Below are 57,671 nucleotides of genomic sequence, written 5' to 3'. Positions count from 1 at the left end.
TTTTCGATTTCACGCTTAGAGAGCGAACTGGTGGGTTCATCGAAGGCAATTATTCTGGCGTTACGCGCCAGCGCCTTGGCAATTTCAACCATCTGCCACTGGCCGATGGAGAGATATTTCAGCGGCGTCTGGGGATCGACGTCCAGCCCCAGGTGTTTTAGCTGCAGCCCCGCTTCATAATTAAGTAGCGAACGATTCACCACGCCGCCTTTGTGCGGGAGCTGTCCTAAATAGATGTTTTCCGCCACGGTCATCTCAGGGATGAGGTGCAGCTCCTGATAGATAATGGCTACCCCGGCATTGAGCGCCGCCGTGGTATCGGCAAAAGCGACCTCTTCGCCGCGGATCGCCAGCGTGCCGGTCGTGGGCGAGTAGTTGCCGCTGAGGATTTTCAATAGCGTGGATTTTCCCGCACCGTTTTCCCCCATCAGGGCATGAACCTGGCCGGCATAGCAGTCGAAGCTGATATCGGTCAGCGCGTTAACACCGGGGAAGGTTTTCCCGATGCCGCGAAAAGAGAGATACGGATCAGACTGTCGCATAACGTCTCCGTGATTCCTGTAGTGTGTACGTCAGGCCCCTCACGCAGGATGAGGGGCACAATCACCGCGTATTACTTCCCGCCCAGTCCTTTTTTCGCCAGCTCCTCTTTGAAGTTGTCGCGGGTGATGAGCACCACGTCGGTCACTTCGGTAAATTTCGGCGGTTCAGCTCCTTTGGTGACCCAGTTGTAGAGCATCTCGCTGGATTTATAGCCGTGAACGTCCGGGCTTGGCAGCAGTGAGCCGTAGAAGCCGGTGGCCTGCGCTTTGGACAGCTCGCTGACGGCGTCAACGCCGTTGATGCCAATCCCGATCACGTCAGGTGCCTTGAAGCCCTGACCTTCCGTCGCGCGCACGCCGCCCAGCACGGTGTTGTCGTTCATGCCGACCACCAGCCAGTGTTTGACCTCCGGATGCTGAACCAGCATGGAGTTGGCGGCGTCGAAAGCGCCCGGGATATCGTTAGATTTGGTGGGGACTTTGTAGATTTGTTTTTCCGGGAAGCCGGCCGCCTTCAGCGCGTCCATTGACCCGGTTGTACGACGACGCGCCGTGTCCAGCTCATCCGCTGTAATAGCCATCACTGCGGTCTCTTTGACGTCCCAGCCGCGTTTTTGCATCTCTTTATAGAGTTCCTGGCCCTGACGTTCGCCGATTTTTGTCGCGGCCATCATGACCAGCGGGACGCTGTCCATCGGCTTGCCTTTGGCGTTCACGAACTGATCGTCAACGGCAATGACCTTCATGTCGTAACCGCGGGCTTTTGCCGCGATGGCCGAGCCCAGCTTTGGATCCGGCGTACAGATAACGAAGCCTTTCGCACCGCTGGCCGCCAGGCTGTCGATGGCGTTCAGGGTTTTCTCACCGTCAGGCACGGCGATTTTAATCACTTCAAAACCTAAATCTTTCCCGGCCTTATCGGCGAATTTCCACTCCGTCTGGAACCAGGGCTCTTCGGGCTGTTTTACCAAAAAACCGAGTTTTAAATTCTCAGCAATAGCGGATTGTGACATAACGGCAGCCAGACCGATGGCCGCCAGCGCTTTAGTAAATTTGTGCATGGTAAACTCCAGCTTTAGCTTTCTTTTCTGTAGGGAATATGTGCGTGCTTCTTATTTAATCGGACTTAAAACAAGGCATTAGCGCTTACCTCGTTATAAGCGTTATTGCTGGTGATAGTTTTAGCGGGAAATTAATCATCCATAAGAGAGCCCCATCACACCGCAGAATTACAGTAATTGCGTACATAAATTCAGCGAAAAATGACATAAAAAAGGCAGTATTTGTCAGACAAATGAAATGAGGGTAAGCAGGATTATCCATAAGATTAGCTAAGATATCCCTGATGCCCCGGATCGGGCACGAGAACGCCGGACGTCAGAAAAGTGCAGTATGTTTTTCATCAAAAATGCCACACGCACTGAAAATTATTTACTCCACAGAATTTGATTTAGCGCAATTTTATTAATGCACCTGATATACGGAATAATTAATCCGTGATTCATTTTTTTACAGAGCATTATTCCGGTTTAATATTCCCGAAAGAGTAACAGCATATCTCTTCGATAAAAAATGTTGATTATCAGTGGATTATCTAAACATTGTTCTATGGCGAGCTAATTGTATTTCTGTACTATATTAAAGTTTGTAATGTATGGTAAACACAGCCAATTTAAGAGTTTTCTTAGACCAAAGACAAGGGTATGCTTATTTATATCGAACACAGGAAGTGAATTTCGGTCGACTTCGTTTACTGCAGAAAGCGTATTTCTGCTCTTTTTCTTCGTACTTGCCTGGTGCTCAGGTTAAGCAACGGACATCACGTCCCACCGTCAATAAGGATATGAGTATGGCTACCCAAACGATGATGCAAAAACTTAACGCGCAGATGAACCTTGAGTTCTACGCCTCCAACCTGCACCTTCACTTAAGTGCCTGGTGCGCTGAGAATAGCCTCACGGGCTCTGCCACCTTCTTTCGCTCTCAGGCACAAAGTAACGTCACCCATATGATGCGCGTTTTTAACTTCCTGAAAGCTGCAGGGGCAAACCCTGTCGTTAAAGCCCTTGATGGGATAAACGAGAGCTACTCTTGTCTGGAAGAACTGTTTCAGAAAACGCTTGAAGAGTATGAACAACGCTGCAGCACCCTCAACAAACTGGCCGATGAAGCCAAAGCGCAGCAGGACATTACGACGCTCAGATTCTTACGCGATATGGATAAAGAGCAGCAGCAGGATGGCCTGCTGCTGAAGACGCTGGCGGATGAGCTGCATAACGCGCAGCAGGCAGGCTTATGTCCTGAGCAAACCGACCGTCACCTGCTCGACATTGTGGCGGTGCAGCACCACTGAGTTTTTGGCCTGCTTCCGTCCCGGGGAGCAGGTCCCCTTCCCCTCTCCAACCTTCTGCTTTTGCTGAAATTTAACAAATCAGATCTGGCTCCCAATGATTAACCACACAACGTGTGATGATTTATTTAATTACATAATCATTGACGAGGGAGCATCATGATCACCATTGAGTTTGTTGTCATTCTCCTCTGCCTGCTGACGGGTACGCGTTTCGGCGGTATGGGGCTTGGGTTAATCAGCGGTATTGGTCTTTTTATTTTATGTTTCGTCTTTGGTCTGCAGCCGGGTAAACCGCCGGTTGACGTCATGCTGACCATCCTCGCGGTGATTGGCTGTGCCGCTACCCTGCAAACGGCGGGCGGTCTCAACGTCATGATGCAGTTTGCGGAACGCCTGCTGCGCAAACACCCGCAGCACATCACCCTGCTCGCCCCGTTTACCACCTGGATGCTGACCTTTCTGTGCGGCACCGGCCATGTGGTCTACACCATGTTCCCGATTATTGCATCGCCCTGAAAAAAGGGATCCGTCCGGAGCGCCCTATGGCCGTGGCGTCGGTCGCGTCGCAGATGGCCATCACGGCCTCCCCCGTTTCCGTTGCCGTCGTGTCGCTGGTGTCCATCCTGGCGGCCCAGCATGGGATCGGCCACGCGTGGGGAATTCTGGAAATTCTCGCCGTGTCGGTTCCCGCTTCACTTTTCGGCGTGGCTATTGCTGCACTGTGGAGTTTACGCCGCGGGAAAGATTTGGCGGACGACATGGAGTTTCAGGAAAAGCTAAAAGATCCTAAGCAGCGCGAGTTTATCTACGGCGGAACAGAGACGTTAATGAATCAGCGTTTCCCAAAACAGGCCTACTGGTCCACGTGGATTTTCTTTGCCGGCATTGCCGTGGTCGTTCTGCTGGGGGCCTTCCCTGAGCTGCGCCCCGCCTTTGAACTGAAAGGCAAAATGACGGCGCTGTCGATGAACCTTGTCATCCAGATGATGATGCTAATTGCGGGTGCCGTGATGCTGATGGCCTGTAAGGTCAATGCCTCCGCGATTTCCAACGGCGCGGTATTCAAGGCCGGTATGGTTGCGATCTTCTCGGTATTCGGCGTGGCGTGGATGAGCGATACCTTTTTCCAGGCGCATCTCGACGAGTTAAAGCTGGCCCTGGAAGGCGTGGTGAAAAGCCACCCGTGGACATATGCGATTGTGCTGTTTCTGGTGTCAAAACTGGTGAACAGCCAGGCGGCGGCGCTGACGGCGGTGGCGCCGATGGGGTTGATGTTGGGCATCGACCCGAAAATGCTGATCGCCTTTTTCCCGGCGTCTTACGGCTATTTTGTCCTGCCGACCTATCCCAGCGATTTGGCCTGCATCGGCTTTGACCGGTCAGGCACGACCCGCATCGGTAAATTTATCATCAACCACAGCTTTATTTTGCCAGGGCTGATTGGGGTAAGCTGCGCGTGTGCCGCGAGCTACCTGCTGGTCCAGACGTTCTTCTGATAACATCAAAGGGCGACGCATGCCGTCGCCCATTTCCCTGCGTCAGTGGGACTCACCCTGCGGCGTGAATCGCAGCTCGATCAGCGCGATGGCTTTCTGGATCGCACGAAGCGTTACCGGGTCAGCGGCAGCAGGATGGCTGGCGAAGTCGATGTTTTTCAGCTGGGTAGACATCTTCTCGCGCACTTCAACCGGCGCAATCACGTCCAGAACATCCAGGATTTGCTTGATAACCAGCTGGCAGGCGACAACGTCAGAGACCAGTTCCTGATCGGCGCTCAGGTTTTGTGACATGGGGTTTCTCCTTATTTAAAGGCCGCCATAGTATCAAAACACGCCCCCTGACATCTTCCCTTCAACGTCTGCAGGTATAAAAAAACCTGCCGAAGCAGGTTTTTTTATCAGAACATGGCGCCCGGCGGCACGTCTTTGAACGTGCGGCAGTAATTGGCCCACATACTTTTCAGGATTTTGCGCAGTTTCACAGTGATGCTCCATCAACGTGTTATACAACTTTATCGTCAATGCGCTTATAATATGACCACCATCACAAAAATCAATGTTTTTGTGATAGAAATCACAATTTAATCAGAGTGGGTCTCATCGCGTTCACCATCAACCCGTTGCGAAGAGTGAGGGCAGATTGTCCGGCTATTCCAGCCATTGCGGCGGGCATCTGCGGGTACGATAACGTATTTCCATCCACTCAGAGCGAACCATGAAAAGAGTCATTGTAGCCGGCACACTCCTCCTGCTCGCGGGGTGCAGCATTAACCGCCAGGCTGAAGTCAGCAGCCTCGATGCGCCGAACGGCATCGTCCGCCTTAACTACGGTCAGGCAGCGCTGCAAAATGCGTATTCCGATGAGTATGTGAATAACGGTACGGCGGCAAAAGCGTGTCAGAGTATGGGGTACGCCACGGCCTCAGCCTATGGTCAGCCCATTAAAACCTGCACCCTCATTAGCGGCTCGTTGTGTCTGAACGAGAGCGTGACTATCCAGTATAAATGTATGGGTTATGCCGTGAACCCTAAGTCAAACAATCCGTGGTATTAATCCAGACTGCCAGCGCAGGCTGGCAGTTTATTTCATTACGAACAAAAACAATTCTCATTAATAAATGATAAAATCGCCAATGAGTTTTATTCCCATTCGTATTTTAAATATATAAAATAAATATTTTACGTTTTGCAAATAATTAAATAACAAATTATAGTGTCGCTCATTGTGAACCAGAAATAATAACCCGGAGCGCCACCATGCTGAAAACTGAAATGATCGACAAGCTCAACGCACAAATGAATCTTGAGCTGTATTCATCCCTTCTCTACCAGCAGATGAGCGCCTGGTGCAGCTATCACAGCTTTGAAGGCGCTGCCGCGTTTCTGCGTCGTCACGCGCAGGAAGAGATGACGCACATGCAGCGTCTGTTTGATTATCTGACGGATACCGGCAGCCTGCCGCGCATTGAAACCGTGGCATCTCCATTTGCTGAATATAATTCTCTCGATGAACTGTTCCGCGCCACCTACGAGCACGAGCAGCTGATCACCCAGAAAATTAACGAACTGGTTCATGCCGCGATGACCAGCCAGGATTATCCAACCTTCAATTTCCTGCAGTGGTATGTCGCCGAACAGCATGAAGAAGAGAAGCTGTTTAAATCCGTGCTGGATAAATTATCTCTGGTGGGGAAATCAGGCGAAGGTCTTTACTTTATTGATAAAGAACTTTCCACGCTGGATACGCAGAATTAATTTCAGCGCGGTGCGGGTTCCCTGCACCGCGTTAATTTACATACACCCAGCGCAGCTGGTACAGCGCCAGTCGTGAGGATTCACGGCCTGGTAAAAATAGCGGTAGCTGGCCGTCTCCAGCGCAATACCCATCTCGTAGAACATATCCGTCAACCAGTCGACATTCGCTATGATCCACTCATCTTCCTGTAAGCCTTGTGCAAAGGTCTCATCCTCAGGATCAATAACCGAATAGATTCCCCAGGTGCCCATATCTTTTTCGCGGCGGGACTCCGGAAGTATCAGGGGCTGGTTCTGCCAGTGGATTATCCAGTGGCCATGGCACAACAGGTTGCCTCCACGGCTCCATGCCGCGGTAAAAGGATTCTCCTCCGCCATAAAACCCTCACTTTATTTGATAATTTGTATTTATTGTTTACGTTACGCCGAAATGTTGCTCAGCAACATTGCCCTCTTGTAGTAGGCGGAAGCCTATAAAGGGTCAGAGGAACATTAATGTGTAAAACATTCATTACACCACTTGTAACGGTGATTTGACGAGTTACGGCTTTTCCCTTACTCTGCGCCGCAGATTTTGTCGCGGTTAAGAAGCGTTGTAGAGGAAAGCGTGAAAAACAGAACTCTGGGAAGTATTTTTATCGTCGCCGGAACGACGATTGGCGCAGGAATGCTGGCAATGCCTCTGGCAGCCGCGGGCGTGGGATTTGGCATGACCCTGCTGCTGCTGGGGACGCTCTGGGCGCTGATGTGCTACACCGCCCTGCTGTTGCTTGAGGTTTACCAGCATGTGCCCGCCGATACCGGTCTGGGTTCCCTCGCGGCGCGCTACCTGGGACGCTACGGCCAGTGGATAACCGGCTTCAGCATGATGTTCCTGATGTACGCCCTGACCGCCGCCTACATCAGCGGGGCCGGGGAGCTGATCGCCTCAAGCGTTAACGACTGGTTTGGCTCTGACATTACCCCGGCGACGGGCGCCATCTTCTTTGCGCTCATCGGCGGCGGCGTGGTCTGTGTGGGAACATCGCTGGTCGATCTGTTTAACCGTTTCCTGTTCAGCGCCAAAATTCTGTTCCTGATTGTCATGCTGGTCCTGCTGGCACCGCATGTTCATCAGGTCAATCTGCTGACGCTGCCGCTGGAAAAAGGGCTGGCGCTTTCCGCCATCCCGGTCATTTTCACCTCGTTTGGCTTCCACGGCAGCGTGCCGAGCATCGTCAGCTATATGAACGGCGATATTCGCAAGCTGCGCCGCGTCTTTGTTATCGGCAGCGCGATCCCGCTGATTGCCTACATTTTCTGGCAGCTGGTGACCCTGGGCAGCATCGACTCTTCAACCTTTATTGGCCTGATGGCACAGCACGCAGGCCTGAACGGTTTTCTGCTGGCGCTGCGCGAGGTCGTCACCTCCCCGCACGTGGAGCTGGCGGTACACCTCTTTGCCGACCTGGCGCTGGCAACCTCGTTTCTGGGCGTGGCGCTTGGCCTGTTTGACTATCTGGCCGACCTGTTCCAGCGCCGCAATACCGCCGCAGGACGATTACAGACCGGGGCCATCACCTTCCTGCCGCCGCTGGCGTTCGCGCTGTTTTATCCGCGCGGGTTTGTAATGGCGCTGGGGTATGCGGGGGTGGCGCTCTCGGTCCTTGCCCTGCTCCTCCCTTCCCTGCTGGCGTGGAAGAGCCGCCAGCAGCATCCGCAGCAGGGTTACCGCGTGGCGGGCGGAAAACCGCTGCTGTGCATTGTGTTTGGCTGTGGGGTGGTGATTATTCTGGTGCAGGTACTGATTGCGGCGGGAATGCTGCCGGAAGTGGGTTAATGAAAAAAGGGGCTGTCATCAGCCCCTTTTTTATCAGTGCAAACAGCAGCTCTTGAACTTCTTCCCGCTGCCGCAAGGACACGGATCGTTACGCCCAACCTTCGTGCCGTTCACCATCGGCTTCTTCACCTCCGGCTGCTGCGGATTGTTCACCCAGTAGTTATACAAGCGCAGCGCCGCAGGCTGAATACGTTCAATGCTGGCGGTATATTCTTCTTCGGTCAATTCATCCAGCTGGTCGCCGATCTCTTCGCTACCGTGCAGCGCAATCACATCCAGATCGGCCTTCAGCTCGTCCGGCAAGGCTGACCAGTCCGTCAGCGCCACGCCGCGCATGTAGCCGTAGCACCACTCTTCCACCACGGTATAGCTCTCACCATCAATGTCGTTATAGCCAAACATCGGTTCAAACTGGTCCGGATATTCGCTCAGGCGCTCGGCAATATCGTTCATATGCTTAAAGCAAAGATCGATAAAACGGTTCATCTCGCGATCGTTTTTCCAGCGCGGAATGTATTTCTCGCCACCCCACACCGCCACCAGCCAGGTATCTGGCTCAACGACAACAGGACCGGAAAGCACTGCGGTAAACATGCCGTCCAGTTCAGACACGTCAAGCACTGACGCATCGTCATGACCGTAAGACATTAACGTCTCTTCAAGCCACGCCATTTCGCTTTCATTTAATGGGCCTTCAGTCATCGCTGACACTCCTGATAAAAAGGAAACGATCCTAACACATATCTCACGCCTCTCCGGGCTGAAGTTTAGGTCTTTATTGCTGCAAAAACGTGCAAATCGTGACCTTTGCACAACTTATGGGCTTTATTGTTAACGATATGTGATCTCCGCTGTAATTTCTTCTCCTCCCGCAAGGCGGCATAACGCGGCGCTCTATACTCAAACATGTCACAGTCTCGTCAATGGGTTAACCATTCTGGCAACGTTTTTGCTTAATCTTCTTCGCGCGACGCTGCGCAGGGAAACCTCGCCGTATATGCAGGATGCCGTCTGTATCTTGTTCGTTTAGTGCATTTTGTTCTTGCTCGTGTTTCGGATTGGCTGCGCCGTCGGGCGTTCGGGTTTACGCCGTGGTGCAAAAACCTCTTTGCTAAGGAACATAATAATGTCGCTGAAATTTATCAGAACTCCGCTTTCTCTCGTGTTGGCCGGTTGCCTGGTGACGGCGTTTTCCGCCAGGGCAGATATCGTGATTGGCGTGGCCGGGCCGTTCACGGGTCCTAATGCCACCTATGGCGATCAGTACTGGCACGGCGCAACGCAGGCCGCTGAAGACATTAACGCCGCCGGCGGCATTAACGGCGAGAAGATCAAACTGGTTCAGGGGGATGACGCCTGCGAGCCTAAGCAGGCGGTGGCGGTGGCCAACCGCTTAGTCGACCAGGATAAAGTCAACGCCGTGGTCGGTCATTTCTGCTCCTCTTCCACCATGCCCGCCTCCGAGGTTTACAGCGATGCGGGGATCATCGCTATTACCCCCGGTTCAACCAACCCCCTGATTACCGAACGCGGCATGAGCGACATGTTCCGCATGTGCGGCCGCGATGACCAGCAGGGCCAGGTGGCCAGCGACTTCATCATCGACAAGCTGAAAGCCAAACGGGTGGTGATTATTCACGATAAAGACACCTATGGTCAGGGCCTGGCTGACGCCACCAAAGCGGCGCTGGCGAAACGCGGGGTTCAGGATGTGATGTACGAGGGGTTATCCCGCGGTGAAAAAGACTTTAACGCGCTGGTCACTAAGATCGGCGCGCAAAAACCAGACGTCGTGTTCTTCGGTGGCTGTCATCCGGAAGCCGGCCCGCTGGTTCGCCAGATGCGTGAGCAGGGCGTGCAGGCGAAATTCTTCTCCGGGGACTGTATCGTCAACGAAGAGATGGTGACCGCGGCGGGCGGCCCGCAATATACCAATGGCATTTACATGACCTTCGGTAAAGATCCGCGCCTGATCCCGGACGGCAAAGCGGTAATCGAGAAATTCCGCGCCGGTAAATTCGAGCCGGAAGGTTACACCCTCTACTCCTACGCCTCGGTACAGGCGATTGCAGCGGCCTTCAAGGCCACCGGCGGCAAGGACTCTGCCAAAGCCAGCGAGTGGCTGAAGGCCAATTCCGTCGACACGGTGATGGGCAAAAAAGCCTGGGACAGCAAAGGCGATCTGAAAGTCTCTGACTACGTGGTTTACCAGTGGGACGACAAAGGAAAATATAAGGAAGTGGAGTAACGGGACGGAGTCACGCTCAACGTCGATGGGCTCGCCCGTCGGCGCGTAATAAACATCAGGCTGCGCGGCTCGCGCAGCCTATAAAACGAGCGCGCTAAGATGAGTACATTCTTCCTGCAACAGTTAATCAATGGCTTAACGCTGGGTTCCGTCTACGGCCTGATCGCCATCGGCTACACCATGGTGTACGGCATTATCGGCATGATTAATTTCGCCCACGGCGAAGTGTATATGATTTCCGCCTATCTCTGCGCCATTGGCCTGGCGCTGCTCTCATTCTTCGGCCTGCAGTCCTTCCCGCTGCTGATCCTCGGCACGCTGGTGTTCACCATTGTGGTCACCGGGGTGTACGGCTGGACCATCGAGCGTATCGCCTATAAGCCGCTGCGCAACTCCACGCGCCTGGCACCGCTGATCTCCGCCATCGGGATATCGCTTATCCTGCAAAACTACGCGCAGCTGAGCCAGGGCCCGCGCCAGCAGGGGGTACCGACCATGCTGGACGGCGTGATTCGCCTGCATCTGGGCGAAGGGTTCGTGCAGATAACCTACACCAAAGTGTTTATTCTGGTGGCCTCGTTTGCCGGCATGCTGGTGCTCACCTGGATAATCAACCGTACCCGGCTGGGGCGGATGTGCCGTGCGGTGCAGCAGGATCGCAAAATGGCCTCCATTCTGGGGATTAACACCGACCGGATTATTTCGCTGGTCTTCGTCATCGGCGCGGCGATGGCGGGCCTGGCGGGGGTGCTGATCACCATGAATTACGGCACCTTTGATTTCTACGTCGGGTTCGTGATCGGCATTAAAGCTTTCACGGCGGCGGTACTGGGCGGCATAGGTTCCCTCCCCGGCGCCATGCTCGGCGGCCTTATCCTGGGCGTGGCGGAAGCGCAGTTCTCGGGCATGGTGAACTCGGACTATAAAGACGTCTTCTCGTTTGGCCTGCTGGTGATGATCCTGATTTTCCGCCCTCAGGGGCTGCTCGGGCGCCCGATTGTGGCCAAAGTGTGAGGGAGACAATGATGACGTCACACGGTTTTTCACTTAAACGCTGCATTCTGGACGCGATTTTCTCCGGGCTGATTGCGCTGATTATCTTCGGCCCCATTGCAGGTGTGGTGCTGGACGGGTATAGCTTTACCTTCGCCGGGCAGCGCCTGGCCTGGATGGTCGGTATCGTCATGGCGGGGCGTTTTCTGCTGAGCGCTTTTTTAGGTACCGCTGCCGGTGCTCGTTTCCAGGCGCGCTTCGAGGCCGATAGCGCGGGCGTATATGTCCGCCCCCCGGAATATAAAAGCCGCATGCGCTGGATTATTCCCCTGGTGATTACCCTTGCGATTTGCTTTCCGTTTGTCGCCACCAAGTATGTTCTGACCGTCGCCATCCTCGGGCTGATCTACGTGCTTCTCGGTCTGGGGCTGAACATCGTCGTGGGCCTGGCCGGTCTGCTGGATCTGGGGTATGTCGCGTTCTATGCGATTGGTGCGTACGGCCTGGCGCTGGGATACCAGTATCTCGGCCTGGGCTTCTGGAGCATGCTGCCGCTCGCGGCAATCATGGCCGCTGCCGCAGGTGCCCTGCTCGGCTTCCCGGTACTGCGCATGCACGGTGACTATCTGGCCATCGTCACCCTCGGCTTCGGGGAGATTATTCGCCTGATACTGAACAACTGGCTGACCTTCACCGGCGGCCCCAACGGCGTGTCGGCCCCTCCCCCCACCTTTTTCGGTCTTGAGTTTGGGCGACGCGCAAAAGAAGGCGGCGTGCCCTTCCACGAGTTTTTCCACCTGACCTACAACCCGAACATGAAGTTTATCTTTATCTACGCGGTGCTGTTTCTGGTGGTGATGTTGGTGCTTTACATCAAGCACCGCCTGACGCGCATGCCGATTGGTCGGGCGTGGGAAGCCCTTCGCGAAGACGAAATTGCCTGCCGCTCAATGGGGTTAAATCATGTTCTGGTTAAGCTTTCCGCCTTTACGCTGGGCGCGTCCACCGCAGGCATTGCCGGGGTGTTCTTCGCCACCTATCAGGGGTTCGTGAATCCGACCTCCTTTACCTTCTTTGAATCGGCATTGATCCTCGCCATTGTGGTGCTGGGCGGGATGGGCTCGACGCTGGGCGTGGTGCTGGCCGCCTTTGTGCTCACGGTAACGCCGGAACTGCTGCGCAGCTTTGCCGAGTACCGCGTCCTGCTGTTTGGCATGCTGATGGTGGTGATGATGATCTGGCGTCCACGCGGTTTGATCCGCATAAACCGCAGCGGGTTTGCCGTGCGTAAGGGCGTCGCACCATGAACGAAACGATATTACGCGTTGAGCATCTGATGATGCATTTTGGCGGGATTAAGGCGCTAAACGACGTCAACCTGGACGTGCAGCGCGGCTCCATTACCGCCCTGATTGGCCCCAACGGGGCGGGAAAAACAACCGTGTTTAACTGCCTGACGGGCTTCTACAGAGCCTCCGGCGGCAACATTTTGTTTAACACCCGCCATAAAACGACCAACGTGATTCAGGTCCTCGGGCAAAAATTCCAGCCGGGCGACTGGATTAACCCCGCGCAGCTCGGACAGCGTCTTTTCTACAAAATGTTCGGCGGAACCCACCTGGTCAACCGTGCCGGGCTGGCGCGCACGTTTCAAAATATCCGTCTTTTTCGCGAGATGTCGGTCGTGGAAAACCTGCTGGTCGCGCAGCATATGCGCGTTAACCGTAATCTGCTCGCCGGGATCTTAAATACGCCGGCATACCGGCGGGCGGAAAGCGACGCCCTGGACAGAGCCTTCTACTGGCTGGAAGTGGTGGATCTGGTGGAGTGCGCCAATCGCCTGGCGGGAGAGATGTCATACGGCCAGCAGCGGCGACTGGAAATCGCGCGGGCAATGTGTACCGGGCCGGAAATGATCTGTCTGGATGAACCCGCCGCCGGGCTTAATCCGGTTGAAACGCACAAGCTGAGCGGCATTATTCGCTTTCTGCGGGATCATCACGACATCACGGTATTGCTGATTGAGCATGATATGGGGATGGTGATGGACATTTCGGACGACATTATCGTGCTCGACCACGGCGATGTGATTGCCAGGGGGAAACCCGAGCAGATCCAGCATGATGAAAAGGTCATTGCAGCCTACCTGGGCACGGATGAAAGCGAGGTCTCCCTATGAGCGAACCGCTGCTGGCTTTTCGCGAGGTGGATGTATTTTACGGCGTCATTCAGGCGCTGAAGCAGGTCTCTCTTGAGGTGAATAAGGGGGAAACCGTGGCGCTGATTGGCGCAAACGGTGCGGGTAAATCGACATTGCTGATGTCCATCTTCGGCCAGCCCCGTATCCGCAGCGGGCAGATCCTGTTCTGTGGTGAAGATATCAGCCATCAATCCACCCACTATGTTGCGTCCGGCGGCATTGCGCAGGCACCGGAAGGCAGACGTATCTTCCCCGATATGACCGTGGAAGAGAACCTGCTGATGGGCACCATTCCCATCGGCAATCAGTTTGCGGCTGAAGATATGCAAACCATGTTCGACCTTTTCCCTCGCCTTAAGGAGCGACGTAAACAGCGCGCGATGACCATGTCCGGCGGAGAACAGCAGATGCTGGCGATCGCCAGGGCGCTGATGAGCCGTCCGAAGCTGCTGCTGCTGGATGAGCCCAGCCTGGGCTTAGCCCCGATTGTGGTGAAGCAGATCTTCCAGACGCTGCGCGAGCTGGCCCGCAGCGGTATGACCATTTTTCTGGTGGAGCAGAATGCGCACCATGCGTTGAAGCTCTCTGACCGCGGGTATGTGATGGTGAACGGACAGATCCGGCTGAGCGGCAGCGGTGAGGAATTGATGGGGAATCAGGAAGTGAGAAAGGCGTATTTGGGCGGGGTGTGATGTGACACCTGCCGAATGGGCTTATGCCGTGATGGATCATTTCGGCACATACGGGATAGATGAACTGGAGGATACGTTAGTCGATATCGCCTTATTATTTGGATTGCTTCCGGCAATTCTTACAGGTTTGTTAGTAAGAAAAATAGTAAAAAGAATGTGATTTATGAGCCTTCAGGCTTAGCCTCAAAGGTTTTTTTGATTCAGAAACGCAAAACCCCTAATCGTTGGATACCCAACTTTCGGGGTTCACTTCATTTCGGTAGTTTCACGATAACGTCGTTAAATAAAACTGTCGTCGTCATTGCTGTAGTCGTCATCTACATCGTCGTTCTGCCAGATGTCGTTATTACTGCCGAACGGATCGTTCTGGTTGAGGAAACGGGTGTCAGAGACGTTATTAACGTCGCCGTATTGATTACCGACAAACGGTCCACCACCGACGGGCATTGTCGGTTCTTCGATGATGTTCACGATCTCTTCCGGCCGCGACTGATGGAACATGCTGGTAAGCATCTCGGCAAGCGCGATGCCACCGGCCACGCCAGCGGCTGTCTGGAGCGCGCCAGCCATAAAACCGCCGCCGCGAGTAGCTGGCGCTGGCGCCCGAGAGTAATCCTGCGCCGGTGGCTGTTGCGGCTGGGCATTCCAGCTGTTGTCAGGCTGCGGGTTACTTTTCCCGCCACCAAACAGGCCGCCGAGGAAACTGCCGCCCGTCGAGGGTTTGCTTTTTTGCGCGGCTAATTCGCTTTCAAGCTCCTGAACCCGGGCCTGCAGGCGTTTCAGCGCCGCTTCCTGAATCAAAATCGACTGCGCCATATAGTAGGGGGCCGCAGGCTGCTGTCTGACAAATTCAGCGATCTGACGCTCTGCATCTGCATCCCGTTGGCTGTTTTGTTGTCCGGCCTGTTTAAGACGCTCGAAAAGTCCGTTGATAAGCTGCTGTTCTTCATATTGCATGACAATAACCTTCCGCTCTCCAGGGTGGATACCAACCAGTTTATCAGCGGCGGCAACCTGTGTCTGGCGAGTGAAATGTTTGTTTAAGATTGGTTGCAGGTTAGCTGACAATCGCCCTGCTTTCCGGGCTTGATATTAGAGAGTTAGGCTTAACGTTCTGGTATGGCAGCAAATATCCGGGCACAGCACAATCGTGATGACGATGAGATACGCTCACTTCGCGCTAAACTGGAGGCACAAAAAAACCACCTTTCGGTGGTTTCATGACACTGCTTATTGCTTTGATTATTCTTTGTTTCCCATGGTAGCCGGAGTGGGACTTGAACCCACACAGCGCGAACGCCGAGGGATTTTAAATTCTATTTATAATCAATGAGTTATATAGCGATGCATTGCGAAACTTTGCTGCAATTGTTTATTTATTTTTTGTAATTGGCAGTAAATAGATAGACTTGGATAACGTTGAGCACAGAAAAAGCACAGGAGAACAGTTTCCTGCCTGAGAATCTTTTAAAGAATGATGATGTGAAGCGCCATGGGGCTACCAGCGTTGCAAGGTGATGTGTAATCTAAGTCTTCCACTAAGAAAAAGTTCGGTTTATTCAACAAAGCCCCGCTGCGAGCAATCCATAACACATACGCGGGGCTTCGATCATGAACTCAGTGGACAATTTAACTACTCATATGATCTTCCATTTTTCCATGTGCGGAGAAATAGATTTTACTGCGCACATACTCCCAGCATTCAGGCTTCTTCGCCCACTCCGATATCATCCTTCCATTCGCGGATTCAATCAGAAGACTATTCACCCGATGTGCTAAGCTGACAAGCCGGTTGCCCATCGTTTCCTCAATGCCCTGTTGATTCCAAATCTCTGCCAGGTCCGTTTCGTTACCATAAAGATATGAATAGGCGGCAACAGTATAGGCGGCGATATTCGCCTTAAATGCGGGGAAAAGTGAATTAATCAACTTATAGGCTTTCTTATAAATAATGGCCTGAGCGATATAATTTTTAAAAGTTTCAATATTCAGTTCATCCCCATAACGCTCAGTATCCTTGTCAATCATCGTCATTAATGCGGCAAAGTTTTTCTGTCCGCCGAGGCTGACTAAATCCGGACGCTGGAGCCAGGCACAGTGATATTTTGCGAAATCCGTTTTCGTTATCCGACGAGATGGAGGAATGGCGTCTTTTAACCGTTTAATTCCCGCTGGTGTTTTACCTTCTCGTTCCAGCATAACCTTATAACTGCCGTTTGCTCGCTCGTAAAACCAACGACTGTATCCGTCCGGGCAATACACCGTGTTTGCCATTTTTTCCAGCTGTACATGTACCGGTCGATTGGCTGACAGATCGGAAATATTGACTTTATTCTGGCTATTCGAGAAGCGCGAAATATCCGCAATTAACATCTCTTCTTGTGCATTATTCGTCTGTTTCAGCACAATGACTTTTGCGGGTACACGCACGTTACGCAGATTGGTTGCCGGGAATTTCTTTTTGGTGAAAAACATGGAAGCCGTCGTCTGCCCACCGTTGACGATCTGCATCCCCTGCATCCACGCAATACCAGGGCCACCTCCCGGTGCTTCACCAAGCCTGACCTGATCGGCAACAATAACAATGCCGTTGTTATAAGCCATAAAACGCTCAGGCTGCTCACGTAAAGTGTCACGAATCCCTTTGTTGACTTTCCCCGTCTGGCTCAGAAATGAGCGAACGTTCGCTTCCAGAATCCGGTTGCCATATTTTTCATAGATAAATCGCAGCGTCTCGCCCGGAACCACCGTCAGCGCATAATCATATTCACCCATTTCATCCGGGATCCAGACACAGGGAAGTGCGCCCCCCGCCACCTCATCAAAATTAATCTGCAGTTCGTCGCGTGGCTTACCTTCCTGCCAGTGGTTAAACAGGCGGACAATGTCCATAACCTCTAATTTAATGGTTTTACCGGCAACGTCACGGGACTGATACCAGCGGGTTTTCACCTGACCATCGGTCAGAACATAAATTCTGATTTGCTCCAGTTCCGTATAGGACTGTTCGATGGTCGTCACCAGTTGCCAGGCATCATTGGACTGATCGAGCGTGGATGATAATTTACCGTCAACGCACTTCTGCAAAAATTGAATGCAGTGACCGGCAATCGCTTTTGTCTCTGCATCCGGGACGTGGCAAAGCTCGTCGCTACCGTGATAAATGCTGACAAAAAGGTCAAGTTGATCACCATCTTCTGAGAAGGCATAACCGCTGAGACGCACATTGTGTCCACTGACTTTCGCCATAAAGTGACACGTCTCGGCATCATCGAATGTCATACCGATATCGGCCATATGACGCATAACAATATCGGTAAAAATCAGCTCCGGAAAAGGCGACTCAACCCCTGGCTGAGCCATTTGGTCCTGATATTCCTTGCGAATCTCATTCTGGGTTTGACGTAAAAAATCAATAAGTTCCATGCGGTAATCCTGCAAAGTGTGACAAGCAATGGTTAAAATCTTGGGCCTGAGGAATAAGTGTCTGGAGTTCGAGTTGATAGCACGCACTCACCACCGGCAACGGGACATTTGCATGCGTCAAAGAGGGGAAATCCGCTTCAATGGGGAGTGCGAACGCCTCTGTCAGCAAGAAATGACGTGTATAGAATTCAGCATGTTCAGTGAAATATCCGACGTGACAAAGCGATCCCTCAAAAAGACAAGCCGCCGTAGCGTTCCCCTCAAGCCGTTGACGAAGACGGCTAATGATGTCATTCAGGGTTGCACCGGTGGGATGCTCGCTGAAGCGCAAACCACACAATACAAGCGATCCTGCCCGCAGCCAGTCTAGTTGTTCAAGAGAGTGGATAGTTACGCAAAAGCCCTGCGCTGCAGTGGTGCTTTTTATCTCAATGGCGCGTTCATCAAGTGCAAAATCCTGTAGCCCATGCTGCGGTCCTATCCATGCTTCGACTGCCGTTGACGAAGCAAGACCGCTCTCGATCAACCGCTCCAGACACGTCAATTCCCCGATTAACCCAACTTCTTCTTCTTGACTAAGTGGACGGGTATCGCGCTCCATAAACGCCTGCCATAAACGAATCCGACGAAGCAGAGTTTCAAACAGGCGCGGTCTCGAAACGTTCAGGAGCGAATGGAGAATATCCAGAATCATCGTCGTAAAGACATCCACATTCCCTGTTTGCTGGCGACGGAGCATCAAACCGTTCTGCCACCCCTCCTCTGTTCCGGCCATCTCAACGCGGAATCCTTTACAAGATGGCAGCGCCGCCGACCCAGGCGAAAGAGGATGAGGAAACACGGCAATCAGCATTTCTTCATTATCAGGCTGACGACGCCCGGCATGAAAGCTACAGCCCTGGTGCGTAAAAAGCCGAATCCCACGCCAGCCCTGAGCGCCAGGCAGTTCGTCTATCTGAGATCGATCTAAGGCTTTCCAGGCCGCCAGCAGATCGTCTTTACTCAGCCGCACCATACTCTTGCTCCCATAGTACGTTGTTCACTTTGTACTCCACCGTTACTCCACTGCGGCTTCCTGGAAAACTGATGCCAAAAGCCACCACAGGTAAGGCATCGTCATGATATTCCGCTGCCGACAATGCCTGCTGCGGGTCCAGTAAGTAAATGAGCAATAAACCTTTTTGACGCTGTGCTGGAATGTCGTTAATGCCAAATCCTTTAATCCGACGCAGTACCACGCCACCTGGAACGACGGGCTCCTCTCGCCCTTCATTGCGTCCGGGATCGGCATGAAAAATACGCTGCGTTTCTTCCAGCGCAGCAAGCCAAGTTGATTCATCACAGTCAATCCCTTCATCGCGTGGGGAAAGTAAACGGCCAATGGAATAACGGTCAGTGATCCCTTCAGACGCTTTACGCATCATAAGCGGTACGGAAAAGCCGCAAACATCGTGATGACGATCGATGCCACCTCCTATCACCGCCACCGTCCATTGGGTGAGTTCATCAACACGATTCATCCGCATAACAAAATCCGCCAGTAGTTTGCTGTTAGCTTTTCTGGCCTGAGCATGGGTCTCATATTCCGTTAAGAAATCGATGATCGGCTCAGGGGAGATATTTTGCCAAATGACCCCATTCCATTTTTCAATCTTATCTCCGCGTCGTCTCTCAGGTATCGGCGCGCCAGCACCGACGCGCCCGGTCAGACGCTGGAAAGCCACGTAGTTACGCTTGTGATACTCCTGTTCTTTAAACAACGAAATCGTTTCGACCACCGTGCCGCTGAAAGAGAGCCATAGTGAACGCGCGCTACGCATTTTTAAGGGCGAGGTCACCATTAACACAGGGTGTGATTTCACTTTTAGCCCGAAATCGCGTGGGGTGCCGCCGCTGGCGACCATATTGTCAAACTCTTCCCGCAGCTCTTCTGACGCATCCGCAATGTGCTCAAACCATTCAATCAGCTCATCGGTGGTATAAAGCCGGCATACATCCAGATATCCCTGGCGATAACCAAACCAACGCCCCATCTGCATTAACGTGTCATACATGCGGGAGGCGCGTAAAAAATAACTAGTGCATAATCCCTCAAGCGTTAGCCCTCGAGCCAGTTTGTCTCCGCCAATCGCAATGACTTTTAAGCCTGTCGCACTGTCCGAATAATCAAGCGCATCCTTCGCCGTTCCGTTTATCATTCGTACCGACACGTTTTCTATCACGGTGTACAGCTTGTCGACGATCTCCTGCCATTCGAAGGCGTCGTCCGGAACCTGCTGCGGCATAACGTCGCGGATCGCCTGATTCGTCGGCAAAAAATCGGCCTGCCAGAGTGACTCAAGCTGATATAAAAAAGGTTCGTGTCCAATCCTTCGCGTCAGTCGCTGCCTCGCGTCCTGAATGTAGGCATCAATATTTTCATAAACAACCGATTGCACCTTATTGAAGCGAGTCACATGGACCAGCATCGAACTGTGTTTTTCTCCCTGACCACGTAATTCTCTGACACAGCATGCTAATAAAAAACTGTCGATGGCGTGTTTTAACGAGTCCGGGAAATGAGTTAGCGTATCCAGTGTGGGATAGTGCGAACTCTTATGAGAAACCGGCATCCACCCCCTTTTTCCGTCATCGCTACAGTGATCACTCACTCGCCTAATCAAAGGCAACTCTCCGGTCCGGCCTTCCGCGGTGGCCCGCCCAAATACCCTTGCAGGGCCGATGTAGTTAGAGGGTGCGCCGAGATTAATGATAAAGGCGGAAGGGAACAAATCCGGACCTTCGTCACGTGTTTCATTGCTCTCGTGAATAAAAATATTGGCAAAGGGCGTAGCGGTATATCCGACATACGCCTTACGGCTAAACTGCATCAACAGCTTACGAATCAGACTATTTATTGCCGTTGGCTGATGTTCAGCATCCGGTTTTCCATCGTCATCGTAGACAATTTCCCCCGTATCAACTGAGGCGTTATCCGCTTCATCATCAATCATCAGCAGCGGTAATTCCGAAACAAAACGCTTTCCGGTGATTGGGTCAACGCTGGTGGCAACATGGTTCTCAATCCAAGTATGCAGGCGCTTCAAAATAGACTTATTTTTCTTTACTACGAACAGCCAGGGCCGTTGCTCGGGGCTGATCCCCAGATTCTTAGCCACTCCGGCGCTGAAGTCGCCCTTTTCAGATCGGTTAGTGACGTAATTGGGACGAATGACAGGATCGCTATCAATATCGCCCACCCCAATAATGGTCACTTTTTCTCTGAGTGGGCTCGTCTCGTAACCAAGAAATCCTTCATCAAGACGCATTTGGGTCTGAGAGCGGAGGTTGTTATGCAAACCAGCGAGCACAATGATTATCTTATATCCCGCATCCGCGGCTTTACAGATTAGACCGGTATAGTGGCTGGTCTTCCCCGACTGAACATGGCCGACCACCAGCCCACGTCGGTCCCAACGCCCTTCCCGCCCCGGTTGCTCAAGTAATCCCAGAACACGATCCGTTGAACGGTCAAGGGTATCCAGGACTCCCCAAGGCATCGTTTTGCCAAGCCACTGGCGATATCGATGCCAGTAGCGCCACTCGCGTTTCGCATCAGCGGTCAGCCAGGGTTGATGCCCTTCGTCATTACTCAGAGAAGAATCTTCTCCCATCCAGATGCTGTAACGGCGGATCAACTCTTCGACCAGGATCTCCCGACTATCAAGGCGGCTCCACTCAGGTTTCATCTGACAAACCATATCAATATGTTGGCGCAAAATACCGGGCGTGATCGTGCTTTTATCCTGACTTTGCAGGAACGTTTGCACAATCTGCAATACACTCAGTTGCGTGTCATCCAAGGGATTAAGACTCATAGCGATTTCTCATGTTGATCGTCGGGGAGTTGTGCAATTAATTCGGGATAATTATCGAAGGGTTCCATATTTTGCAGGTGCTGTTTCGCCAGCGCCGGTGACATCGCCTGCTGTCCAACCATAGTCTGGTACATGACCTGCAATACGGACAACACCTCTGCGGGCGGTGCAGTTTCAAAACCTGTCCGCGGCGTCTCTTTTGTCTCAGCCGTATCAAGCCAGATTTGCTGAACTGGAACGGTTTCCTCAATCAGTCTTAGCATGGCCTGAATTTGTGGAGATAACTCACCGGCCTGCGAAAGGACATTGCTGATAACAGGATGTTGTAACGAAATCTGATAACGAACACCGGATGGCGTCTTCTGCGCTTGCCAGAGCTGAACAAGTTCCTCGCCGGGCTTGCGCTTATTCATTTTCCCGCGTTTTGCAAATGTCCGTACCGCACGGTCACGCGTTGATTGCGCCAGTTGGGTTAACCAAGGCCGCAGCGATACCGGTGGGCGGGCCATCGACTTACGAATATCAATCTTCCAGTCTATGTCGGCATCATTAGGGATATCCAGACGGATTCGCGCAAGGCGGTGGGTTTCATCTTTCGTCCAGGCCCGGGGACTTCCGAGTCCAAGCCAGTTGCCCGCCACCAGCAATCGCTCATTCCGGTATACATAAAATCCTTGCTGGGCCGTCCAGCCTGCCGGTCCTTGAGCCTGTTGATACTCCTGCGTCGTCAGGTGATCCTGATGCGGCAGAACATGACACTCCACCTTCACGGCAGGAGCGCCTGGCGCCATTGCCGAAGGCGAATGCCAGGGCTTGGAAGGATGCCCGCTGAGAAAGGGATCCCAGGCTTTAATTTTGCGACCATTGAGGGTTAGAGTGAGTCGGGGAGCGTTCCCCTCAAGGAATCGGTGAAATACCATCGCCAGATGTTGTTCAACGCCATCCATTAGATTGAGGAAATCTTTCTCACCGTAGCCGGGGGTGACAATTCGGTCTAAAACGTCCCACAGCACCACCGTACCGTGGGAGTCAGGTTCCGCATTTGCTAACGCCTCCTGACTTCCTGGGTCAGCGCCTTCAAGCAAATACCAACCGTCGTCCGTACTGGCGGCGAGAATGTCCAGATCCCACCGCAGGATGGTCGTTATCCCCTCTTTTTTGGAGGCGACCGTCAGACGGCGACATTGCGAAAAGGAGGCGGTTTTGAGTCCCAGACCGAAGCGGCCCAGATCGTGTCCTGAACGCTTTGTCAGCGGGTTTTTGACCCCCAGCCGCATCGCAACATCCAGTTCAGCGGCCGACATGCCGCAACCATTATCCCGAACCACGATATAGCTATCCGACTCACGCCAGTGAAAGGTCAGATCGACCTTACGGGCACCGGCACTAATGCTGTTGTCGATGATGTCAGCCAGTGCGGTGGCGGTGTTGTAACCGAGCCCTCGCAGCGCTTCGATCATAATGGCTGCATTCGGTGGCGCATGGCGCATGGCCGTCATTCTTCTTCTTCCTGCATCTCGCTCAACGCGGTTTCCCACTGTTCGACGAAGCCGCCTAATTTCGACGCCCGGCTGTGATAGCGGAGCTTACGGAGCGCTTTGGCTTCTATCTGACGTATCCTTTCTCGCGTGACATCAAACTGTTTACCCACCTCTTCCAGCGTGAAATCTTGCGTCATACCGATGCCAAAACGCATTTTTATGATCTGTGTTTCGCGTGGCAACAGCGTATTCAGAACAGATGAAATATGTTCTCTTATCTCCAGAGACTGAACGGGAGCACTGGTGAAATCCCATCTGGTCAGCAGCGCGTCTCCCGACAATGCTGCTTCGCGGTCCTGAGCGTCGTCATGAAAATCACCAATCAGCACCGTCTGTTCTTCATATTTAGCCATCTGAAGAAGTTGACGCTCTGGCAGGTCGGTCATTTCCTGCAACCGTCTGAGGGTTGGCGTTATCCCCTGGAGATGCAGCAACTGATCCCTACTGCTCCGCCAGCGCCTGAATTGCTCATAGAAGTGAACGGGTAAACGAATGAGCCGAGCCTGATCGGCAATCGCACGGGTAATCTTCTGGCGGATCCACCAAGAGGCATAGGTGGAGAATTTGAATCCACGCCTATAGTCGAATTTTTCAACGGCCTTGATCAAGCCCAGATTACCTTCCTGTATCAGGTCCTCGATATCTAATCCTCGCCCGCAGTGTTTTTTCGCAATCGCGACCACAAGACGTAAATTGGCGTGGATTAACCCCTCCCATGCGTCTCTGTAACTACTGACATACAGACTGACTTTGTGGCATTCATCAGGGATGAGCGTTTGGGCGCGCTCGACTATCTGCTGCAGGTCACGGTACTCCGGGCGAGGGATGTGAGTCTCCTGGTATTCTTCAGCTTTCCCACTTCTCAGCAGAATGAGCAGATCGTTAAAGGTGATGGCGTCATCGTCATCGGCTGCGGAAGAGATATCCTCATCCGCTTCTTCCGCGTCGTCTTCCTCTTCAGTAACCTCAGGCGATGTCGAGGGAAGGCAATTCGGATGCAGCAACTGTAGATATTCTGCTTCAGGTAATCTCACCAGGATCGTCATCAAGTTGATAAGCGCCGTATCCATGCGCTGCCCGAGTCGCTCTTCCTTTGTTTTATCGACGACATCCCATTGGCGAATGTCCAAAAGATAGCGTTCAAATATGCCGGACTGCCGCAATGCACCGAAAGCGTCAAACCATGGCTCGAGATCATCACTCGCCGCTAATTCCCAACAGGCATCACTTTCCGGGAAAGCATCATCGCTATCCACAATCAAAGGTAAGTCCTTGATCAATGCCTCTACGCTGACCTGGAATTCAGGCCACGGCATGCCGAAATCATCTTCCCCGGCAGACCTGATGTCACGAACAGAGACACGACCGGCATCCAGTGCGCTAGTGAGCAACGTTGAGAAATGGGGATAATTTTGCGGAGAGAGAGAAACTGGCGTCGGCGGGTCTGGAAGCGAGAGTTCGATATCGATCCACTCAGCCGCGTTATCTATAGGGCGATAGTGGGATAACAATCGCTGAGCCTCAGCGGAAGCGTGTCGTAATGTCAGATTATCATCGGCGGGTTCCGATTCGATTTCAGCATCCCACTGCATAAAATCCATTGCGTCTTCGGTTTCGGGTAGTTCTGTTTCAACATCGGCTTCAATTACAACCTCAATGTTTGCCTCATCATCTAACCCCCCTGCTAGTTGCTGCCCGGCAGACGGAGGAGATTTCCGATAACGAGCTAACAGATCACGCAGCGTTTGCTCCTGCGCGAGGTCACTGGCGCGAAACCCGAGGTTGTTTTGATGCTCAACATCGACACCCGCGCACAACAACATTTCGCAAATAGCGAAATGCCCATTCTGGGCCGCAATCATCAATGGGCTATTTCCCAGAGAATCTCGTGAATCTTTCGGCAATCCCCTGCTGAGATGAAACTCCACCACGGAGGCGACTCCGCTTTTTAGCGCACGAATAAGTAGAGGGGGGATGCGATAAAACTCAGAAACAGAGCGATGCATGCTGACAGCCTTTCCTTGTAAACCACACCCGCGGAAATGCAATCTATCTTATATGGAGAAAATCGAATTTGGTACTGTATATATAAGCAACATATCATTTTTGGTGATCTTCATCGCCAATTGGGCTTTGATGAAAAAATCGAGCTTTGGCTGAGCTGAAGGAACTGTTAAAGCATTTGCTGACAACACATGCAGTCATGTAGTAAACCAGAGGTTCAGAACCACCAATTGTCACACCGACAAAAAGCCCTGCTCAACCTTGGCTCAATGGCTTTCTGGCTGGATGACGAGGCCATTATGTCTCATAGGAATGAAGTGGTTTAGTGAATTTGGCCACCTGAGCAGAAGTGCTTTACTCACCTCAGAACAACACAGGTAAGTCTCCCTCTCAAGGAGGCCTACCTGTGCTTTGCTATATCTATATGACTGCAAAGTTACGAGTTTGACTGGAAATCTTCGATTATCTTCTGATTGTAATCATCCAGATACTTTTGCAGTTCATCCCTGTCGATCAGACGTACCAAGGCTGACTCAGCTAACTCTTTAGCAGAGCGTGTGAAGTAGGAATTAGTCACAACCATCGCCTCATCACAACCATAGAACGTTTTTGCAGAGATCACCTGCTGCACCGCCGAGTTACCTACAGAACCAGAATAATTTTTCGCCTGAATAACCATACCCTTACCAAATCGAGTGACGAAAAGATCTGCACCCTGATCTTGCGTTCTCTTAGTTTCTTTGACGTCATAACCCATAGTCTGGAATATTTCCACAAGGAAATCTTCGAACTGGAAACCGTCCATTGCATCAACTAAATACATGGTGACGAATTTATTAGGGTTAAAATGCTCAAGGCGTATAGCTAATCTATCAACCAGAATATCAAAATAAATACGTTCGCACACAGCTAAGTATTTTTTTACTTCATCAAATAAAACCAAAGGGACACCAGGCGTGGCCTCCGCTTTTTCATTGAATTCTACTGATGAGAACTCTATCTTATTGCGCCATATATAGAATAAAAATAATGAAAGATCTGCCCGAAAAGTGGTACCCGCTTCCTCAATCCATGACCTCAAGGATTCAGTAACTGTAGATTTAATATGCCGTTTAACTTCCTTAGCGAAACCATAATATAGAGCGTTAAATTACGTGGTAAGGAGTAGTTTATCTAATAGCTCAGGTAATTCCTCAAGCTCATTGAACCCTTTTCTGACCAACACCTCACGGAAAAGTTGTAATTCGGAGTATGTACCATTATCTGTTGAGAAATCTGCTTCCGATTTATTATTATGTGAGAATCTGGAAGTGTAAATGAAGTTAGTAAAATATGGATCCTTTAAACTGGAGTATTTTTCGAGAACATTTTCAAGCAATTGATTAAGCTGAGTTTGTTCTTTTTTCTTCCCAAACAGATCTTTCAGTACACCCTTTGAACGATACTGAAACTCCGGATAAAACGATGGATTCAATGGCGTCATACGTTGTATATCTACTGCTTGTGCGGTCGATGATGCTGAACCCCATGCAGTTGTTTTAACAGGTGAAACTCCGCTACACCAGGGACAATTAACCTCAAAAGTCGTTCTACTGCACGTATTACACTGATAAATCATTTGAATATTCTCCTTTTATTTCAATATCTTTTCATTCGATACTTTAATTCCCAGCCTAATAATCCCCAAGTTAAAGCAGAGCGTTTTCACTCAGTGATGTTACTTATGTTCTTATTTTTGAGTCAATCCACTTAGTCATATCCTTAAGAAGTACCAGTGCATCTTTTTTGCTTCTCGTATTCCCCCAAAAGCTCAGCTCAAGTACTTGTCCCTTCCCTGTAATTAATACCTCGTAGTCTTCAGGGCTGGCAGTTGGAATAAAATTACCAGTACTTAAAGCAACTCGTATTTCTTCTTTTAGTGCATTAACTTCAGAGTAATCATCTGAATGTATCCAACCATTTACGTAGAATTCTGCTTCACCTCTTCCATCTTCATTAGGGCGGTAAACTAGTGTAACTCCTGTTTTACCTTGCCCCCAGCATCCTGGCATAAGATGAATTGCTTTATAGTAACCCTTCCAGTTATTAATTCCTGTTGCTATATGAATATCAGGCAGTACTTCTGAGACAACCGATTTCGCTTCCTCCGTGATTGCATTTTGGTACATTTCCAGCAATTTAACCGACTTTATCAAAGCCGAGAAATTTTCAGTAACAAACTCAACATTTTTATCAGATACATTATCCATACCAGCCTCACTCAATTTTTTAAGATGACTTAAAAACTCCTGATAAAAAACTGTCCACTTGCTGAAATCTTGATTCATCATCTCTAACCCCAGACGTCGGATGGCGCTTTCCAGCAGCAATGAATAATTGATCAGTCGCCAACCGTCTACGCCTTTAGCGCAGTTACCATCAGGCTTTAATATACAACGAAAAAGATTTTGATTGTTGCCGCCGTAGCTATCAATGAGACTTACATAGCTGGGAAAAGGATTATATGTATCAGCCAAAACTTTATGCTCAATACCTATGATGAATTCATCATGTCTGATAAGAATATCAAGATATTTCCCATCCTCTGTTCTGGCCTCTCTCATTAATTCCAGAGAGGTGAAATCAATTTCATCAACATCGAGGGAATCATCCAGGCAACATAACAATGCTTTTAGCAACCATGGCGGCACCATTTTCTGGGCTCCCATAAACAAAGCCATCAAATCCGTTGTTGGGTTTTCGAGATATCCGGAACCTCCCAATTCAAAAAAATTGAATTCAACATCATCCTCAACCGAGATGCCTTTGAGTTGTTCAATAAATTCGATAGCCAACGCTTCAGAATGCAATTCAACCTCCCTTTAACAATCATGTTTACTATGCCATTTGTTTGATATTTTAGTTATTGAAAACTGTCAACATTAATCAATATCTATGCAGAAAACTCAAACATTATTCATTAATCCTCTTGCGGACAATATTTATCTCTATCGCCATTTTAATTTCATGTTTCTGGGATTGTATAATCCTGATATCTTTTTCCATACTTTCAATTAAAACATTAAGTGTTTTTCTTTTTTCAGGGTCATTTTCATATTTTAACTTTACCTCCGACTCAATCATTTTCATTCTTATTGCATGAATTTGTTCGTTAAGAGGTTTTGTTTTTTCATTTATGATTCTGTTTTTCTCATTGAACCAGTGCATGCCTTCATTAAAACGTTCCAGCCCGGCATTTGTATCATTTAGCACCCTGGCTACGACATTTGATACTTCTCCTGATTTACTCTTTCTTTTACCGAGAAGTTTCATTAATAATCCAGAAACAACAATCACCGGAATAGCCACATAAGTTAAACAGACACCAACATAGCTGACAGTTAGTAATGTCAGGACATAAAGAATCAGAGTGGTATAAAAAATATACTTTGATACTGAATACATAACTTCCCCGATTAGTTTCTAAATTAGAATAAGCCCCAAAATCACATATCAGCCAACAACATCCCAGCCATCCCGTCCAGCCGTTTCTTAACCTTTTCCCAGCCCGGCATAACCTGCCCCATCAGACGGTAAAACTCCTCGCTGTGGTTGTGCTCAGCAACATGGCATAACTCATGTAGCAAGACATAGTCGATACATTCTGAGGATGCCTTAACCAGCCATGGATTCAGGGTCAGACAGCCTTTTGCTGAACAGTTACCCCATTGCGTTTGCATCGCCCGCAAACGTATCGGGGGACGCTCACTAACCCAAAGGGTCTGCGGTATCAATAAATCTAGTCTGCGTTGGAAGACATCTCTGGCGCGTTCCCGATACCATTCGGCCAGCAACGCTTTAACTTTTTCTGCCGATTTGTGCCTGACCGACACTTCCAGTCGCCCACGCAACATTTTCACTCGTTGCGGCACCGTAGCGTCTTCTGTCACTTTCAACTGATATTGCCTGCCAAGATAGTAATGGCTTTCTCCGCTGACATACTGACGCGGAACAATGTGCGTCTGTTGCTCCCTGAAATCACGCAGTTGCTGGTATATCCAGCGACTTCTTTTTTTCAGCGCAGACAACACCTCGTGCTCCGGTGTTTCTGGCGGTACAGAGGCCACAACCCGGCAGTCCGGATGCACCTTGATGAGCACCCTGCCCTTAACGACCTGACGCGGAACACACTGTATGGCAATGGCTTCATCACCATAGACAATGCGTATAGCTTTCATTGCTGGCGACTCTTTTTCACTCATGATTTCATCAAACCAACGCGCAGTATCTGGATGATAGTTTCCACAATACGGTTTACCTGGTTCATTCCGGCCCCTATTTCCCGGCAGGCCGTAAACAGCAGCGGTAAGAGATTTGTCTTGACTGCTTTCTCGATATCCTGAGGGTTCAGGGAGTTTTCTGCCACTGCTTTGACGATAATGCAGTCCACTTCAAAAGCCAGCTTCGTCCACTTCTCCTGCACCTGAATGTCGTTAATCGCAAAAACCTCCGGTAGCTCTTTTTTAAATACACCGTAATACGCCTGAGCATGCTTGTTTACCGCCAGTGCATCCGGGATATCGCCGAGCTTACGGGCTTCAACTTTTTCTTCAAACTCACGGAATAGGAGGTATTGTTTCAGTGGATGGTCGAACAGTTTTTCAGCCTCTTCGATTGCCATGCGCAGGAGTTTGGAAAAGGCCTCCTGAGCATACGGGTCATCACGCAGCTCCTGCTCAATCATCTTTGTCACACGGGTTTTAATGATGTCGGTTTCATTGCGGGTTTTATTGTTGTCCCACTCTTCGGGCTTTTCACTCTTGCCCATTTTACCGACTTCATACACGCCATCCGGTTCACGAACCTCAACGCCGGTGACATGCTTATCCAGCAGTTTTTTCACCTGCTCAGCGTAGTCGTCATAATTGACCTGCTCGCCGCTGACCTGCATTGCCCACTGTCGCAGGCTGGACATCTGTTTTACGGTTTCTTTATAGAGATTTCGGTCTTGTTCCGTAAAGCTCTTATCGGTGAAGAAGGTAGCGGACTGCAGTGCCACTTTCAGGCATCCGGCAAAGGCCGTTAACACCTCGAAGAAATCATCACGGGTTTTCTGATGGATATCGACCATCTCTCCGTCACGTTCTTCCATTTTAGGCACCAGTACCGCACGTAACTGCTCAGTATCATTTTTGTTTTTGACACCAGCAAATATGGCCCACAGCTGGTTATACAGATGCGGCAGGCGCTTGTATTCAGAGCTCATGGCGCTGTACAGCCCGTCAATATCCTTGATGTCGTATCCTCCCTGGGTTCGGGAGGCGAGATCCTGATATTTACCGATAGTGGTGTCCAGCTCAGCCAGAATGCCGCGATAATCAATCAGCAGGCCAAACTTTTTCAGTGGATGCAGTCGGTTCACCCGGGCAATCGCCTGGATTAGGTTGTGGGACTTAAGCGGTTTGTCGATATACAGCACGGTATTCTTCGGTTCATCAAACCCGGTGAGCAGTTTATCAACTACGATCAGCAATTTGAGCTTATCATCGGTATCGAAACGGCTAATGATATTGCGGGTATACACAGACTCATCCTGGGTGCCGACGTTATCCTTCCACCATTTCGTCACTTCCGGTAGTTTGCTTTCATCTACCTCGGTGTTCCCTTCCCTGGTATCCGGCGGGCTGATCACCACTGCTGATTCAAACAACCCGGCTTCATCAAGATACTTTTTATACTTAATGGCGGAGATTTTGCTGTCGCAGGCAAGTTGCCCTTTCAGCCCGTCATTAATGTATTTCGAAAAGTGAGTGGCGATATCCAGCGCGATCAGTCGGATGCGGTCATCTGCACTGTAAACCTCACCTTTACGGGCGTATTTACGCTTAAGGTCGTCTTTTTGCGCTTCACTTAACCCATCGGTAATACGGTCAAACCACGCATCTATTGCCCGGTCGTTTACCTCAAGATCAGGAATACGTTCCTCATAAAGCAGAGGCGTCACGGCCTGATCTTCTACCGCCCGCTGCATGGTATAAGCATGGACAATCGGCCCGAATTTATTGGTGGTCTTATCTTCTTTTAGTAATGGCGTTCCAGTAAATGCCACAAAGGCGGCGTTCGGCAGTGCCAGTTTCATTCGCACATGGTTCTCCCCCCCCTGGCTACGGTGTCCTTCATCAATCAGAACGATGATGTCGGGGCTGGTGTTGACGCATTCAGGCAATTTTGTCGCTGAGTTAAATTTCTGGATAAGGGTAAAGATTATACGTTCTTTACCAGAGCCAATTTGCAGTGCCAGCTTCTGACCTGAGGTCGCCATCGCTTTGGCCTTATCATCCTTCCCGGCCAGTTCTCCACCAGAAGCGAAAGTACCGCTGAGCTGCCCTTCAAGATCGACACGGTCCGTCACCACCACAATGCGACACTGCTTCAGGCTGTCATGAAGGATCAGCGCCTTGCTGAGGAAAACCATGGTGTACGATTTACCTGACCCCGTGGTATGCCAGATCACCCCACCTTCCCTGCCCCCATCCGGTCTGCGAATACTGATGCGTTCCAGCAGTCTTTTAATCCCGAACACCTGCTGATAGCGGGCGACAATCTTGCCGGTCTTTTTATCAAACAGGGTGAAGAAGCGGGTCATCTCCAGCAGACGTTCCGGCGAAAGCAGGCTGATAAGCAGCTTATCCTGTCCACTGACAGCCAGTTCACCAGCGGCTACTAACTGTTGGTACCAGTCGAGATCGGCTGAAGGACGATGATCAAACAACGCATGAATTTGTTCAGTCGATAACTTATGGTTGCGCAGCGCATACATCTTCGCGTCAGTAATATCTTCTTCGCGCCATGCCGCCCAGAATTTCATTGGTGTATGACAGGTACCGTAGCGCCCGTCATGCCCGTTAATCGACAGTAATATCTGGCTGTAGGCAAACAGCTGCGGGATTTCATCATTGAGCTGATTTCGGATACTCTGGGATATCCCCTCGTCAATGGTTGGCCCTTTCTTGCCGTGACCAGCCGGGCTTTTCGCTTCAATAACAGCCAGCGGAATACCATTAACAAAACAGACAATATCCGGTCTGCGGGTTTCAACACCGCCTGACCGCAATACCGTAAATTCTTCAGTAAAGTGGAACTGGTTATTTTCCGGATGTTCCCAGTCAATCAGCGCAATGGTGGGGTTGACCTTCTTACCATCGACAAACTCGGTCACGGCGATCCCGTAGAGCAGATGGTTATACATCCGCTCATTGGCTTTCAGCAGCCCTTCGTTCAACGCCGGAGAACAAACCTGCGATATCAGGTTATCCAGTGCCTTTTCCGATAACTGGCAAGTTTTACCGCTCGCCATAAAGGAACGCTTCGACAACGCCTCACGCAGAACCGGACGCAGCACCACCTCATCCTGTTTATAACCACGATAACCCATGATCTGTTTCGGGGATAAAAACGTCCAGCCAAGGCTGGTTAGTAATGTCAGCGCCGGAATTTTGGCGCTGTATTCTTCCTGGAACTTTGGCGTGTACGTCTGGTTCATGAGCTTTCCTTGTTCTTCGCGTTAAGCACTCACGGCTTCTTCAGCTTCTACTTTGACACGACGTTTCCCGGTCAGTAATTGCTGCATCAGGGCTTTTTTCTCGTCTTTCAGGCAGGCGATTTTTTTCTCCAAGGTGGAGATTTCGGCGTCGGCAGCGGACAGGACAGCGGCGATTTTTTGTTGTTCAGCTAATGAGGGTATACTAAATCCCATCGTTTTAAATTCTGTTTTGCTGATTTTCGGTAGGCCTGTACCACTTTTTATTTTATCTATTTCTTTTTGACCAACATCGCTATCTAGTAAATAGTAAATGAACTTAGAATCATTTTGATGATTCACTCTCAACACTACTAAATTTGGCGCAACAGTAGCTGGCTTACTCAATTTTGGCATATAGTAAACCCTACCTAAATCACCGATATTTACAAAAAGAATATCACCTTCATAAAGATTGGATTTTTTAAGAAACTCATAACTTTTTTTGTCAACCCACTTCAAATTATCATTCTTAAATCTCGCAGATAAATCAGTTTGTCTCACATAGTGAGCAAAATCTTCATCATCTGATACTGAAACATTTTCTCTTAACGAGGCAAAGCTACCACTGGCGACATAATCAGTAATAATGCTAAATACTGAGGCTATTGATAGATATGACCAATTCGCATGGAATCTTTCGCCATTCTCACTAAATAGTCTTTTCTTCCCTGTTAGCAATTGTTGCATCAGGGATTTTTTCTGCTGCTGGCTGTTGGCGAGAAGCTTTTCCGTCACCGCAATTGCCTTATCCCAAGTTGACAGAATTTGGGCGATTTTTTTCTGTTCAGGAAGAGGGGGAAGAACTACAGGTAAAGCTAACAGCTTCTCTCTCGTAAGATGAGCAATACTTGTTCGAGTTGTGTAATCATCCAGTAACTTTGTTCCAGCAATACTCTCAATATAGGCTTGAAAAAAATAAGGACTAACTTTTCCTTTGCTACGAAGTCGATGTAACGCTTTTTGATAATAAATATGTTCTTCTTGGCCCTGCCAAATTGCGCAACGCCCGACCTCACCACCTTCACACATAACGATATCATCAACTCTTAACGAAAATTTATTAATTTCTCTTTCATTAAAAAACATCGTATTTAGGTTTGATAGTTCAAAGCTTCCCCATTTGACATTGGAGTTGCCCAAATATTTAAACTGAGGTCCTTTTGCCTTTGCCTCTTTATTAAGCATTTTCCCAAGCTGGACCTCAAATAAGTCACTTACATGTACGATTGACCACCCCTTAGGCACCATAACCCAACTCCTTCAGATACCCCGCCATCTCCGTTTCCAGTTTCGCCAGTTCCGCCTTCAATTCCTCGCGTTCAACGCGAACAGCCAATAAATCAATCTCATCCTCTTCCTCGAAAGTATCAACATAGCGTGGAATATTGAGGTTATAGTCGTTGTCCTGAATCTCTTTCAGGCTGGCAAGGTAGGCATATTTCTCGACGTTATCGCCTTCTTGATAGGTTTTAACGATCTTCTGGATATTTTCTACGCTGAGTTGGTTCTGATTTTTACCCGCCTTAAATTCGCGGCTGGCGTCAATAAACAGCACCTTGTCATCCACTTTCTGCTTCTTGAAAATCAGAATCGCAGCGGGAATACCCGTACCGTAGAACAGTTTTTCAGGCAGGCCAATCACAGCATCCAGCAGATTTTCATCAATCAGTTTCTGGCGAATTTTACCTTCGCTGGAGCCACGGAACAGCACACCGTGTGGTACGACTACGCCCATACGACCTGTCCCCGGTTTCAGGGTTTCTATCATATGCGAGATAAAGGCGTAATCGCCTTTAGTCTTCGGCGGCACACCGCGACGGAAACGACCAAACTTATCGTTCTCGGCCTCGTCATGTCCCCACTTATCCAGGCTGAACGGCGGGTTAGCGGTCACTATATCAAACAGCATCAGGTCGCCATTTTTATCGAGCAGCTTCGGGTTACGAATGGTATCGCCCCATTCGATTTTATGGTTGTCTTCCCCGTGCAGGAACATATTCATTTTCGCCAGCGACCACGTAGAACCGATCGCTTCCTGACCAAACAACGCATAATTACGGCTGTCATGCCCGGAGACAATTTTACGCCCACACTTCATTAACAACGAACCAGAACCACAGGCAGGGTCACAGATGGTGTCACCCGGTTGCGGATCAAGCAGTTCAGCAATCAGGTCCGAGACCTCCGGAGGGGTATAGAACTCACCGGCCTTCTGTCCACCACTGGCAGCAAAGTTTTTGATCAGATATTCATAGGCATTACCGATAACGTCCAGCGTACCTACACGGCTTGGCTTCAGGTTAAGATCTTCACCGGCAAAGTCTTCCAGCAGCTGGCGCAGGATGGTGTTCTTCTGTTTTTCTTCACCCAAGCGGTCAGTGTTAAACGAAATATCCTGGAACACGCTTTTCCCGGCATCTTTCAGTTTGGTGCCGTTGGCTTCTTCAATAGCGTGTAGTGCCTGATCAATACGCTCACCGTTACCCGGCTCATGACGGCGTTCATACAGCGCATAAAAGCTGGCGCTTTTCGGTAACACAAAACGCTCGTTTGCCATCATGGCTTCAATCAGCTCCGGCGCATCGCCATAATGTTCTTTATATTCGTCATAGTGATCCTGCCAGACATCAGAAATGTACTTGAGGAACAGCATGGTAAGGATAAAGTCTTTATAGGTATCAGCACTGATGGTGCCACGGAACGTATCACACGCGGCCCACAGGGCTTTATTGATCGTATCCTGACTGATTTTGTCGTTCATGAATCATCCTGGTATGAGAATGCCAGCCCGAAATGCCGGGAAATATAGAAGGAAATAGGGTTTTGATAATACCTGAAAACACGCAATCGGACACGTTAAGTCACTATGTTTTGACCCAAAACGCGCACGTAAAATGAGTTAATTAAATCGAGGTCATCCGGGGAATATGTGCAGTTAATACGTGAATTGCAGATACAAAAAAACCACCTTTCGGTGGTTTCACGACACTGCTTATTGCTTTGATTATTCTTTGTTTCCCATGGTAGCCGGAGTGGGACTTGAACCCACACAGCGCGAACGCCGAGGGATTTTAAATCCCTTGTGTCTACCGATTCCACCATCCGGCCAGGGAAGAAAGTGGAGGCGCGTTCCGGAGTCGAACCGGACTAGACGGATTTGCAATCCGCTACATAACCGCTTTGCTAACGCGCCGTAAAACTTTTCAAACTGACACCCGCTAATGCGCATGTCTTTAATCTGGAGCGGGAAACGAGACTCGAACTCGCGACCCCGACCTTGGCAAGGTCGTGCTCTACCAACTGAGCTATTCCCGCATGTCATCAAGTAAATCTCTAACCACTTGATTTCATTATCGTCCGGCTTGCTGTGCCGCCGTTCGATGCGTTGCATTCTACTGATATGACGTTATGAGTCAACGTTATTTTTTGCATCCCCGGATCGTTTGCTGAAAATTACGGCGAAACGATCACTGATCAAGCAAATCTCCGCGCGCAGCGTTCAAATATTGCAGCATTGACCATAGCGTCAGCACTGCCGCCACCCACAGGAGGCCAATCCCCGCCCACTCAACCCAGGCGTTCGGACGCCACAGCATCCAGACCAGCGCCGCCATCTGCGCCGTCGTTTTCACTTTACCAATCCACGAGACCGCCACGCTGCTGCGTTTCCCCAGTTCCGCCATCCACTCGCGCAGCGCAGAGATAATAATCTCACGGCCGATCATGGTTGCCGCAGGCAGCGTCACCCACCAGGTGTGATAGTGCTCGGCCACCAGCACCATCGCGATAGCAACCATCACCTTATCCGCCACCGGATCGAGGAAAGCGCCAAAACGGGTGCTTTGATTCCAGCGGCGGGCCAGATAGCCATCAAACCAGTCTGTTACCGCTGCAATAAGGAAGATCAATGCGCAGGCAAAGGGTGCCCAGACAACCGGCAGGTAAAACGCCAGCACAAAGAACGGGATGAGTACGACACGAAAAAGAGTGAGCAACGTAGGGATGTTATATTGCATAGTGACGGTAACTATTTGTTGTCAGTAAAATTTAGCTCTATGTTGCTACAGAGCCCTCAATGTTTCAACGAGTAGTAGATCTTTTCTGCCAGCCCTTGCGAAATACCCGGCACTTTTGCAATTTCCTCCATGCTGGCGTTGAGTAATCCTTGCAATCCGCCCATATACTTCAGCAGCATCTGGCGACGTTTTGGCCCCACGCCTTCGATCGTCTCGAGTGAGCTGGTGTTTTTCACCTTCGCCCGTTTTTTGCGGTGACCGCTGATGGCGTGATCGTGCGATTCATCGCGAATATGCTGAATGACGTGCAGCGCCGGAGAGTCCGGCGGCAGGCTGAAGCCCTCACCTTCCGGCTCGAAGAACAGTGTCTCCAGACCGGCCTTACGATCGGCCCCTTTTGCGACGCCCAGCAGCAGCGGATGGTTTTTATCCCAGCTGACATCAAGCGATTCAAATACCGCTTTCGCCTGGCCGAGCTGCCCTTTCCCGCCGTCAATCAGGATCACATCGGGGATCTTGCTCTCTTCTATGGCTTTACCATAGCGACGACGCAGCACCTGATTCATCGCCGCATAGTCATCGCCCGGCGTGATGCCGGTGATGTTATAGCGGCGATACTCGGCGCGCAGCGGACCGTTAGCATCAAATACCACGCAGGACGCGACCGTCTGTTCACCCATCGTATGGCTGATGTCGAAACACTCCATCCGTTTCACTTCCGGAAGCTTCAGCAGCGCCGCCAGGGCCGTTAAACGCTGGTGCACCGTCGACTGCTGCGACAGCTTCGTGCTCAGCGCCGTTGCCGCGTTGGTCCGCGCCAGCTTCAGATAGCGCGCGCGATCGCCGCGCGGTTTGGTTTGAACATTGACCCGGCGCCCCGCCAGTTCAGAGAGCGAATCGGCCAGCAGGGTTTTATCGTCAAGATTAAAATCGAGCAGGATCTCAGAAGGCAGCGTGCGCATCTGGCTGCCCTGCAGATAGAACTGGCCGACAAAGGTTTCCACCACTTCGCCCAGTTCGGTACCGCCAGGCACTTTCGGGAAATAGCTGCGGCTGCCGAGCACTTTGCCCTGGCGAATAAACAGCACGTGCACGCAGGCCATTCCGGCGTCAAAGGCCACGCCGATGACGTCGAGATCGTCACCGGTATTTGAGACAAACTGTTTCTCCGTGACTCTTCGCACCGCCTGGATTTGGTCGCGGATACGCGCGGCCTCTTCGAATTCGAGTGCGACGCTGGCTTTTTCCATCCGCGCAATCAGCTGGGTTAAGACCTGATCGTCCTTGCCGGCTAAGAACAGGCGCACATACTCCACCTGCTGGGCATACTCGTCTTCACTGACCAGCCCGGCCACGCACGGCCCCAGGCAGCGTCCAATCTGGTACTGCAGGCATGGCCGCGAACGGTTACGGTAAACGCTGTTTTCACACTGGCGGATCGGGAAGATTTTTTGCAGCAGCGCCAGCGTTTCTCGCACGGCATAGCCGTTGGGGAACGGCCCGAAATATTCACCCTTCGCATGTTTTGCACCACGGTGCATGGCGAGGCGCGGATGGGTGTCGCCGCTCAGAAAGATAAACGGATAGGATTTATCATCGCGCAGCAGGACGTTATAGCGCGGCTGGTAGAGCTTAATATAGTTGTGCTCAAGCAGCAGCGCTTCTGTCTCTGTATGCGTGACGGTAACATCAATATTCTGAATGAGTGAGACCAGCGCTTCGGTCTTACGGGAGGCCAGGTTACTGCGAAAATAGCTGGAAAGGCGTTTTTTAAGATCTTTTGCCTTCCCCACATAGATAACCGTACCGCCAGCGTCATACATGCGATAGACGCCAGGCTGGCTGGTTACGGTTTTCAGAAATGCTTTTGAATCGAACACATCACTCACTGACTTAACAACGTCTCCGCATTACACAAACCATGTCGGATGGCCAGATGCGTCAGTTCGACGTCACCATGAATGTTCAGTTTACTGAACATCCGATAACGATAGCTGTTTACCGTTTTCGGGCTGAGATTCAGCTGTTCCGAGATCTCATTCACCTTCTGACCTTTGGTGATCATCAGCATAATCTGCAATTCACGCTCGGACAAACTGGCAAAGGGTGATTCGGTTTTCTCGGGCTCGATCTGACTCAGCGCCATCTGCTGAGCGATGTCGGACGCAATATAACGCTGTCCGGCATACACGGAACGGATAGCATTGACAACCTCCTGCGGTGCAGCACCTTTACTCAGGTAACCCGCCGCGCCCGCCTGCATCACTTTCGCGGGCAGTGGATTTTCGGTATGCACCGTCAGCATGATGACTTTAGTGTCTACAAAGGTACGCGCGATTTTGCGTGTTGCTTCAAGACCACCGATACCGGGCATGTTCATATCCATCAGCACCACATCGGCGGAGTGGGTACGGCACCATTTTACCGCATCTTCGCCACAGCATGCCTCACCGGCAACTTTAATACCTTTAATATCTTCAAGAATGCGTCGTATCCCTGCGCGCACCAGTTCGTGGTCATCAACAAGAAGGACGTTGATCAAAGGAAATGTCTCCAGAATAGGGATAACGCTACTGTGTGATAATTTGGTTTATATTAACGGTTTTCCTGACAAGATTAAAACGTTAAAAAACCGGCTATTCGATTTTGCTCTCGTTTTTGGAAATTAGGCTGTACAGGCGGTGGAAAGAGAGCCCGTGCATTCAGGGCTCTTGCAGCTTTTTTTAACCATCTGTATTCAAAAAGTTACAAAAAACGGGCTGGCTTAACCTGCGCAAAAACAGGGTTCAACTTTTTGTAACAATAATTAACGGCAAGTGAACCCGACCTAAACAATTAATAATCATTAAGCGGGTTGAGTTTACCGGTACGATCTGTTTACGCAATTAAACATCGGCGTAAAAGTACGAAAAACAACCGCTGCATTTTTTGCTTCAGCTTGTGGTATACTCCGCCGCCTTGACTTTCGTCGTCGCGCTTTAGCGCCGTTTAATAATGAGGAAAATAAATGAGCACACCTGAATTTGCCACTGCGGAGAATAACCAGGAACTGGCACAGGAAGTAAACTGCCTGAAAGCGCTGCTAACGCTGATGCTGCAGGCGATGGGCCAGGCTGATGCCGGTCGTGTGATCATTAAAATGGAAAAACAAATCGCGGAGATGGAAGACCAGGCTGAATCAGCGGTATTTGCTAACACCGTTAAGCAAATCAAGCAAGCGTACCGTCAGTAACAAAAAACGGCTGGATGCAGTGCATTCAGCCGTTCGCTCGTCTGTCACGCAGAACGTTTTACTGCGTCAAATCAGTCCCGTGGCCGCCGCATAGCACGCGATCTGCGTCTTGTTGGGCGCGTTGAATTTCTTCTGCATATTCTTCTGATGGAAGTTAACGGTATTCTCTGAGATCGAGAGAATGATCGCTATTTCCGCTGACGTCTTCCCTTCCGCAGTCCATTTCAGAATTTCACGCTCGCGCTTGCTGAATTTCATTTCCGGCGGCATGACCATCTCATCGTCAAAACGCATCAGCGAGGTTAAGGCCATTTGCACCAGCATTTGCAACCGCAGCTCTATTTCTTCATGGGCTAATGGCCCTTCCTGTACACGCGTACGAGACACTGACAGGAAACCAAGCGCATGATTTGGCAGCATCAGGCACTGCGTTATTCCCGAGCGTAAACCGTGATCCTGGGCGCTGTGCCATAATTCCTGCGCCTCGGCGAATAATGCATCTGTCCAGGGGAGATGGCCCTGAATGAAATTCTCCGGTTTTAAAACCGGATCAATCGCGAAATAGTTCGCGGATTGATATTGCGCCATCCACAATTTTGGGTAAGTGGTTTGCAGGGAGATCTTAGGGCGGGTAAATGGCACGGGATGGCGCACGCAGAGCGCGTAATAATCGAATTCCAGCGCCTGAGTTTGTCGCTCCAGCTCCTGATATACCTCGGCGGCACAGGTCAATTCCTGAAACCGGAGGGAGCAATCCCGTCGCCAGGTGAAAAAGTCTAAATCCTTCATACTTACTAAATGAAGCCTCTGAACAGATAATCATTATTATGGTGAATATAAGCTAACACATAAAACTTTTTTCTAGCCACAAAATATCGGCAATAGCACAATTAACTTTACTATCGATAAGGTTTATCCGATCTGGATGGAATAAAAAAACAGAAGCCCTCGCGCAGAGGGAGAATAATTTGCTCCAGAGTCATTTTCTGGAGCAAATGCGTGCAAAAATGCTACTGCATAAGGAATTTTTCAAGGAATTGACGGGTTCGCGGCTGTTGAGGGTTAGCGAACAGGCTTTTCGCTGGCCCCTGCTCCACAATCCGTCCCTGATCCATAAAGATGGCTCTGTCAGCGACATCGCGCGCAAAGCTCATTTCATGGGTCACGATCACCATCGTACGTTTCTCCTGTGCCAGCTGGCGAATGGTGTTCAGCACCTCGCCCACCAGTTCCGGATCGAGCGCAGAGGTCGGTTCATCAAACAGGATCACGTCCGGGCGCATCGCCAGCGCGCGCGCAATCGCCACGCGCTGCTGCTGCCCGCCCGACAGGCGACGCGGATAGCTGGTCTCTTTCCCTGCCAGCCCGACTTTGGCGAGCAGTTCGCGAGCCCGCGCCGTCGCTTCTTCTTTTGGCTCACCTTTAACGATCACCGGCCCTTCGATGATGTTCTCCAGCACAGTACGATGCGGGAAAAGGTTGAAGTTCTGGAAAACAAAGCCGACATGCTGGCGCAGGCGGCGAATCAACCCTTTCTGTTGGCTGATGGATTTCCCGGTATCAATCGTGATCTCCCCGACGCGGATGGTACCGCCTTCCGGCTGTTCAAGCAGGTTAATGCTGCGCAGCAGCGTCGTCTTACCCGAACCGCTCGGTCCAATAATCGCCACCACTTCGCCCTGCTCGACTTCCAGATCGATCCCGTGGAGCACCGTTTGACCGTGGAATTTTTTCACCAGGTTTTTGACGTCAATTGCACTCATTTTGGATCACGCTCCTGGCGGTTAAGCTGGTTTTCGAAGTAGTTTTGCAGAGCAGAGAGCACCGTCGCCATCACCCAGTAAATCAGCGAGGCGGCCAGATACATGGTAAAGACCTCAAGCGTACGGGAGGTAATGAGCTGTGCCTGACGGAAAAGCTCCGGAACCTGAATCGTTGCCGCCAGGGAGGTATCTTTCACCAGGCTGATAAAGCTGTTGCTGAGCGGCGGAAGCGCCACGCGTGCCGCCTGCGGCAGGATGGCCCGGCGCAGCGTCTGCCAGGGCGTCATCCCGATACTGGCCGCCGCTTCCCACTGCCCTTTGTCAATGGAGGAGATGGCCGCACGCAGGGTTTCGGAGGTGTACGCCGCGGTATTGAGCGACAGGCCAATCATCGCCGCCGGAATCGGATCCAGCTCGATACCAAACTGCGGTAAGCCGTAGTAGATCATAAAGAGCTGGGCGATAAGCGGCGTACCGCGAAACACGGAGATATAAAAGCGCGCCAGCCAGCGCACCGGCAGGACAGGCGACAAGCGCATTAAGGCCAGTATAAATCCCAGTACCAGCCCAAAGAACATCCCGCCGATACTGAGCTGCAACGTAAATACCGCACCTTTCAGCAGGTACGGCAGAGAATCAATAACCAGTTGAATACTTTCTTGCATTATTATTTTTCGACCTGATTTTTAGACATGAGGATGATAGGCAAACAGCGCAGGCGCTCCGCCGGTATGGACAAATAAAATCGGCCCTTCATCCTTAAAGCGTTTTTGCGCAATGCCGTCGATCAGTCCGGCCATCGCTTTGCCGGTATAGACCGGATCGAGCAGTATGCCCTCGAGGCGCGCCAGCAGTTTCACCGCTTCCATTCCCTCTTCGTTCGGCGTGCCGTAACCCGGCGCAAAATAGTCATCCCAGAGCAGAATATCGGCCTTCGCCTTCAGCTCCAACTGCTCTGCAACCGCCTGCTGTAGCGTAACCACTTTCGGCTTCTGATCCGCCACGCTGCGGGACACCGTCACGCCAATCAGTTCGACCTCCGGAAGCAGTTGCTCCAGCCCCACCGCCAGCCCGGCATGGGTGCCCGCACTGCCGGACGCGACCACGACGGAGGAGAGACTCACCGCCCCCTCGCACTGCTGCGCGATTTCCAGCGCGCTTTCCACGTACCCCAGCGCGCCCAGCGCATTCGAACCGCCGACGGGGATAACGTAGGGGCGAAAACCCTGCGCTTCCAGACGCGTCGCCAGCTCATCGAGCTGGGCGGTCGGGTCGGTCAGCGCGTCAACCATCTCAACCTGCACGTTAAACAGGTCTAACAGCAGGCGGTTACCGTTGGTGAGATAGTTTTCAGCCCGCGTGCCAATCGGGTTTTCCAGCAACGCCACGCAGTGGAGCCCAAGCTTCGCCGCCACGGCCGCCGTCTGGCGAACGTGGTTGGACTGGATGGCCCCGGCAGTGATGAGCGTATCCGCACCTTCGCGCAGGGCGTCCGCCGCCAGAAACTCCAGCTTGCGCAGCTTGTTGCCCCCCATCGCCATGGGCGTCACGTCATCACGCTTAATAAAAATATCGCGCCCTAAATAATCAGAAAATCGAGGGAGATACTCCAGCGGCGTCGGCGCGCCGATGAACTCCAGGCGGGGAAAGCGCGTTAAATTCTGTAGTGACATGGATGCTCCGGTAACTCAGACAAAATGTGATATTTTTCATTATGCACGCAGACGCGTAAGAAATAAAAAAGGCGCTTTTAAAAGCGCCTTTTTTAACGTCAGAAACTTATTTCGTGACGTCTGCCCCGAACCACTTCTCGGAAAGCGCCTTCAGGCTACCGTCTTTTTGCATGTCAGCAATCGCGGAATCAATCGCTTTCACCAGGTCTTCGTTACCTTTACGAACGGCCACGCCGGATTCCTGACGAGAGAACGCATCACCCGCTACCGCCAGGGTGTTGTTGGTTTTCTTCACCAGATCCAGTGCTGCCAGGCGATCAACCAGAATGGCGTCGGTACGGCCCACGCGCAGATCCTGGTATTTCGTCGGGTCATCATCATAGGTGCGGATATCCACGCCCTGAACGTTCTGGCGCAGCCACTCTTCGTAGTTGGTTCCCAGACCGACACCGACTTTCTTCCCTTTCAGGTCCGCAGCCGTTTTGATGGTGCCTTCGTTGCCTTTCTTCACCAGCGCCTGAATACCGGACACGGTATACGGGGTGGAGAAGTCATACTTCTTCTTACGCTCGTCAGAGATGGTGACCTGGTTGATGACCACGTCAATGCGTTTCGAATCCAGCGACGCCAGCATACCGTCCCATTTGGTCGGTTTCAGGGACGCTTTCACGCCGAGGTGTTTCGCCAGCTCTTCAGCAAACTCCACTTCAAAACCGGTCAGCTTGCCGTCATCGCCCTGGAAGCTGAACGGAGGATAGGTTCCTTCCAGCCCGACCAGCAGCGTACCGCGCTCTTTTACTTTATTCAGCAGGTTTTCTGCGGCGAACGTTTTCACGCTCATGCCCGCAACCAGCGCAACGGCCATAACACCCATCAGCGCCTGACGACCCAGAAGTGCAAATTTCATAAATACCCCGATATAGTGGAATTTTTACGTAGTGTAGAGAAATCGCCTGCAACGTCAAAGGCGACTGCGCTACATCTTATTCTTTTTTAATATATATCAGAAGTTGTTCCGGCGTGGGCTTTCTGCTTTATGGCACCCGGCATTTGTACCTTATATTGTGCGTACTTGCGCAGCGCAATCCGGTAGTTGTTGGTGCTGGTCGCAGGCAGCCACGGCTCCAGGTTCTCGTCGAGATAACCGGTTTTGAGCAGATCGCGGGAAATGTTGTTCACGGTCAGATGCTGCCCGAGGCGGCGCAGGCGAACCACGTATTCGCGAACGGTGCCGTGGCTCATCTCCGTTTGTTCAAACAGGAACTGCTTGAAGCCGATAATGTCGAAGAAGTCGCTTTGCTCTTTGCAATGGAGATCGCCACAGAAACGGCAAAGCGCCACCCACTCTTTTTGCTCTTCGAGCCATGCTGCTTCGTCCATCAACGTGTCGAGGCGCGAAATCGCGATCTTATTGACGATTTCGCCGCGGCGAACCAGCGTGATACGATCGAGTAACTTGTTACAGTGGGCGCAATGCGTCTGGCTGTGTTTAAAGTCTTTCAGGTAGCGGCTTAAAGGCCGTCTTTTAGATTGCTGCACCGTCATGATAACTCCTGGTTGTCAATACGTTGTGCGGCATTTTTAAGGTGAATCAATCACCTATAACTTACCCAGCTTGGTTCGTAAGCGTTTAATGGCCTGGCTGTGCAGCTGGCTCACCCGCGACTCTCCCACCTCCAGAACAGCGCCAATCTCTTTGAGGTTAAGCTCTTCCTGGTAATAAAGGGTCAATACCAGCTGTTCGCGTTCAGGCAGAGCTTCAATAGCTTCCATGACGCGCTGGCGTAAATTCCCTTCCATTAAATGGTGTAACGGGTTTTCTTGCTGGTGCTCATCCGTCACCAGCTCGATGCTATCGCCATGCTCTTCTCGCCACTCGTCATAAGAGAAGAGTTGGCTATTATTGGTATCGAGCAACATCTGACGATACTCTTCAACAGCAATGCCAAGACGATCCGCCACTTCGGTTTCCGTTGCGTTGCGTCCCAGTTCCTGTTCCAGCTGCCCCATCGCATGCGCCACTTCGCGTGCGTTGCGGCGAACACTGCGCGGTACCCAGTCACGGCTGCGCAGCTCATCCAGCATCGCACCACGAATACGCTGAACTGCGTAAGTCGTAAATGCCGTTCCTTGCAGAGCGTCGTATCGGTCAACTGCATTCAATAACCCGATACCGCCCGCCTGTAGCAGATCGTCGAGTTCCACGCTCGCCGGCAAGCGCACCTGGAGGCGCAATGCTTCGTGACGCACCAGCGGGACATAACGCTGCCACAGCGAGTGTTTATCCATTACACCTTCAGCGGTATAGAGTGAATTCACGATAAACAGCCCTGCGTTAGTTGAGTTATCGGCATGATTATCCGATTCTGGAGGGGTTTTAATCGGGAGAATAGTGGGTGAAATGGGGGGTTATTTGGAGACTAAAAAATTTCAAGCACTGTTGAAGCGCTACCACCATGTACGAATCGTATGAATAAAAGGAAATAAACCTCGTTTTTCGATGCATAACTTTGCTCAAGCAAGCGCAACAATAGACTTCATTTGCCTTAGGTGACGAGCATGAAAGCAGAATACACATCTTTAACTAAACTTTATGAATATATTGCAAATTCTAATGCCAGAGTAATTTCGTTCGATTGCTTCGATACTCTTTTCTGGCGAAAAATGGCTTCACCTATAGATGTTTTTACCGTCATTGACCCCTCAATAGATATTGTCAGTCGGGTACAAGCTGAGCAACGTGCGCGCGCTAAAAAAATGATTAATTGTGGTCACTCGGAGGTAAATTTAGCTGAAATATACAAGCAATTGTTACCATTGGCTAACCCAACCCTTATTGATGAATATATTCAAAAGGAGATTGCCGCAGAAATAAAATATGGCTTCCTACATGAGCCAACCATAAATCTGTTGAAGCTTGCGAAAGAAAAAAAATATAAAACCATCATCGTCAGTGACATTTATTTTAATAAAACACAGCTAAGGCATATTATAACATCGTTGTCACCTCAAGTTTCATATTTGATTGATGATATTTATTGTTCAAGCGAACACGGAGTCGGAAAGACGACAGGACTGTGGGATAAGGTTTTAAACCAAGAAAAAGTACCTGCTGCGCAGTTAATTCACATCGGTGATAATAAAGCAGCTGATTTTATTTCACCAAATAAATTGGGCATTGACGCCATTCATTTTCGTCATACCCACGATGAAATAAATAAAATTTTTAGACAACGAGAGAGCGTAGCGACTCTCATCTTCCCTAAATTACGCAAAGAAGCGCCTATCCCTAACTTGTGGCATAGTTGGTTTTCCGAAAATGTCGATGATGAGACATCGGCACAAAAATTAATTGGCTGGGGCATTCTCGGTCCAACGTTGCGTTGTTTTGCAAATAAAATCTTTGAAGATTATAAAAAGAAAAATAATACAAAAATTGCTTTTTTAATGCGTGATGGTTTTATGCCACGCTTAGCTTTTAATATCTTACACCCGGAAATAGAAACGCATGATGTTTATATTTCTCGCTTATGCTCTATTCGCGCAAGTTTCATATCAAAAGAAAGTATTAGTGATCATATCATTACTCTTTTTAATAGTATGGATGATGATATTGCGGATCAATATGTTAACGACGAGACACTGAAATTAGTATCCAAACACTTTGGAATTAATCAAAAAGACATGATTTCTCTTAAAAAAAAGCTTAGCCAAGGAAACTATAAAATCAACGAGCTAATAAAAATCATCCTCAGTAAAAATTACACTCAACATATTATTAATAATTCCATGCAATATCGCAAAAAGCTAATTAAACATATTATAAACAGCACAGGCATTAAGGCTGGCGATCATTTATTATTAGTTGATTTAGGGTACGAGGGCACAACACAGAATTTGTTGCAAACCATTTTACAAGAAGAGTTATCTATTACTATTTCTGGTTGTTACATGATTGTTTCATATACCCCGGAATGGAAAAGTAACCGAACGGGGATAGTGACCCCTGAGACTTTTGACTACCGTACAATCAAAGCCTTGACAAACCATATTGCAATTTATGAATCCCTTTGCTCATCTCATCGGAATTCAACTGTAGATTATACTGACGAAGGTATTCCTGTAGGCGAAGCACCAAGTATCAGTGAGAAGCATCTATCTTTAATAAGAGAAATACAGAACGAAGCATTATATTTTATCGGTTCACCCACAACCAATTTGGCTTACGAAGCAGAGTATGAAATTACTTCCTCAATTATTGACTTATTCCGTTTTATTTATTTCCCAACAGAAAGTGAAATACGCTGTTTCAGTAATATGAAATTCGATATCAATCTTGGTTCTGATCAGATTTCAACACTGTACAACCTAAGCAAACATAATTACCAGATGAAAAAATTTGGACCTTCTTTACTAACTGATAGTAATGCCAATATAAACATTACTAATACACCGACAGAATTACGTTATAGTGGCATAGAACAATCTATTGCACTCCTAAGCAGTTATCGTTATGGGCTTACTTGGTCCTTAACCGATGCGTCCTACCGCAAGAAATTGGTTGATATTCTCTATATTAACAACACTACTGTTGTTACAAAAAAATTAACCGCTATGTATACTCATGAAGGATGCTACTCTCTCTATATTCCTATAGTTACGGCAGAAATAGTAATGAAACTGAATGATAAGTGTAATGGTATAGAACTGATATCTGTATCCAGAATAAAAACAAACCTCGTATACAAAGCATACAATGACTCTCAAATGCAAGAGTTACATATAAATAATGATTGGTTTATTGATGGCGCAGATGTTGCAAAAGGTATCATCACAGGTCTTAGCCCTGCCTCGATTTTATACTTCAGACCTCGCAATTCTCGCAATGATGATGTTATTCATATTGTATATCGTCCCATTGGCGATAGTTGTGACGCGGAGATTAATAATGGATGATTTTTTCTCCAATGGGCTTGTGTTAGCATTTAATAATGTACCTGTTGAAGTAGATGATAGTGTTTTTTTATTCTGGGAAGCTCTATCTCTTGAGCTTCAAAAAAAACACATGCATTTAATTGTTGCCACCACTACAGAATTACCTAATATGTCTTTTTTTACAATACCCATACACTATCACATTGCGGATTTGCATTACCAAAATACCAATAATATTGATGTACGAACTTCTAATTTTATTGCTACGGAGGATATTCTTAGCTCATTATCTACGCAATATCAATGTAGTCTATCTGTTTCACATGAAATTGCTAATTGTGGCATAGCATTTTATAGTGAGCTGATAACCGCTATTAATCCAGCAACTATAATTGGTTGGCAAAGTAATGATATAACGAATTGGATTGTACGTAATATTGCATTGCAGAGAGGCATCCCTTTTTGGTCAATGGAGCGTGGATTCCTAAAAAATACACTGATGATGGATATTGGGGATAATTATCTTCAATCAGAATTATTAACAAGTTTGATGATAGAGAATTTATATGATAAATACGTGCCTGACCCTGAATTGTGGGAGAAACTAAAATCCATAATACTTAACAAGTATAATCTTATCGGAAAGTACCATTCAACTGCTTTTAAAGAAACTGATCAATTCAAAGCAGAGTATGGCATTCCTGAAAAAAGCGCTATTATCGCGATATTCAATCATGGACCGCTCGGACTTGCTGTTAAGCATAATAATAGCCGATACCGCACCATCAATAAACTGAAAACTGATGAAGTCAACGAAAAGATAAAAGCAATAATGAAAGAGTGCATCAAAAGAAAAATTTATATCATTTATCAAGAGCACCCGTTATCATTATATGACAATACAGGGATTGAAATACCTAACTCACCTTACATTATAAAAACAGAAGAGAATATACATACTCTTCTGAACGCTACGGATTACTATCTTTTTACACAGTCGACGATTCAGTACGAAGCAGTTTTTTATCAAAAACCCATGGGACTCCTTTCAAGAAGTGTTCTGGGTATACATGGTGGTGTCTATGAAAGTGATTGCTATGATGATATAAATGAATTTCTAAACGCTCTTATTACTGACAAAGACTACGAACTACACCAGCAGCGTTCGAAAAAATGGCTGTCATTTATCTATCATTATTTCCTTATAAAAAACGATAATGAAAATAGAGGAAGTGAGAGTCAGCGTGTCAGCAATCTTTTAGCTCGCTATAGCCTTCCAGTAAATATCGACACCATTTACTCTCTTGAAAGATTCATTGCGCGATGGTGCAAGCATTAAATCATTCTAAAATGAGGTTCTATTTATTAATACACTCAGGGATAAATGCCTTGTAAATATATTTTGATCCAAATTATCTTCAGCTCGCAATATCTTGTCTATTAATGCTTGAAATGTAATCATAATGGTTTAGTTGCTCAATTGAGATTAAGGTTACTTGAGATAAGTGGCCTTAATCTTGCCACTCGCGCCAAACAAAAAATCCACATTCTGAATACGAAATTTAGTAAAGCTAAAGAATTTCTTTTCATAATTTTGTTTAATAAATACCACAAAACATCGCAACCTCAATTTTAATTTAGTTGAAGTCTAGTAATTCAGCACCGAATGTGAATAGCATTTGTTATAGTCCTGTCGTCAATCATCAATTGTTTTCGCTCCGCAAACGATATCACTTATCAAGTGACTCGTTAAGACACTCAAATCTGTATCAGATGTATCATCTGTGAAGCTATAAATAAATCTGTTCTGTGTCGACTTGCCCGGTTGAATAAGATACAGCTCCTTGTCATATTATAATTACCGTTGTTTAATTGAGCTGCAGGTGAATTATTACTGATGAAAATATTATTAATTTCTCGGTTCATTAATTAGCTAGAGTAGAGCAGAAAACCCAAATAAACAGGTATATGTTTGATTAAATTCCTTGCTTCCAGCATTCATGCTTTTCACTTTCACATAGCTATGGCAAAAGGCTTTTTATACTCTACTTTTTTCCTCGCATAACACTTGCCTACATTATCAAGAATCGAAAGCTAAGTGATATTTAGAGTTCCATGGAGTATATACAAACACTTTTCCGTCCCCGATTGGCTATTACTTTTGTTTTTTCCGCTTGACGGTCTTGTACGGTAGGTATGTTTTAAAAATCATAAGGCTTTTTATAACAGAATGAATGCTAATGCTTTTCCAGAAACCCAGCATAGCTGCTGATTATCTTTATTCAATAAAAAAAGCCAACCTTTGGGTTGGCTTTTTGAAAACAAAAACTAAAAAATTTATCAACGCAGCAGAGACAGAACGGTCTGTGGAACCTGGTTTGCCTGAGACAGAACAGAAGTACCAGCCTGCTGCAGGATCTGCGCGCGAGACATGTTGGAAACTTCAGTTGCGTAGTCAGCGTCCTGGATACGGGACTGAGCAGCAGACAGGTTGTTAGAGGTGTTGTTCAGGTTGTTGATTGCAGAAGTGAAGCGGTTCTGCACAGCACCCAGGCCTGAACGCGCGGTATCAACTTTAGCGATAGCTTTATCGATGGTGTCCAGATCAGTAGCGCTCATTGATTTGAGGTTGATTCCACTCACACCCAGAGTAGCAGAGTCAGCTTTAGCGCCGCTCAGATCCAGATTAATGATGTCGCCGTCATTCACGCCAACCTGGATTTTAACCACACCAGAAGCACCTGCAGTACCGTTCAGCAGTTTGATGCCGTTGAAGTCAGTTTTGCCTGCAACGCGGTCGATTTCTTGCAGACGAGCAGTAACTTCATCCTGCAGAGAGGCCAGGTCAGTAGTACTGTTAGTACCGTTGCTTGCCTGAACAGCCAGTTCACGAACGCGCTGCAGGTTGTTGTTGATTTCGTTCAGGGAGCCTTCAGCAGTCTGCGCCATGGAGATACCGTCGTTGGCGTTACGTGCTGCCTGGTTCATACCTTTGATCTGAGCGGTCATGCGGTTTGCAATCGCCTGGCCAGCGGCATCGTCTTTCGCGCTGTTGATACGCAGACCTGAAGACAGACGCTCAATAGCAGTGCCCAGAGAAGACTGAGATTTGTTCAGGTTGTTCTGAGTGGTCAGGGACAACAGGTTAGTATTGATAACTGCCATAATTTTCTTTCCTTCAAAAATTGGGTTTTAGGTCCGGTGCCTAACACTCACAGCGTCTCTCACCGTCAACAAGGTTATCGACGGGTCCCCAAAAGACTTTAGAATCAATTTTGAAAAAATTACAACCAACTGATTATTAACAGTTTTATTTTTAAAAAAAATCAATTAAGGTTTGCCAAAGCGTTATTATTTACGCTTTTTTAACGCGCAAAGAGATGACCAAAAGGGCACACACTTATTCATGTTTTAAATGCGCGGATAATGATCCTAAAGTGCAATCCTTTCATTAACCCCGCCAGGACGTGCCTATTCTTTGGATTATTTTTTTCTCACCATCGTAAACTTTTGCGTTAAGAGGCCGATAAGAGTCCTGAACTACTTTCGTATTTTAAGGAAAATATGCATGGCTACTATCAGTAACCTCGGGATAGGTTCTGCAGGACTCGGGGATTTATATAATCAGTTGGAAGCGGCAGAGAAAACCAAGCTGACGACGATTACTTCCCAGCAATCAACGTATAACGCACAGTTAAGCGCTTACGGCAAGCTGCAGAGCGCCATGACATCGCTGCAGACTGCCACCGCTGCACTGGGTAAAGCCACCACCTGGAACTCAACGTCCGTGAGCAGCACCAACACGGCCTTTACCGCCACGACGACGGCTGACGCCTCCGTGGGTTCCTTTGTGGTTAACGTCAACCAGGTTGCAAAGGCACAGGCGCTCACAACCGGCTCCTATGCAAACAACACGGATTTGTTAGGCGATACGACAGGTACGACCCGTAAAATCACCATCACCCAGCCGGGCACGAAAACGCCTTTAGAGGTCACACTGGCCGATGGTGATACGTCGCTGGCCGGGATCGCGAGCGCCATTAACAAAGCGAACGGCAACGTCACCGCCAGCGTTATTAAAGCGAAAGACGGTGATTACCGCCTGATGCTGTCATCAAAAACCACCGGTACCGATGGTGCGATGACCGTCAGCGTCACCGGCGACGCCAAGCTGCAAAGCGCAATTGGCTACGATTCAACCACCAAAACGGGCGCGCTGACGGTGAACACCGACGCGCAGAACGCGATTGTGGTGGTGAACAACATCTCTATCGAGCGCCAGTCGAATACCATTACCGATGCGCTGCCTGGCGTGACTTTCTCGCTGAAAGCAGAAAGCAAGGCGGATGAAACACTAGAGGTCACTCGCGCAACGGATGCTAACCAGAAGGCGATTACGGACTGGGTCACGGCGTACAACTCGCTGCAGTCCACCATAAACAGCCTGACAAAATATGTACCGGTCGATGCAGGCTCTGGCAGCCAGTCTACCAGCAACGGCGCGCTGGTCGGTGATGCGAACGTGCGTGGGATCCAGTCTCAGCTGCGCGGTCTGCTGACCGAAGTGCAGGCCGGCTCTGTTCAAATCATGGCCCAACTGGGGATTACCCAGGACCCGGTAAAAGGCGCAGACGGTACCGTCGGTAACCTGAAGGTCGATACCGACAAGCTGAAAAAAGCGCTGACCGAAAACCCGAACGCCGTACAGCAGTATTTTGTCGGTGACGGGAAGAAAACCGGCATGGCGACCCAGATGAATAACACGCTGACCTCCATGCTCAGCACCAGTACCGGCAGCGCCGGTGTGATCCAGAACGCGAAAGACGGGATCAACAAAACGTTGAAAACTCTGGGTGAACGTTACGATGCCATGGATGCCCAAATTGAAGCCACCATGGCGCGTTACAAAACCCAGTTCACCAGCCTGGACGTATTAGTCACCAAAATGACCAATACAGCCAACTACCTGACCCAACAGTTCTCACAGAAATAGTCGTCGCATTGAGGAGTGGATATGTATAACACCTCTGGTGTTCAATCCTATCAGCAGATAGGAGTCGAAAGCGCAGTGATGAATGCCAGTCCACACCAGCTGATTGTCATGTTGTTCGACGGGGCGCATAGCGCCCTTGTCCGCGCGCGTTTGTTCCTGGAAGCCGGACAAATTCGTGAAAAAGGCGAAGCGTTATCCAAAGCCATCAACATCATCGACAACGGTTTAAAAGCAGGACTGAACATGGAGGTTGAGAGCGAGTTGTCCGGTAACCTTGCCTCCTTGTACGAATATATGGTTCGACGTTTGTTACTGGCGAATGTCAGTAATGACGTAGACGCAATTGTTGAAGTCGAGGGTTTATTAAACAACATTGCGGATGCGTGGAAGCAAATCGGCCCCAATGCGTCCTCTATTTCAGGATAATTTTGATGAATAATCCCAGCGCAGCGCTTAGCCACTGGCAGGCGTTACATGCTCAGAGCATTGCTATGCTAAATCTCGCACATTCTGGTCAATGGGATGCGCTTATCGAGCAGGAAATGCATTATGTACAACTGGTGGAGAGGATTTCTCAAACACCCATTATGTCATGCCCTCCGGCTCAGGTTGAGCAAGCGCGTGCGCTGCTGGAAATGATCCTTGAAAATGAGAATGCGCTAAAAGCGCTGCTGAAAGTCCGAATGGACGAACTGCGCAATCTGATCGATCAAACCGGCAAACAGCAATCCATCACGTCTACCTATGGAAAGCTGTCAGGGAATATTCTTTACCCAGAAAGTTTTACCCGCGACACACAACTATGATTTCTTCATCCATACTCCAGAAGTCTGCAATGGCTTCTGGAGCAAGGATGATGAAAAACCCCACCCTGTTACAATGTTTTCACTGGTACTACCCTGCTGGCGGTGAATTGTGGCGAGAGGTCACGGCGTTAGCCCCCAATCTTAACGAAATCGGCATTAACATGATCTGGCTCCCGCCCGCCTATAAAGGCGCGTCAGGCGGGTATTCTGTCGGCTATGACTCCTATGACCTGTTCGATCTGGGCGAGTTTGACCAGAAAGGCAGTATCGCCACGAAATACGGTGACAAAGCGCAGCTGCTGGAAGCCATCGACGCCCTCAAGCGCAACGACATTGCCGTGCTGCTGGACGTGGTGGTGAACCACAAAATGGGTGCCGATGAAAAAGAGCCCGTCCGCGTTCAGCGCGTGAACGAGCAGGATCGCACGCAGATCGACGATGAGGTCATCGAGTGCGAAGCCTGGACCCGCTACACCTTCCCTGCCCGCGCCGGGCAATATTCCCAGTTTATCTGGGACTACAAATGCTTCAGCGGCGTCGACCACATTGAAAACCCTGATGAAGACGGCATTTTTAAAATCGTCAACGACTACACCGGCGAAGGCTGGAACGATCAGGTTGATGATGAGATGGGTAACTTCGATTATCTGATGGGCGAAAATATCGACTTTCGCAATCACGCCGTCACCGAGGAGATCAAATACTGGGCCCGCTGGGTCATGGAACAGACGCGTTGCGACGGCTTTCGCCTGGACGCCGTCAAGCATATTCCCGCCTGGTTCTACAAAGAGTGGATTGAGCACGTCCAGGAGGTCGCCGACCAGCCGCTGTTTATCGTGGCGGAATACTGGTCCCATGAGGTGGATAAACTTCAGGCCTATATCGACCAGGTCGAAGGCAAAACCATGCTGTTTGATGCCCCCCTGCAGATGAAATTCCACGAGGCGTCACGTCAGGGCCGGGATTACGACATGAGCCAAATCTTTACCGGCACGCTGGTGGAAGCCGATCCGTTTCATGCGGTGACCCTCGTCGCAAACCATGACACCCAGCCTTTGCAGGCGCTGGAAGCCCCGGTCGAAGCCTGGTTTAAACCGCTGGCGTATGCGCTGATCCTGCTGCGGGAAAATGGCGTGCCGAGCGTCTTTTATCCGGACCTCTTTGGCGCCAGCTATGACGATACGGGTGGAGACGGTGAAACGTACCATATTGATATGCCTGTGATTGAGCAGCTCCACGAGCTGATCCTCGCGCGCCAGCGTTTTGCCCACGGCGTGCAGACGCTCTTTTTTGACCATCCTAACTGCATCGCCTTCAGCCGCAGCGGCACGGAAGACGATCCCGGCTGCGTGGTGGTGATGTCGAACGGGGACGACGGCGAGAAGGTAATTTGCCTGGGGGAAAACTACGGCAACAAAACGTGGCGTGATTTTCTCGGCAATCGCGAAGAAACGGTCACCACGGCGGCGGATGGCGAAGGGACGTTTACCTGCAAAGGCGGAAGCGTGAGCGTGTGGGTAATTGAGGATGCGCTGTAGAAACCATGCCGGGTGGCGGCTTCGCCTTACCCGGCCTACGCGAAGGCACTTTTGTAGGCCGGGTAAGCGTCAGCGCCACCCGGCAACAAACGGCTACGGTAATTTACTCTCCAGCGGATGCTTGCTCAGGTAATCGGCACACTCAACCGTTGGGCGATCGACCTTCTGCAACTCCAGCCCGTCGTACTCAAGCGTCGAGCCATCGCGCTCCAGCGGATAGATATCCAGCTTGCGCGTCACGTTGTAATAACTGTCTGAACGCAGCATGATTTTACCCGGCACGGCAATCACGCGCTGCCACTGACGGCAGTCCAGCGTATCGCCCTCTTCCGTCACCACCAGCGTGGCAATCGCTTCAGGGCTGACCATTTTGCTCTGCGGCCCTTTTGACTGCCAGTATCCTGCCAGATGCGCCGGGACAGGATGCTTGATCACCTCTTTATAATTATCGACCTGAACGCACCCGGTCAGTGCCAGCAGCGCGCCAGCAATTGCTATTTTTTTCATCATCTTTCCTGCATTCGAAGAAAAAAATATTGTGGCATTAAAGCGCTGCGGCTGCCAGCGAAGATCGACAGGTCTTAGACCTGCATCCCCATCATATGAGCATACATTTTTCATAATCGACAAAGATCGTCCAAGAGCGCACCAAATAACAGATGGTTAGAGTCGTCGAAAACATCAGTCGTCTAGGTTCACCTTAGAGCGAGTGCTGTTTTGTGTCCCATCCATGCCCCATCACATCACCGGGCAGTCGTCGAACTCGCCTGAACGCGCGTCGTTAATGATATACGTGATCACCCCAAATATGGGACGCGAAGTATCGGATACCTCATCCTTATCTGGCAGACTCTCCCGTTTACCGTTCTCAAGGTTTTCCAGGTGTGGCCGCGGGTGTGTGCGATACCGCTTAATCCTAAACTCACCGCTATCTGTGCAAACCAGCAATGAACCGTCACATGGAGACAGTGACGCGTCGACAACCAGCAAAGCACCGTTGAGGATACCTTCCCGGTAATGCGTTGCACCGGCCCGCATAAAGTACGTAGCCGCTGGCCTGATGATGATGCGCTCGTCAAGCGATATACGCTGTTCAACGTAATCCGTAGCCGGCGAAGGAAAGCCCATTAGAAAACCCTCCCCATGTTACGTAGGATCCAATAACGGTTGTCGCTTCCGTCGGTCGTCTTATCCGCGAAGCCTGGCTGGTATCGCTCAATCCATGCGTTAGCGTCTGCCTGGCTGAAATGCCAGTTCTTCTCGCGCAAATTATTGATGAATTTGTTTGTTTTTAGGCAAAGGTAGCCCTTTGGATTCTGTTCTATAGAGGCTAAAAAAGCTGCGTGAATATCATATTGACGAGGCATAGCAGCACCCTCACCTGCCATTGACTGTATGCATATACAGTAGTATTTTTAAATCTTCAGATCAAGTCAGCAAGGATGGAGAGTGATGTTTATTGAGCTGGTTTATGACAAGCGTAATGTTGAGGGGCTCGAAGGGGCCAGAGAGATCATTCTGGCCGAGTTGAAGAAGCGGGTGCACCAGATTTTCCCTGATGCCGAAGTGAAGGTGAAGCCGATGCAGGCAAACGGCCTGAATAGCGATGCCAGCAAAAGCGATCGGGAAAAACTGAACCGCATGCTGGAGGAAATGTTTGAAGAGTCCGATATGTGGCTGGTTTCTGAGTTCCCGACCGTTCGCCAGGTTGGCCTGTAAATCTAGTTCAGGTGATATTCCCTACGTTTGCCTGGGCATGAACACTGAGCAATCAACCGCCGATCATTCTTACGAAAAATGGCGGCGGTTTTTTTTTACGAGCCCTGTTCCTGTTTTAAAGCCTCTTCCGCTTGTTTCTGATTCCAGATGCTGTCAGCTGGCATTTCTACACGAACGCTGACGAACTGGTCAGCCGGGATGTCAACCGGCTCGCCATCTGCCAATCCATCACGCTTATTCCTGGCAAATGCTGGCGCAGAAGGATGTTCGCGGTGATAGGTTTTTACCAGCACAGAGCCATCTGCGTTAACCTCATAGTCCAGCCATATAAGCGGTTGCTTATTCCTGTCTGTGGGAATCTCAAACCCTCCGTCGATACCTCCCCATGCACCGTCTGAATTGAGTGCTTTACAGCCTTCAATAAGATATTGCCCTATTTCCAGACGAGTGACCGTGACGCCTTCTGATTCGTCGTTAGTTTCATACTTACCATCAGTGAAGATTTT

General features: G+C 49.7%; 50 protein-coding genes, 3 tRNA genes and 4 pseudogenes (1 of these 57 running past the window's edge). 20 read left to right on the top strand and 37 right to left on the bottom strand.

The window, feature by feature from the left end; all coding sequences use genetic code 11:
- Together araG and araF are read right to left on the bottom strand one after the other, a co-directional pair.
- Positions 1 to 542: the 5' end (the start) of an L-arabinose ABC transporter ATP-binding protein AraG gene (gene araG, locus AA74_RS0109565; RefSeq protein WP_025912275.1), read on the bottom strand. 973 nt of this gene lie to the left of the window's left edge; the window shows 542 of its 1,515 coding nt (coding positions 1–542); its start codon is at positions 540 to 542; its stop codon lies beyond the left edge, outside the window.
- A gap of 71 nt (positions 543 to 613) precedes the next feature.
- Positions 614 to 1,603: an arabinose ABC transporter substrate-binding protein AraF gene (gene araF, locus AA74_RS0109560; RefSeq protein WP_008500409.1), complete on the bottom strand. Its 990-nt coding sequence runs from the start codon at positions 1,601 to 1,603 to the stop codon at positions 614 to 616.
- Positions 1,604 to 2,391: 788 nt separating this feature from the next.
- Between araF and AA74_RS0109555 the strand changes: the two genes are divergently transcribed.
- On the top strand, positions 2,392 to 2,895 hold the full coding sequence (locus AA74_RS0109555) for a non-heme ferritin-like protein (protein ID WP_008500408.1): 504 nt from the start codon (positions 2,392 to 2,394) through the stop codon (positions 2,893 to 2,895).
- Between the two features lie 156 nt (positions 2,896 to 3,051).
- Positions 3,052 to 4,391, top strand: a pseudogene (locus AA74_RS01000000122135) (anaerobic C4-dicarboxylate transporter).
- Between the two features lie 42 nt (positions 4,392 to 4,433).
- Here AA74_RS01000000122135 and AA74_RS0109545 read toward each other — a convergent pair.
- Together AA74_RS0109545 and azuC are read right to left on the bottom strand one after the other, a co-directional pair.
- Positions 4,434 to 4,685 (bottom strand): DUF2766 family protein, encoded by a 252-nt coding sequence (locus AA74_RS0109545; RefSeq protein WP_008500405.1) that lies wholly within the window; start codon positions 4,683 to 4,685, stop codon positions 4,434 to 4,436.
- Positions 4,686 to 4,792: 107 nt separating this feature from the next.
- Complete coding sequence (azuC, locus tag AA74_RS1000000123405; RefSeq protein ID WP_014884364.1) at positions 4,793 to 4,876, bottom strand: stress response protein AzuC; 84 nt, start codon at positions 4,874 to 4,876, stop codon at positions 4,793 to 4,795.
- Positions 4,877 to 5,109: 233 nt separating this feature from the next.
- Between azuC and yecR the strand changes: the two genes are divergently transcribed.
- Positions 5,110 to 5,448 (top strand): YecR family lipoprotein, encoded by a 339-nt coding sequence (yecR, locus tag AA74_RS0109535; protein ID WP_021240460.1) that lies wholly within the window; start codon positions 5,110 to 5,112, stop codon positions 5,446 to 5,448.
- Between the two features lie 203 nt (positions 5,449 to 5,651).
- Positions 5,652 to 6,149: a non-heme ferritin gene (gene ftnA / locus AA74_RS0109530; RefSeq protein ID WP_008500403.1), complete on the top strand. Its 498-nt coding sequence runs from the start codon at positions 5,652 to 5,654 to the stop codon at positions 6,147 to 6,149.
- A 36-nt stretch (positions 6,150 to 6,185) separates the two neighbouring features.
- Here ftnA and AA74_RS0109525 read toward each other — a convergent pair whose 3' ends face one another.
- A complete protein-coding gene (locus AA74_RS0109525; RefSeq protein ID WP_025912274.1) occupies positions 6,186 to 6,527 on the bottom strand; it encodes a hypothetical protein in 342 nt (113 codons plus the stop codon).
- 229 nt (positions 6,528 to 6,756) lie between these two features.
- Between AA74_RS0109525 and tyrP the strand changes: the two genes are divergently transcribed.
- Positions 6,757 to 7,968 (top strand): tyrosine transporter TyrP, encoded by a 1,212-nt coding sequence (tyrP, locus tag AA74_RS0109520; RefSeq protein WP_025912273.1) that lies wholly within the window; start codon positions 6,757 to 6,759, stop codon positions 7,966 to 7,968.
- 33 nt (positions 7,969 to 8,001) lie between these two features.
- Here the strand turns inward: tyrP and AA74_RS0109515 are convergent, their stop codons facing one another.
- Positions 8,002 to 8,670 carry a YecA family protein gene (locus tag AA74_RS0109515; RefSeq protein ID WP_023293977.1) on the bottom strand — a complete coding sequence of 223 codons (669 nt, stop codon included), beginning with the start codon at positions 8,668 to 8,670 and terminating at the stop codon, positions 8,002 to 8,004.
- Between the two features lie 424 nt (positions 8,671 to 9,094).
- Between AA74_RS0109515 and AA74_RS0109510 the strand changes: the two genes are divergently transcribed.
- The 6 genes from AA74_RS0109510 to AA74_RS1000000123400 all read left to right on the top strand — a co-directional run bounded on the left by AA74_RS0109510 (position 9,095) and on the right by AA74_RS1000000123400 (position 14,261).
- On the top strand, positions 9,095 to 10,216 hold the full coding sequence (locus AA74_RS0109510; RefSeq protein WP_008500398.1) for a branched-chain amino acid ABC transporter substrate-binding protein: 1,122 nt from the start codon (positions 9,095 to 9,097) through the stop codon (positions 10,214 to 10,216).
- A 99-nt stretch (positions 10,217 to 10,315) separates the two neighbouring features.
- Complete coding sequence (locus AA74_RS0109505; RefSeq protein ID WP_008500397.1) at positions 10,316 to 11,230, top strand: branched-chain amino acid ABC transporter permease; 915 nt, start codon at positions 10,316 to 10,318, stop codon at positions 11,228 to 11,230.
- Positions 11,231 to 11,241: 11 nt separating this feature from the next.
- On the top strand, positions 11,242 to 12,516 hold the full coding sequence (gene livM, locus AA74_RS0109500) for a high-affinity branched-chain amino acid ABC transporter permease LivM (RefSeq protein ID WP_025912272.1): 1,275 nt from the start codon (positions 11,242 to 11,244) through the stop codon (positions 12,514 to 12,516).
- A complete protein-coding gene (locus AA74_RS0109495; RefSeq protein ID WP_025912271.1) occupies positions 12,513 to 13,388 on the top strand; it encodes an ATP-binding cassette domain-containing protein in 876 nt (291 codons plus the stop codon). Before livM ends, AA74_RS0109495 begins: the two co-directional genes overlap by 4 nt.
- Positions 13,385 to 14,101 (top strand): ABC transporter ATP-binding protein, encoded by a 717-nt coding sequence (locus AA74_RS0109490; RefSeq protein ID WP_025912270.1) that lies wholly within the window; start codon positions 13,385 to 13,387, stop codon positions 14,099 to 14,101. The genes AA74_RS0109495 and AA74_RS0109490 overlap by 4 nt, the downstream gene beginning before the upstream one ends.
- A 1-nt stretch (position 14,102) precedes the next feature.
- The gene (locus AA74_RS1000000123400; protein WP_155267965.1) at positions 14,103 to 14,261 is read left to right on the top strand and encodes a hypothetical protein; all 159 of its coding nucleotides are present in this window, start codon (positions 14,103 to 14,105) and stop codon (positions 14,259 to 14,261) included.
- A gap of 119 nt (positions 14,262 to 14,380) precedes the next feature.
- Here the strand turns inward: AA74_RS1000000123400 and AA74_RS0109485 are convergent, their stop codons facing one another.
- On the bottom strand, positions 14,381 to 15,058 hold the full coding sequence (locus AA74_RS0109485) for a DUF2076 domain-containing protein (protein WP_025912269.1): 678 nt from the start codon (positions 15,056 to 15,058) through the stop codon (positions 14,381 to 14,383).
- A gap of 151 nt (positions 15,059 to 15,209) precedes the next feature.
- Here AA74_RS0109485 and AA74_RS1000000123675 point away from each other — a divergent pair.
- Positions 15,210 to 15,434, top strand: a pseudogene (locus AA74_RS1000000123675) (hypothetical protein); the annotation flags it as partial.
- A gap of 296 nt (positions 15,435 to 15,730) precedes the next feature.
- Here the strand turns inward: AA74_RS1000000123675 and mzaE are convergent.
- From mzaE to uvrY, 18 genes and pseudogenes are all read right to left on the bottom strand, one after another.
- A complete protein-coding gene (gene mzaE, locus AA74_RS0109480; RefSeq protein ID WP_025912268.1) occupies positions 15,731 to 17,527 on the bottom strand; it encodes an MZA anti-phage system associated AIPR family protein MzaE in 1,797 nt (598 codons plus the stop codon).
- Entirely contained in the window at positions 17,514 to 18,542 is a 1,029-nt protein-coding gene (mzaD, locus tag AA74_RS0109475; protein ID WP_025912267.1) for an MZA anti-phage system associated PD-(D/E)XK motif protein MzaD, read from the bottom strand. The genes mzaE and mzaD overlap by 14 nt, the downstream gene beginning before the upstream one ends.
- A complete protein-coding gene (gene mzaC, locus AA74_RS0109470) occupies positions 18,526 to 21,384 on the bottom strand; it encodes an MZA anti-phage system associated Z1 domain-containing protein MzaC (protein WP_025912266.1) in 2,859 nt (952 codons plus the stop codon). Before mzaC ends, mzaD begins: the two co-directional genes overlap by 17 nt.
- Positions 21,381 to 22,883: an MZA anti-phage system associated ATPase MzaB gene (mzaB, locus tag AA74_RS01000000122130; protein ID WP_032667403.1), complete on the bottom strand. Its 1,503-nt coding sequence runs from the start codon at positions 22,881 to 22,883 to the stop codon at positions 21,381 to 21,383. The genes mzaC and mzaB overlap by 4 nt, the downstream gene beginning before the upstream one ends.
- A complete protein-coding gene (locus tag AA74_RS0109460; RefSeq protein ID WP_025912264.1) occupies positions 22,880 to 24,931 on the bottom strand; it encodes a sigma-70 family RNA polymerase sigma factor in 2,052 nt (683 codons plus the stop codon). Before AA74_RS0109460 ends, mzaB begins: the two co-directional genes overlap by 4 nt.
- 434 nt (positions 24,932 to 25,365) lie before the next feature.
- Positions 25,366 to 26,547: pseudogene (locus tag AA74_RS01000000122125) on the bottom strand (restriction endonuclease).
- A gap of 103 nt (positions 26,548 to 26,650) precedes the next feature.
- On the bottom strand, positions 26,651 to 27,778 hold the full coding sequence (locus AA74_RS0109450) for a PD-(D/E)XK nuclease family protein (RefSeq protein ID WP_025912263.1): 1,128 nt from the start codon (positions 27,776 to 27,778) through the stop codon (positions 26,651 to 26,653).
- 103 nt (positions 27,779 to 27,881) lie between these two features.
- Positions 27,882 to 28,373, bottom strand: coding sequence for a hypothetical protein (locus AA74_RS0109445; protein ID WP_155267964.1), 492 nt, complete (start codon positions 28,371 to 28,373; stop codon positions 27,882 to 27,884).
- A 41-nt stretch (positions 28,374 to 28,414) separates the two neighbouring features.
- Entirely contained in the window at positions 28,415 to 29,170 is a 756-nt protein-coding gene (locus AA74_RS0109440; protein WP_025912261.1) for a M48 family metallopeptidase, read from the bottom strand.
- Entirely contained in the window at positions 29,167 to 32,451 is a 3,285-nt protein-coding gene (locus tag AA74_RS0109435; protein WP_025912260.1) for a type I restriction endonuclease subunit R, read from the bottom strand. The genes AA74_RS0109440 and AA74_RS0109435 overlap by 4 nt, the downstream gene beginning before the upstream one ends.
- A gap of 21 nt (positions 32,452 to 32,472) precedes the next feature.
- Positions 32,473 to 33,738 carry a restriction endonuclease subunit S gene (locus AA74_RS01000000122120; RefSeq protein ID WP_025912259.1) on the bottom strand — a complete coding sequence of 422 codons (1,266 nt, stop codon included), beginning with the start codon at positions 33,736 to 33,738 and terminating at the stop codon, positions 32,473 to 32,475.
- Positions 33,728 to 35,251 (bottom strand): type I restriction-modification system subunit M, encoded by a 1,524-nt coding sequence (locus AA74_RS0109425; RefSeq protein ID WP_025912258.1) that lies wholly within the window; start codon positions 35,249 to 35,251, stop codon positions 33,728 to 33,730. Before AA74_RS0109425 ends, AA74_RS01000000122120 begins: the two co-directional genes overlap by 11 nt.
- A 260-nt stretch (positions 35,252 to 35,511) precedes the next feature.
- Positions 35,512 to 35,598: transfer RNA gene (locus AA74_RS0109420), tRNA-Leu, on the bottom strand.
- A gap of 11 nt (positions 35,599 to 35,609) precedes the next feature.
- Positions 35,610 to 35,683, bottom strand: a tRNA-Cys gene (locus tag AA74_RS0109415).
- 46 nt (positions 35,684 to 35,729) lie between these two features.
- Positions 35,730 to 35,805: transfer RNA gene (locus AA74_RS0109410), tRNA-Gly, on the bottom strand.
- A gap of 152 nt (positions 35,806 to 35,957) precedes the next feature.
- The gene (pgsA, locus tag AA74_RS0109405; RefSeq protein WP_008500348.1) at positions 35,958 to 36,506 is read right to left on the bottom strand and encodes a CDP-diacylglycerol--glycerol-3-phosphate 3-phosphatidyltransferase; all 549 of its coding nucleotides are present in this window, start codon (positions 36,504 to 36,506) and stop codon (positions 35,958 to 35,960) included.
- 56 nt (positions 36,507 to 36,562) lie between these two features.
- Positions 36,563 to 38,395, bottom strand: a complete 1,833-nt coding sequence (gene uvrC, locus AA74_RS0109400; RefSeq protein WP_025912257.1) for an excinuclease ABC subunit UvrC — start codon at positions 38,393 to 38,395, stop codon at positions 36,563 to 36,565.
- Positions 38,392 to 39,048, bottom strand: coding sequence for a UvrY/SirA/GacA family response regulator transcription factor (gene uvrY, locus AA74_RS0109395; RefSeq protein WP_023293888.1), 657 nt, complete (start codon positions 39,046 to 39,048; stop codon positions 38,392 to 38,394). Before uvrY ends, uvrC begins: the two co-directional genes overlap by 4 nt.
- Before the next feature lie 465 nt (positions 39,049 to 39,513).
- Between uvrY and AA74_RS0109390 the strand changes: the two genes are divergently transcribed.
- Positions 39,514 to 39,738 (top strand): DUF2594 family protein, encoded by a 225-nt coding sequence (locus tag AA74_RS0109390; RefSeq protein WP_008500345.1) that lies wholly within the window; start codon positions 39,514 to 39,516, stop codon positions 39,736 to 39,738.
- Between the two features lie 66 nt (positions 39,739 to 39,804).
- On the opposite strand, the gene sdiA is transcribed toward AA74_RS0109390, so the two are convergent.
- The 7 genes from sdiA to AA74_RS0109355 form a co-directional block, all read right to left on the bottom strand.
- Positions 39,805 to 40,527: a transcriptional regulator SdiA gene (gene sdiA / locus AA74_RS0109385; protein WP_008500344.1), complete on the bottom strand. Its 723-nt coding sequence runs from the start codon at positions 40,525 to 40,527 to the stop codon at positions 39,805 to 39,807.
- A 221-nt stretch (positions 40,528 to 40,748) separates the two neighbouring features.
- Entirely contained in the window at positions 40,749 to 41,501 is a 753-nt protein-coding gene (gene tcyN / locus AA74_RS0109380; RefSeq protein WP_008500343.1) for an L-cystine ABC transporter ATP-binding protein TcyN, read from the bottom strand.
- Positions 41,498 to 42,166 carry a cystine ABC transporter permease gene (gene tcyL / locus AA74_RS0109375; protein WP_008500342.1) on the bottom strand — a complete coding sequence of 223 codons (669 nt, stop codon included), beginning with the start codon at positions 42,164 to 42,166 and terminating at the stop codon, positions 41,498 to 41,500. Before tcyL ends, tcyN begins: the two co-directional genes overlap by 4 nt.
- Positions 42,167 to 42,187: 21 nt before the next feature.
- Positions 42,188 to 43,174 (bottom strand): D-cysteine desulfhydrase, encoded by a 987-nt coding sequence (gene dcyD, locus AA74_RS0109370; RefSeq protein WP_023293886.1) that lies wholly within the window; start codon positions 43,172 to 43,174, stop codon positions 42,188 to 42,190.
- A gap of 106 nt (positions 43,175 to 43,280) precedes the next feature.
- Entirely contained in the window at positions 43,281 to 44,081 is an 801-nt protein-coding gene (gene tcyJ, locus AA74_RS0109365; protein ID WP_021240470.1) for a cystine ABC transporter substrate-binding protein, read from the bottom strand.
- An 86-nt stretch (positions 44,082 to 44,167) separates the two neighbouring features.
- Positions 44,168 to 44,719, bottom strand: coding sequence for a flagella biosynthesis regulatory protein FliZ (fliZ, locus tag AA74_RS0109360; RefSeq protein ID WP_008500339.1), 552 nt, complete (start codon positions 44,717 to 44,719; stop codon positions 44,168 to 44,170).
- Positions 44,720 to 44,773: 54 nt separating this feature from the next.
- On the bottom strand, positions 44,774 to 45,493 hold the full coding sequence (locus AA74_RS0109355) for an RNA polymerase sigma factor FliA (RefSeq protein WP_008500338.1): 720 nt from the start codon (positions 45,491 to 45,493) through the stop codon (positions 44,774 to 44,776).
- 240 nt (positions 45,494 to 45,733) lie between these two features.
- Here AA74_RS0109355 and AA74_RS0109350 point away from each other — a divergent pair, with 240 nt between their 5' ends.
- Both AA74_RS0109350 and AA74_RS0109345 read left to right on the top strand, forming a co-directional pair.
- On the top strand, positions 45,734 to 48,130 hold the full coding sequence (locus AA74_RS0109350; RefSeq protein ID WP_155267963.1) for a hypothetical protein: 2,397 nt from the start codon (positions 45,734 to 45,736) through the stop codon (positions 48,128 to 48,130).
- Entirely contained in the window at positions 48,123 to 49,448 is a 1,326-nt protein-coding gene (locus AA74_RS0109345) for a hypothetical protein (protein ID WP_025912255.1), read from the top strand. The genes AA74_RS0109350 and AA74_RS0109345 overlap by 8 nt, the downstream gene beginning before the upstream one ends.
- Before the next feature lie 1,001 nt (positions 49,449 to 50,449).
- Here AA74_RS0109345 and AA74_RS0109340 read toward each other — a convergent pair.
- On the bottom strand, positions 50,450 to 51,274 hold the full coding sequence (locus tag AA74_RS0109340; RefSeq protein ID WP_025912254.1) for a flagellin: 825 nt from the start codon (positions 51,272 to 51,274) through the stop codon (positions 50,450 to 50,452).
- A 403-nt stretch (positions 51,275 to 51,677) separates the two neighbouring features.
- Here AA74_RS0109340 and fliD point away from each other — a divergent pair, with 403 nt between their 5' ends.
- From fliD to amyA, 4 genes are read left to right on the top strand one after another with little or no spacing between them, the layout of a single operon-like run.
- Positions 51,678 to 53,102: a flagellar filament capping protein FliD gene (gene fliD / locus AA74_RS0109335; protein WP_025912253.1), complete on the top strand. Its 1,425-nt coding sequence runs from the start codon at positions 51,678 to 51,680 to the stop codon at positions 53,100 to 53,102.
- 21 nt (positions 53,103 to 53,123) lie between these two features.
- Entirely contained in the window at positions 53,124 to 53,528 is a 405-nt protein-coding gene (gene fliS, locus AA74_RS0109330) for a flagellar export chaperone FliS (protein WP_025912252.1), read from the top strand.
- Positions 53,529 to 53,533: 5 nt separating this feature from the next.
- On the top strand, positions 53,534 to 53,908 hold the full coding sequence (gene fliT / locus AA74_RS0109325; RefSeq protein ID WP_008500332.1) for a flagella biosynthesis regulatory protein FliT: 375 nt from the start codon (positions 53,534 to 53,536) through the stop codon (positions 53,906 to 53,908).
- Positions 53,909 to 53,958: 50 nt separating this feature from the next.
- The gene (gene amyA, locus AA74_RS0109320; RefSeq protein WP_021241382.1) at positions 53,959 to 55,446 is read left to right on the top strand and encodes an alpha-amylase; all 1,488 of its coding nucleotides are present in this window, start codon (positions 53,959 to 53,961) and stop codon (positions 55,444 to 55,446) included.
- A 93-nt stretch (positions 55,447 to 55,539) separates the two neighbouring features.
- Here amyA and yedD read toward each other — a convergent pair whose 3' ends face one another.
- The 3 genes from yedD to AA74_RS1000000123665 all read right to left on the bottom strand — a co-directional run bounded on the left by yedD (position 55,540) and on the right by AA74_RS1000000123665 (position 56,813).
- Complete coding sequence (gene yedD / locus AA74_RS0109315) at positions 55,540 to 55,953, bottom strand: lipoprotein YedD (RefSeq protein ID WP_023293875.1); 414 nt, start codon at positions 55,951 to 55,953, stop codon at positions 55,540 to 55,542.
- A gap of 231 nt (positions 55,954 to 56,184) precedes the next feature.
- The gene (locus AA74_RS01000000122115) at positions 56,185 to 56,574 is read right to left on the bottom strand and encodes a S24 family peptidase (protein WP_032667399.1); all 390 of its coding nucleotides are present in this window, start codon (positions 56,572 to 56,574) and stop codon (positions 56,185 to 56,187) included.
- Positions 56,574 to 56,813 carry a hypothetical protein gene (locus tag AA74_RS1000000123665; protein ID WP_032667410.1) on the bottom strand — a complete coding sequence of 80 codons (240 nt, stop codon included), beginning with the start codon at positions 56,811 to 56,813 and terminating at the stop codon, positions 56,574 to 56,576. The genes AA74_RS01000000122115 and AA74_RS1000000123665 overlap by 1 nt, the downstream gene beginning before the upstream one ends.
- 85 nt (positions 56,814 to 56,898) lie before the next feature.
- Between AA74_RS1000000123665 and AA74_RS0109305 the strand changes: the two genes are divergently transcribed.
- The gene (locus tag AA74_RS0109305; RefSeq protein ID WP_025912251.1) at positions 56,899 to 57,165 is read left to right on the top strand and encodes a DinI family protein; all 267 of its coding nucleotides are present in this window, start codon (positions 56,899 to 56,901) and stop codon (positions 57,163 to 57,165) included.
- A 95-nt stretch (positions 57,166 to 57,260) separates the two neighbouring features.
- Here AA74_RS0109305 and AA74_RS1000000123560 read toward each other — a convergent pair.
- Positions 57,261 to 57,671 (bottom strand): annotated as a pseudogene (locus AA74_RS1000000123560) (hypothetical protein); the annotation flags it as partial.

The sequence above is a fragment of the Enterobacter sp. 5-4 genome, from assembly GCF_000612205.1.
Lineage (GTDB): Bacteria > Pseudomonadota > Gammaproteobacteria > Enterobacterales > Enterobacteriaceae > Enterobacter > Enterobacter roggenkampii.
The sequence above is the reverse complement of the archived record's forward strand: the minus strand, read 5'-3'. Positions and strand labels throughout refer to the sequence as shown.

What these genes read in the sequence shown, in the direction of transcription:
- araF (WP_008500409.1), bottom strand. Translation starts at nt 1,603, where the DNA reads ATGCACAAATTTACTAAAGCGCTGGCGGCCATCGGTCTGGCTGCCGTT.
- AA74_RS0109555 (WP_008500408.1), top strand. Translation starts at nt 2,392, where the DNA reads ATGGCTACCCAAACGATGATGCAAAAACTTAACGCGCAGATGAACCTT.
- AA74_RS0109545 (WP_008500405.1), bottom strand. Translation starts at nt 4,685, where the DNA reads ATGTCACAAAACCTGAGCGCCGATCAGGAACTGGTCTCTGACGTTGTC.
- yecR (WP_021240460.1), top strand. Translation starts at nt 5,110, where the DNA reads ATGAAAAGAGTCATTGTAGCCGGCACACTCCTCCTGCTCGCGGGGTGC.
- ftnA (WP_008500403.1), top strand. Translation starts at nt 5,652, where the DNA reads ATGCTGAAAACTGAAATGATCGACAAGCTCAACGCACAAATGAATCTT.
- AA74_RS0109525 (WP_025912274.1), bottom strand. Translation starts at nt 6,527, where the DNA reads ATGGCGGAGGAGAATCCTTTTACCGCGGCATGGAGCCGTGGAGGCAAC.
- AA74_RS0109515 (WP_023293977.1), bottom strand. Translation starts at nt 8,670, where the DNA reads ATGACTGAAGGCCCATTAAATGAAAGCGAAATGGCGTGGCTTGAAGAG.
- AA74_RS0109510 (WP_008500398.1), top strand. Translation starts at nt 9,095, where the DNA reads ATGTCGCTGAAATTTATCAGAACTCCGCTTTCTCTCGTGTTGGCCGGT.
- AA74_RS0109505 (WP_008500397.1), top strand. Translation starts at nt 10,316, where the DNA reads ATGAGTACATTCTTCCTGCAACAGTTAATCAATGGCTTAACGCTGGGT.
- livM (WP_025912272.1), top strand. Translation starts at nt 11,242, where the DNA reads ATGACGTCACACGGTTTTTCACTTAAACGCTGCATTCTGGACGCGATT.
- AA74_RS0109495 (WP_025912271.1), top strand. Translation starts at nt 12,513, where the DNA reads ATGAACGAAACGATATTACGCGTTGAGCATCTGATGATGCATTTTGGC.
- AA74_RS0109490 (WP_025912270.1), top strand. Translation starts at nt 13,385, where the DNA reads ATGAGCGAACCGCTGCTGGCTTTTCGCGAGGTGGATGTATTTTACGGC.
- AA74_RS0109485 (WP_025912269.1), bottom strand. Translation starts at nt 15,058, where the DNA reads ATGCAATATGAAGAACAGCAGCTTATCAACGGACTTTTCGAGCGTCTT.
- mzaE (WP_025912268.1), bottom strand. Translation starts at nt 17,527, where the DNA reads ATGGAACTTATTGATTTTTTACGTCAAACCCAGAATGAGATTCGCAAG.
- mzaD (WP_025912267.1), bottom strand. Translation starts at nt 18,542, where the DNA reads ATGGTGCGGCTGAGTAAAGACGATCTGCTGGCGGCCTGGAAAGCCTTA.
- mzaC (WP_025912266.1), bottom strand. Translation starts at nt 21,384, where the DNA reads ATGAGTCTTAATCCCTTGGATGACACGCAACTGAGTGTATTGCAGATT.
- mzaB (WP_032667403.1), bottom strand. Translation starts at nt 22,883, where the DNA reads ATGACGGCCATGCGCCATGCGCCACCGAATGCAGCCATTATGATCGAA.
- AA74_RS0109460 (WP_025912264.1), bottom strand. Translation starts at nt 24,931, where the DNA reads ATGCATCGCTCTGTTTCTGAGTTTTATCGCATCCCCCCTCTACTTATT.
- AA74_RS0109445 (WP_155267964.1), bottom strand. Translation starts at nt 28,373, where the DNA reads ATGTATTCAGTATCAAAGTATATTTTTTATACCACTCTGATTCTTTAT.
- AA74_RS0109440 (WP_025912261.1), bottom strand. Translation starts at nt 29,170, where the DNA reads ATGAGTGAAAAAGAGTCGCCAGCAATGAAAGCTATACGCATTGTCTAT.
- AA74_RS0109435 (WP_025912260.1), bottom strand. Translation starts at nt 32,451, where the DNA reads ATGAACCAGACGTACACGCCAAAGTTCCAGGAAGAATACAGCGCCAAA.
- AA74_RS01000000122120 (WP_025912259.1), bottom strand. Translation starts at nt 33,738, where the DNA reads ATGGTGCCTAAGGGGTGGTCAATCGTACATGTAAGTGACTTATTTGAG.
- AA74_RS0109425 (WP_025912258.1), bottom strand. Translation starts at nt 35,251, where the DNA reads ATGAACGACAAAATCAGTCAGGATACGATCAATAAAGCCCTGTGGGCC.
- pgsA (WP_008500348.1), bottom strand. Translation starts at nt 36,506, where the DNA reads ATGCAATATAACATCCCTACGTTGCTCACTCTTTTTCGTGTCGTACTC.
- AA74_RS0109390 (WP_008500345.1), top strand. Translation starts at nt 39,514, where the DNA reads ATGAGCACACCTGAATTTGCCACTGCGGAGAATAACCAGGAACTGGCA.
- sdiA (WP_008500344.1), bottom strand. Translation starts at nt 40,527, where the DNA reads ATGAAGGATTTAGACTTTTTCACCTGGCGACGGGATTGCTCCCTCCGG.
- tcyN (WP_008500343.1), bottom strand. Translation starts at nt 41,501, where the DNA reads ATGAGTGCAATTGACGTCAAAAACCTGGTGAAAAAATTCCACGGTCAA.
- tcyL (WP_008500342.1), bottom strand. Translation starts at nt 42,166, where the DNA reads ATGCAAGAAAGTATTCAACTGGTTATTGATTCTCTGCCGTACCTGCTG.
- dcyD (WP_023293886.1), bottom strand. Translation starts at nt 43,174, where the DNA reads ATGTCACTACAGAATTTAACGCGCTTTCCCCGCCTGGAGTTCATCGGC.
- tcyJ (WP_021240470.1), bottom strand. Translation starts at nt 44,081, where the DNA reads ATGAAATTTGCACTTCTGGGTCGTCAGGCGCTGATGGGTGTTATGGCC.
- fliZ (WP_008500339.1), bottom strand. Translation starts at nt 44,719, where the DNA reads ATGACGGTGCAGCAATCTAAAAGACGGCCTTTAAGCCGCTACCTGAAA.
- AA74_RS0109350 (WP_155267963.1), top strand. Translation starts at nt 45,734, where the DNA reads ATGAAAGCAGAATACACATCTTTAACTAAACTTTATGAATATATTGCA.
- AA74_RS0109345 (WP_025912255.1), top strand. Translation starts at nt 48,123, where the DNA reads ATGGATGATTTTTTCTCCAATGGGCTTGTGTTAGCATTTAATAATGTA.
- AA74_RS0109340 (WP_025912254.1), bottom strand. Translation starts at nt 51,274, where the DNA reads ATGGCAGTTATCAATACTAACCTGTTGTCCCTGACCACTCAGAACAAC.
- fliD (WP_025912253.1), top strand. Translation starts at nt 51,678, where the DNA reads ATGGCTACTATCAGTAACCTCGGGATAGGTTCTGCAGGACTCGGGGAT.
- fliS (WP_025912252.1), top strand. Translation starts at nt 53,124, where the DNA reads ATGTATAACACCTCTGGTGTTCAATCCTATCAGCAGATAGGAGTCGAA.
- fliT (WP_008500332.1), top strand. Translation starts at nt 53,534, where the DNA reads ATGAATAATCCCAGCGCAGCGCTTAGCCACTGGCAGGCGTTACATGCT.
- amyA (WP_021241382.1), top strand. Translation starts at nt 53,959, where the DNA reads ATGAAAAACCCCACCCTGTTACAATGTTTTCACTGGTACTACCCTGCT.
- yedD (WP_023293875.1), bottom strand. Translation starts at nt 55,953, where the DNA reads ATGAAAAAAATAGCAATTGCTGGCGCGCTGCTGGCACTGACCGGGTGC.
- AA74_RS01000000122115 (WP_032667399.1), bottom strand. Translation starts at nt 56,574, where the DNA reads ATGGGCTTTCCTTCGCCGGCTACGGATTACGTTGAACAGCGTATATCG.
- AA74_RS1000000123665 (WP_032667410.1), bottom strand. Translation starts at nt 56,813, where the DNA reads ATGCCTCGTCAATATGATATTCACGCAGCTTTTTTAGCCTCTATAGAA.
- AA74_RS0109305 (WP_025912251.1), top strand. Translation starts at nt 56,899, where the DNA reads ATGTTTATTGAGCTGGTTTATGACAAGCGTAATGTTGAGGGGCTCGAA.